The organism is Streptomyces sp. AC555_RSS877 (genome assembly GCF_019049245.1).
Lineage (GTDB): Bacteria > Actinomycetota > Actinomycetes > Streptomycetales > Streptomycetaceae > Streptomyces.
Genome location: NZ_JAGMUK010000104.1, coordinates 1 through 55,575 on the forward strand (window position 1 = coordinate 1; position 55,575 = coordinate 55,575).

General features: G+C 70.6%; 53 protein-coding genes and 3 pseudogenes (1 of these 56 only partly in view). 24 read left to right on the plus strand and 32 right to left on the minus strand.

All coding sequences use genetic code 11. The features are described from left to right. Nucleotides 1-103: pseudogene (locus KUM49_RS35440) on the plus strand (IS481 family transposase); the annotation flags it as partial. Here the strand turns inward: KUM49_RS35440 and KUM49_RS35445 are convergent. Next, nucleotides 100-855, minus strand: coding sequence for a ferritin-like domain-containing protein (locus KUM49_RS35445; protein WP_217241064.1), 756 nt, complete (start codon nt 853-855; stop codon nt 100-102). The pseudogene KUM49_RS35440 and the gene KUM49_RS35445 overlap by 4 nt on opposite strands. Nucleotides 856-1,319: 464 nt before the next feature. Between KUM49_RS35445 and KUM49_RS35450 the strand changes: the two genes are divergently transcribed. Together KUM49_RS35450 and KUM49_RS35455 are read left to right on the plus strand one after the other, a co-directional pair. Then, the gene (locus KUM49_RS35450) at nt 1,320-3,887 is read left to right on the plus strand and encodes a DEAD/DEAH box helicase (protein WP_217241065.1); all 2,568 of its coding nucleotides are present in this window, start codon (nt 1,320-1,322) and stop codon (nt 3,885-3,887) included. 103 nt (nt 3,888-3,990) lie between these two features. Further along, nucleotides 3,991-4,869 carry an alpha/beta fold hydrolase gene (locus KUM49_RS35455; RefSeq protein WP_217241066.1) on the plus strand — a complete coding sequence of 293 codons (879 nt, stop codon included), beginning with the start codon at nt 3,991-3,993 and terminating at the stop codon, nt 4,867-4,869. 70 nt (nt 4,870-4,939) lie between these two features. Here the strand turns inward: KUM49_RS35455 and KUM49_RS35460 are convergent, their stop codons facing one another. After that, nucleotides 4,940-5,833, minus strand: a complete 894-nt coding sequence (locus KUM49_RS35460; protein WP_217241067.1) for an NYN domain-containing protein — start codon at nt 5,831-5,833, stop codon at nt 4,940-4,942. A 219-nt stretch (nt 5,834-6,052) separates the two neighbouring features. Here KUM49_RS35460 and KUM49_RS35465 point away from each other — a divergent pair, with 219 nt between their 5' ends. Then, nucleotides 6,053-6,205 (plus strand): hypothetical protein, encoded by a 153-nt coding sequence (locus KUM49_RS35465; RefSeq protein WP_217241068.1) that lies wholly within the window; start codon nt 6,053-6,055, stop codon nt 6,203-6,205. 86 nt (nt 6,206-6,291) lie between these two features. On the opposite strand, the gene KUM49_RS35470 is transcribed toward KUM49_RS35465, so the two are convergent. The 3 genes from KUM49_RS35470 to KUM49_RS35480 all read right to left on the minus strand — a co-directional run bounded on the left by KUM49_RS35470 (nt 6,292) and on the right by KUM49_RS35480 (nt 8,668). Further along, the gene (locus KUM49_RS35470) at nt 6,292-6,897 is read right to left on the minus strand and encodes a MarC family protein (protein WP_217241174.1); all 606 of its coding nucleotides are present in this window, start codon (nt 6,895-6,897) and stop codon (nt 6,292-6,294) included. A 154-nt stretch (nt 6,898-7,051) separates the two neighbouring features. Further along, the gene (locus tag KUM49_RS35475) at nt 7,052-7,909 is read right to left on the minus strand and encodes a PHP domain-containing protein (protein WP_217241069.1); all 858 of its coding nucleotides are present in this window, start codon (nt 7,907-7,909) and stop codon (nt 7,052-7,054) included. Nucleotides 7,910-8,026: 117 nt separating this feature from the next. Continuing rightward, complete coding sequence (locus KUM49_RS35480; RefSeq protein ID WP_217241070.1) at nt 8,027-8,668, minus strand: DUF6758 family protein; 642 nt, start codon at nt 8,666-8,668, stop codon at nt 8,027-8,029. Nucleotides 8,669-8,828: 160 nt separating this feature from the next. Between KUM49_RS35480 and KUM49_RS35485 the strand changes: the two genes are divergently transcribed. Next, a complete protein-coding gene (locus tag KUM49_RS35485) occupies nt 8,829-10,064 on the plus strand; it encodes an MFS transporter (protein WP_217241071.1) in 1,236 nt (411 codons plus the stop codon). A 39-nt stretch (nt 10,065-10,103) separates the two neighbouring features. Here KUM49_RS35485 and KUM49_RS35490 read toward each other — a convergent pair whose 3' ends face one another. After that, on the minus strand, nt 10,104-10,700 hold the full coding sequence (locus KUM49_RS35490; protein WP_217241072.1) for a suppressor of fused domain protein: 597 nt from the start codon (nt 10,698-10,700) through the stop codon (nt 10,104-10,106). Between the two features lie 473 nt (nt 10,701-11,173). On the opposite strand from KUM49_RS35490, the gene KUM49_RS35495 reads away from it, so the two are divergent. Next, nucleotides 11,174-12,295, plus strand: a complete 1,122-nt coding sequence (locus KUM49_RS35495) for a magnesium and cobalt transport protein CorA (RefSeq protein ID WP_217241073.1) — start codon at nt 11,174-11,176, stop codon at nt 12,293-12,295. A 23-nt stretch (nt 12,296-12,318) separates the two neighbouring features. After that, nucleotides 12,319-12,831, plus strand: coding sequence for a hypothetical protein (locus KUM49_RS35500; protein ID WP_217241074.1), 513 nt, complete (start codon nt 12,319-12,321; stop codon nt 12,829-12,831). 3 nt (nt 12,832-12,834) lie between these two features. On the opposite strand, the gene KUM49_RS35505 is transcribed toward KUM49_RS35500, so the two are convergent. Continuing rightward, nucleotides 12,835-13,590, minus strand: a complete 756-nt coding sequence (locus KUM49_RS35505; RefSeq protein ID WP_217241075.1) for a hypothetical protein — start codon at nt 13,588-13,590, stop codon at nt 12,835-12,837. Between the two features lie 223 nt (nt 13,591-13,813). On the opposite strand from KUM49_RS35505, the gene KUM49_RS35510 reads away from it, so the two are divergent. From KUM49_RS35510 to KUM49_RS35520, 3 genes are read left to right on the plus strand one after another with little or no spacing between them, the layout of a single operon-like run. Continuing rightward, the gene (locus KUM49_RS35510; protein ID WP_217241076.1) at nt 13,814-15,100 is read left to right on the plus strand and encodes a magnesium transporter MgtE N-terminal domain-containing protein; all 1,287 of its coding nucleotides are present in this window, start codon (nt 13,814-13,816) and stop codon (nt 15,098-15,100) included. Beyond that, complete coding sequence (locus KUM49_RS35515; RefSeq protein WP_217241077.1) at nt 15,090-15,686, plus strand: DUF1003 domain-containing protein; 597 nt, start codon at nt 15,090-15,092, stop codon at nt 15,684-15,686. Before KUM49_RS35510 ends, KUM49_RS35515 begins: the two co-directional genes overlap by 11 nt. Nucleotides 15,687-15,730: 44 nt before the next feature. Beyond that, nucleotides 15,731-16,864 (plus strand): Mrp/NBP35 family ATP-binding protein, encoded by a 1,134-nt coding sequence (locus KUM49_RS35520; RefSeq protein WP_217241078.1) that lies wholly within the window; start codon nt 15,731-15,733, stop codon nt 16,862-16,864. Between the two features lie 53 nt (nt 16,865-16,917). On the opposite strand, the gene KUM49_RS35525 is transcribed toward KUM49_RS35520, so the two are convergent. The 5 genes from KUM49_RS35525 to sigE form a co-directional block, all read right to left on the minus strand. Further along, nucleotides 16,918-17,574 (minus strand): hypothetical protein, encoded by a 657-nt coding sequence (locus KUM49_RS35525; protein ID WP_217241079.1) that lies wholly within the window; start codon nt 17,572-17,574, stop codon nt 16,918-16,920. Between the two features lie 223 nt (nt 17,575-17,797). Next, nucleotides 17,798-18,238 carry a sec-independent translocase gene (locus KUM49_RS35530; RefSeq protein ID WP_217241080.1) on the minus strand — a complete coding sequence of 147 codons (441 nt, stop codon included), beginning with the start codon at nt 18,236-18,238 and terminating at the stop codon, nt 17,798-17,800. Between the two features lie 216 nt (nt 18,239-18,454). Further along, nucleotides 18,455-20,533, minus strand: coding sequence for a S1C family serine protease (locus KUM49_RS35535; RefSeq protein ID WP_217241081.1), 2,079 nt, complete (start codon nt 20,531-20,533; stop codon nt 18,455-18,457). A 133-nt stretch (nt 20,534-20,666) separates the two neighbouring features. Continuing rightward, a complete protein-coding gene (locus KUM49_RS35540; RefSeq protein ID WP_217241082.1) occupies nt 20,667-21,647 on the minus strand; it encodes an anti-sigma factor in 981 nt (326 codons plus the stop codon). Then, nucleotides 21,644-22,342 carry an RNA polymerase sigma factor SigE gene (gene sigE / locus KUM49_RS35545; protein WP_217241175.1) on the minus strand — a complete coding sequence of 233 codons (699 nt, stop codon included), beginning with the start codon at nt 22,340-22,342 and terminating at the stop codon, nt 21,644-21,646. Before sigE ends, KUM49_RS35540 begins: the two co-directional genes overlap by 4 nt. A gap of 235 nt (nt 22,343-22,577) precedes the next feature. On the opposite strand from sigE, the gene KUM49_RS35550 reads away from it, so the two are divergent. Beyond that, complete coding sequence (locus KUM49_RS35550; protein ID WP_308406918.1) at nt 22,578-23,276, plus strand: O-methyltransferase; 699 nt, start codon at nt 22,578-22,580, stop codon at nt 23,274-23,276. A gap of 104 nt (nt 23,277-23,380) precedes the next feature. On the opposite strand, the gene KUM49_RS35555 is transcribed toward KUM49_RS35550, so the two are convergent. Next, complete coding sequence (locus tag KUM49_RS35555; RefSeq protein ID WP_003966491.1) at nt 23,381-23,548, minus strand: DUF3117 domain-containing protein; 168 nt, start codon at nt 23,546-23,548, stop codon at nt 23,381-23,383. Nucleotides 23,549-23,924: 376 nt separating this feature from the next. Between KUM49_RS35555 and KUM49_RS35560 the strand changes: the two genes are divergently transcribed. Then, complete coding sequence (locus tag KUM49_RS35560; protein WP_217241083.1) at nt 23,925-24,728, plus strand: enoyl-CoA hydratase/isomerase family protein; 804 nt, start codon at nt 23,925-23,927, stop codon at nt 24,726-24,728. 39 nt (nt 24,729-24,767) lie between these two features. Here KUM49_RS35560 and KUM49_RS35565 read toward each other — a convergent pair whose 3' ends face one another. Further along, nucleotides 24,768-25,352 (minus strand): DNA-3-methyladenine glycosylase I, encoded by a 585-nt coding sequence (locus tag KUM49_RS35565; RefSeq protein ID WP_217241084.1) that lies wholly within the window; start codon nt 25,350-25,352, stop codon nt 24,768-24,770. Next, on the minus strand, nt 25,349-25,699 hold the full coding sequence (locus tag KUM49_RS35570) for a DivIVA domain-containing protein (RefSeq protein ID WP_217241177.1): 351 nt from the start codon (nt 25,697-25,699) through the stop codon (nt 25,349-25,351). The genes KUM49_RS35565 and KUM49_RS35570 overlap by 4 nt, the downstream gene beginning before the upstream one ends. 153 nt (nt 25,700-25,852) lie before the next feature. Here KUM49_RS35570 and folP point away from each other — a divergent pair, with 153 nt between their 5' ends. Further along, nucleotides 25,853-26,713 carry a dihydropteroate synthase gene (gene folP, locus KUM49_RS35575; protein ID WP_217241085.1) on the plus strand — a complete coding sequence of 287 codons (861 nt, stop codon included), beginning with the start codon at nt 25,853-25,855 and terminating at the stop codon, nt 26,711-26,713. A 118-nt stretch (nt 26,714-26,831) separates the two neighbouring features. On the opposite strand, the gene KUM49_RS35580 is transcribed toward folP, so the two are convergent. Both KUM49_RS35580 and dapE read right to left on the minus strand, forming a co-directional pair. Next, a complete protein-coding gene (locus tag KUM49_RS35580; RefSeq protein WP_217241086.1) occupies nt 26,832-27,590 on the minus strand; it encodes a TIGR00730 family Rossman fold protein in 759 nt (252 codons plus the stop codon). 122 nt (nt 27,591-27,712) lie between these two features. Beyond that, on the minus strand, nt 27,713-28,792 hold the full coding sequence (gene dapE / locus KUM49_RS35585; RefSeq protein WP_217241087.1) for a succinyl-diaminopimelate desuccinylase: 1,080 nt from the start codon (nt 28,790-28,792) through the stop codon (nt 27,713-27,715). Between the two features lie 85 nt (nt 28,793-28,877). Here dapE and KUM49_RS35590 point away from each other — a divergent pair, with 85 nt between their 5' ends. Together KUM49_RS35590 and KUM49_RS35595 are read left to right on the plus strand one after the other, a co-directional pair. Continuing rightward, on the plus strand, nt 28,878-29,852 hold the full coding sequence (locus tag KUM49_RS35590; RefSeq protein WP_217241088.1) for a heavy metal transporter: 975 nt from the start codon (nt 28,878-28,880) through the stop codon (nt 29,850-29,852). Nucleotides 29,853-30,187: 335 nt separating this feature from the next. Beyond that, nucleotides 30,188-30,595 carry an ATP-binding protein gene (locus KUM49_RS35595; protein ID WP_217241089.1) on the plus strand — a complete coding sequence of 136 codons (408 nt, stop codon included), beginning with the start codon at nt 30,188-30,190 and terminating at the stop codon, nt 30,593-30,595. Between the two features lie 100 nt (nt 30,596-30,695). Here KUM49_RS35595 and KUM49_RS35600 read toward each other — a convergent pair whose 3' ends face one another. Continuing rightward, nucleotides 30,696-31,787 carry a bifunctional succinyldiaminopimelate transaminase/glutamate-prephenate aminotransferase gene (locus KUM49_RS35600; RefSeq protein WP_217241090.1) on the minus strand — a complete coding sequence of 364 codons (1,092 nt, stop codon included), beginning with the start codon at nt 31,785-31,787 and terminating at the stop codon, nt 30,696-30,698. Between the two features lie 110 nt (nt 31,788-31,897). Continuing rightward, a complete protein-coding gene (fdxA, locus tag KUM49_RS35605; RefSeq protein ID WP_003985062.1) occupies nt 31,898-32,218 on the minus strand; it encodes a ferredoxin in 321 nt (106 codons plus the stop codon). Between the two features lie 140 nt (nt 32,219-32,358). On the opposite strand from fdxA, the gene KUM49_RS35610 reads away from it, so the two are divergent. Further along, nucleotides 32,359-33,381 (plus strand): GNAT family N-acetyltransferase, encoded by a 1,023-nt coding sequence (locus tag KUM49_RS35610; protein ID WP_217241091.1) that lies wholly within the window; start codon nt 32,359-32,361, stop codon nt 33,379-33,381. 29 nt (nt 33,382-33,410) lie between these two features. Then, complete coding sequence (locus KUM49_RS35615; RefSeq protein WP_217241092.1) at nt 33,411-34,262, plus strand: transglutaminase-like domain-containing protein; 852 nt, start codon at nt 33,411-33,413, stop codon at nt 34,260-34,262. 106 nt (nt 34,263-34,368) lie between these two features. Here KUM49_RS35615 and KUM49_RS35620 read toward each other — a convergent pair. The 6 genes and pseudogenes from KUM49_RS35620 to KUM49_RS35645 all read right to left on the minus strand — a co-directional run. Beyond that, nucleotides 34,369-34,748: pseudogene (locus KUM49_RS35620) on the minus strand (DNA-binding response regulator); the annotation flags it as partial. A gap of 2 nt (nt 34,749-34,750) precedes the next feature. Next, nucleotides 34,751-34,954: pseudogene (locus KUM49_RS35625) on the minus strand (ATP-binding cassette domain-containing protein); the annotation flags it as partial. Between the two features lie 158 nt (nt 34,955-35,112). Then, nucleotides 35,113-37,686, minus strand: coding sequence for a hypothetical protein (locus tag KUM49_RS35630; protein ID WP_217241093.1), 2,574 nt, complete (start codon nt 37,684-37,686; stop codon nt 35,113-35,115). 158 nt (nt 37,687-37,844) lie between these two features. Then, complete coding sequence (locus KUM49_RS35635; protein ID WP_217241094.1) at nt 37,845-38,258, minus strand: DUF6113 family protein; 414 nt, start codon at nt 38,256-38,258, stop codon at nt 37,845-37,847. Beyond that, nucleotides 38,255-39,115 carry an N-acetyl-1-D-myo-inositol-2-amino-2-deoxy-alpha-D-glucopyranoside deacetylase gene (mshB, locus tag KUM49_RS35640; RefSeq protein ID WP_217241095.1) on the minus strand — a complete coding sequence of 287 codons (861 nt, stop codon included), beginning with the start codon at nt 39,113-39,115 and terminating at the stop codon, nt 38,255-38,257. Before mshB ends, KUM49_RS35635 begins: the two co-directional genes overlap by 4 nt. A gap of 22 nt (nt 39,116-39,137) precedes the next feature. Then, the gene (locus tag KUM49_RS35645; protein ID WP_053749487.1) at nt 39,138-39,332 is read right to left on the minus strand and encodes a hypothetical protein; all 195 of its coding nucleotides are present in this window, start codon (nt 39,330-39,332) and stop codon (nt 39,138-39,140) included. Nucleotides 39,333-39,520: 188 nt separating this feature from the next. On the opposite strand from KUM49_RS35645, the gene KUM49_RS35650 reads away from it, so the two are divergent. Next, on the plus strand, nt 39,521-41,641 hold the full coding sequence (locus KUM49_RS35650; RefSeq protein ID WP_217241096.1) for a S9 family peptidase: 2,121 nt from the start codon (nt 39,521-39,523) through the stop codon (nt 41,639-41,641). 159 nt (nt 41,642-41,800) lie between these two features. On the opposite strand, the gene KUM49_RS35655 is transcribed toward KUM49_RS35650, so the two are convergent. The 5 genes from KUM49_RS35655 to KUM49_RS35675 are packed head-to-tail and all read right to left on the minus strand — an operon-like array spanning nt 41,801 to nt 47,358. After that, nucleotides 41,801-42,850, minus strand: coding sequence for an ABC transporter ATP-binding protein (locus tag KUM49_RS35655; protein ID WP_217241097.1), 1,050 nt, complete (start codon nt 42,848-42,850; stop codon nt 41,801-41,803). Further along, the gene (locus KUM49_RS35660) at nt 42,843-43,817 is read right to left on the minus strand and encodes an ABC transporter ATP-binding protein (protein WP_217241098.1); all 975 of its coding nucleotides are present in this window, start codon (nt 43,815-43,817) and stop codon (nt 42,843-42,845) included. Before KUM49_RS35660 ends, KUM49_RS35655 begins: the two co-directional genes overlap by 8 nt. Nucleotides 43,818-43,826: 9 nt before the next feature. Beyond that, complete coding sequence (locus KUM49_RS35665) at nt 43,827-44,804, minus strand: ABC transporter permease (protein WP_217241099.1); 978 nt, start codon at nt 44,802-44,804, stop codon at nt 43,827-43,829. Beyond that, complete coding sequence (locus KUM49_RS35670) at nt 44,797-45,720, minus strand: ABC transporter permease (RefSeq protein ID WP_217241100.1); 924 nt, start codon at nt 45,718-45,720, stop codon at nt 44,797-44,799. The genes KUM49_RS35665 and KUM49_RS35670 overlap by 8 nt, the downstream gene beginning before the upstream one ends. Before the next feature lie 6 nt (nt 45,721-45,726). Then, a complete protein-coding gene (locus KUM49_RS35675) occupies nt 45,727-47,358 on the minus strand; it encodes an ABC transporter substrate-binding protein (protein ID WP_217241101.1) in 1,632 nt (543 codons plus the stop codon). A 508-nt stretch (nt 47,359-47,866) separates the two neighbouring features. On the opposite strand from KUM49_RS35675, the gene KUM49_RS35680 reads away from it, so the two are divergent. From KUM49_RS35680 to KUM49_RS35700, 5 genes are all read left to right on the plus strand, one after another. After that, on the plus strand, nt 47,867-48,895 hold the full coding sequence (locus KUM49_RS35680; protein WP_217241102.1) for an ABC transporter permease: 1,029 nt from the start codon (nt 47,867-47,869) through the stop codon (nt 48,893-48,895). Nucleotides 48,896-49,019: 124 nt separating this feature from the next. Then, entirely contained in the window at nt 49,020-50,738 is a 1,719-nt protein-coding gene (locus KUM49_RS35685; protein WP_308406914.1) for an ABC transporter substrate-binding protein, read from the plus strand. A 98-nt stretch (nt 50,739-50,836) separates the two neighbouring features. Then, on the plus strand, nt 50,837-51,817 hold the full coding sequence (locus tag KUM49_RS35690) for an ABC transporter permease (protein ID WP_217241104.1): 981 nt from the start codon (nt 50,837-50,839) through the stop codon (nt 51,815-51,817). A gap of 48 nt (nt 51,818-51,865) precedes the next feature. Continuing rightward, nucleotides 51,866-52,903, plus strand: a complete 1,038-nt coding sequence (locus KUM49_RS35695; RefSeq protein ID WP_217241105.1) for an ABC transporter ATP-binding protein — start codon at nt 51,866-51,868, stop codon at nt 52,901-52,903. A gap of 26 nt (nt 52,904-52,929) precedes the next feature. Continuing rightward, a complete protein-coding gene (locus KUM49_RS35700) occupies nt 52,930-53,976 on the plus strand; it encodes an ABC transporter ATP-binding protein (RefSeq protein ID WP_217241106.1) in 1,047 nt (348 codons plus the stop codon). Between the two features lie 204 nt (nt 53,977-54,180). Here the strand turns inward: KUM49_RS35700 and KUM49_RS35705 are convergent, their stop codons facing one another. Both KUM49_RS35705 and KUM49_RS35710 read right to left on the minus strand, forming a co-directional pair. Continuing rightward, on the minus strand, nt 54,181-54,684 hold the full coding sequence (locus KUM49_RS35705; RefSeq protein WP_217241107.1) for a DinB family protein: 504 nt from the start codon (nt 54,682-54,684) through the stop codon (nt 54,181-54,183). Between the two features lie 108 nt (nt 54,685-54,792). Next, nucleotides 54,793-55,182, minus strand: coding sequence for a VOC family protein (locus tag KUM49_RS35710; RefSeq protein WP_217241108.1), 390 nt, complete (start codon nt 55,180-55,182; stop codon nt 54,793-54,795). A gap of 271 nt (nt 55,183-55,453) precedes the next feature. On the opposite strand from KUM49_RS35710, the gene KUM49_RS35715 reads away from it, so the two are divergent. Next, a protein-coding gene (locus KUM49_RS35715; RefSeq protein ID WP_308406915.1) for a methyltransferase domain-containing protein crosses the window boundary here: on the plus strand, nt 55,454-55,575 show its 5' end (the start). 433 nt of this gene lie beyond the right edge of the window; only the first 122 of its 555 coding nucleotides appear in the window; the start codon lies at nt 55,454-55,456; its stop codon lies beyond the right edge, outside the window.

Genomic DNA, 55,575 nt, shown 5'->3' on the forward strand with positions numbered 1-55,575 from the left:
CCCGGAGTGGCTGCACACCTACAATCACCACCGAGGACACACCGCTCTGAAAGGCCAACCACCCGCCAGCCGCGTCCCCAACCTCACAGGGCAGTACAGCTAGGCCGCCAGCCCCAGCGCCGCCATCCGCTTGGTGTGCGCCTCGGTGATCCGGGAGAACATCCGGCCGACCTCGGCGAGGTCGAAGCCGTCCGCGACGCCGCCCACGAGCATCGTCGACAGCGCGTCCCGGTCGGCGACCACCCGCTGGGACTGCGACAGGGCCTCGCCCATCAGCCGCCGCGCCCACAGCGCGAGTCGGCCGCCCACGCGCGGTTCCGCGTCGATCGCCGCGCGCACCTTCTCGACGGCGAAGCCGGCGTGGCCGGTGTCGTCGAGGACGGCGAGGACGAGTTCGCGGGTGTCCGTGTCGAGCCGGGCGGCGACCTCACGGTAGAAGTCGCTGGCGATCGAGTCGCCGACGTACGCCTTGACGAGCCCCTCGAGCCAGTCCGAGGGCGCCGTCTGCTTGTGGAACCCGTCCAGCGCGGCGACGAACGGTTCCATGGCCGAGGTCGGCTCCTCGCCGATCTCCGTCAGCCGGTCGCGCAGCTTCTCGTAGTGGTGGAACTCGGCCGACGCCATCTTCGCCAACTCCGCCTTGTCCGCAAGGGTCGGCGCCAGCTTCGCGTCCTCCGCGAGCCGCTCGAACGCCGCCAGTTCGCCGTACGCGAGCGCGCCGAGCAGGTCGACGACCGCGGCGCGGTACTGAGGTTCGGCGGAGGCCTGCGTCCAGTCCTGGGCGGCGACTCCGGTGTGTGCGACAGATCCGGCGGAGGCGTTGTCAGGCTTGTCAGAGGTCGTCATGCAGCGCACAATAGCTCGCTCGCCGCGCCACGGAAGTCCCTGCTCAATCAGTGTGACGACGACTACGTGACCAAATCGGCCATCGCGTGTGCGCGTTTCCGGGGTACAGTGGTAATGCGCCCGCCGACTATTCGACGGGCTGCATGAATGAGGATGCCCGGTCGGTGGCCCGATCGGCTCCGACCCGACAGCCCTCCTCGCCCGTACGACGCAGTGCGTACGAAGTTCGGAGGGGGACCCTCAGCGGTTCGAGCGCTAGAGCGTCGGCAGTGGTCCCGTGTCATACGGCTCGCCCGTAAGGCAGTAGTCGACGTCCCCAGCACGGTCCTAGACGACCCCCGCGCTCGCCCTCGCGCCGCGCACACAGAAGAGGCAGCACCCTGACTACGACTTTCCGAGAGCTCGGAATCCTTCCCGAGACGGCCGAAGCACTAGAGGCCGTCGGCATCATCACTCCCTTCCCCATCCAGGAGATGACGCTTCCCGTCGCCCTCTCGGGCAGCGACGTCATCGGCCAGGCCAAGACCGGCACCGGCAAGACGCTGGGCTTCGGCCTCCCCCTCCTCGAGCGCGTCACCGTCCCCGCCGACGTCGAGGCCGGCCGCGCCCGGCCCGAGGACCTCACCGACGCCCCGCAGGCGCTCGTCGTCGTCCCCACGCGCGAGCTGTGCACCCAGGTCACCAACGACCTGCTGACCGCGGGCAAGGTCCGCAACGTGCGCGTTCTCGCGATCTACGGCGGCCGGGCGTACGAGCCGCAGGTCGAGGCCCTCAAGAAGGGCGTCGACGTGATCGTCGGCACCCCGGGCCGTCTGCTGGACCTCGCGGGTCAGAAGAAGCTCGACCTCAAGCACATCAAGGCACTCGTCCTCGACGAGGCCGACGAGATGCTCGACCTGGGCTTCCTGCCCGACGTCGAGAAGATCATCAACATGCTGCCGGCCCGCCGTCAGACGATGCTGTTCTCGGCGACCATGCCGGGCGCGGTCATCGGCCTCGCGCGCCGCTACATGTCGCAGCCCACGCACATCAGCGCCACCTCGCCGGACGACGCGGGCAAGACGGTCGCGAACACCAAGCAGCACATCTACCGCGCGCACAACATGGACAAGCCCGAGCTGGTCGCGCGGATACTGCAGGCCGAGGGCCGCGGTCTCGTGATGGTCTTCTGCCGTACGAAGCGGACGGCGGCCGATCTGGCCGACCAGCTCCAGCAGCGCGGTTTCGCCTCCGGCGCGGTCCACGGCGACCTCGGCCAGGGCGCCCGCGAGCAGGCACTGCGCGCGTTCCGCAACGGCAAGGTGGACGTCCTTGTCTGCACCGACGTCGCCGCCCGCGGCATCGACGTCGAGGGTGTCACCCACGTCATCAACTACCAGTCCCCCGAGGACGAGAAGACGTACCTGCACCGCATCGGCCGCACCGGCCGCGCGGGCGCCAAGGGCATCGCGATCACGCTCGTCGACTGGGACGACATCCCGCGCTGGCAGCTCATCAACAAGGCGCTGGACCTCGGGTTCAACGACCCGCCGGAGACGTACTCGACCTCCCCGCACCTCTTCGAGGAGCTGAGCATCCCCGCTGGCACCAAGGGTGTCCTGCCGCGCGCCGACCGCACGCGCGCCGGGCTCGGGGCGGAGGAGCTGGAGGACCTGGGCGAGACGGGCGGCCGTGGTGCGCGCGGTGACCGCGGAGGCCGTGGTGACCGCGGCGGACGTGGTGACCGAGGAGGTCGCGGTGACCGCGACAACCGAGGCGGTCGGGACGAGTCCCGTTCGGCCGAGGACGAGCGTTCGGCGCGTACGCCGCGTCGCCGTCGCCGCACGCGCAACGGCACCCCGCTGGACACGACCGCTCCTGCCGGGACGGCTCCCGTCGAGGGTGTCGTCGCCCCGCAGGAGACCACCGCGCCGGAGGACGCCACCGCCACCGCGACCCGGACCCCGCGTCGCCGTCGCCGCACCCGCGGCGGATCGTCGGAGGCGGCGCCGGCCACGGCAGCCGTGACGACCGAGCCGACGGTGGCCGAGGCCGCCCCGGTCACGGAGGCCGCGGAGGCCGCCGTCGCCACGGCCGAGGGCACGGCTGTCCTCGACACCGCCGAGATCCCGGCGAAGCCGCGCCGCCGCCGGACCCGCAAGTCCGCGGAGACCGCGGTCGACACGGCCGAGTCCACCACGCCCGAGACGGTGACGGAGGTCCCGGCGGTGCCGGAGGCCGAGGTTCCCGCCGCCGCGCCGCGTCGGCGTACCCGCAAGGCCACGGCTGCGACTGCCCCTGCGGCCGAGGTCGCGGTCGACACCGCCGAGGGGACCGGCACGCCGGAAGCCGAAGCAGCCGAGGCCACGCCTCGCCGTCGTACGCGCAAGACGGCGGCAGCGGCTCCGGCCGAGGCCGCTCTCGACACCGCAGAGGCCGTGGAGGCCAAGCCGCGTCGCCGTACCCGCAAGACCGCGGCCGCCGAGCCCGCCGTCGCCGCCGAGATCCCGGCGCAGGCGACCCCGGAGGCGGAGCCGGCCGAGGTCAAGCCCCGCCGTACGCGCAAGGCCGCCGCCACCGCCGAGGCAGCGGTCGACACCGCCGAGGGCACGGCGACCAAGCCGCGCCGCACGCGCAAGACCGCCGCCGCGGCTCCGGCCGAGGCAGCCGTCGACACCGCCGAGGCTGTGGAGGCCAAGCCGCGTCGCACGCGCAAGACGGTTGCCGCGGCTCCGGCCGAGGCAGCGGTCGACACCGCCGAAGGTGCGGAGGCCAAGCCGCGTCGTACCCGGAAGACCGCCGCTGCCAAGGCAGTTGAGGGTGACGCGGTCGAGGCGGCGGCTGAGGTCAAGCCCCGCCGTACGCGCAAGACCGCCGCTGCGGCCGAACCGGCCGTGGAGGCGGCGGAGGATGTGGAGACGAAGTCTCGTCGTCGCACCCGCAAGGCCGCGGAGCCCGCGGTGACCGCCGCCATCCCGGCCCAGGCCGCGGCAGAACCGGTGGCCGCGCCTCGGCGCCGGGCCCGTAAGACCGCGGCAGCCACGGAGCCCACGGAGAGCTGATCTCCCGCCCGACGGGCCGGTTCGCCTCGCGCGAACCGGGCCGTCGGCGTTCCCGGCCCTCACCGGCGCCCGGAGGCGGAACCGCGACCGATACCCTCCCTCCGTGAGCAGCCGAGCCTTCTTCGCCGCACCCCCCAACGCCCGTGCCTACCCCCTCCACACCCCGCGTGGGGCCTTCGCCGTCGTCGATTCGCCCGTGCCCCCCGGTGTCGAGCCGAAGGGCACCGTGCTGATGCTGCCCGGGTTCACGGGCAGCAAGGAGGACTTCACGCTGCTGCACGAGCCGCTCGCGGGGCGTGGGTACCGTGTCGTGGCCGTGGACGGGCGGGGGCAGTTCGAGTCGGACGGGCCTGCGGAGGACGAATCCGCCTACGCGCAGGACGAGTTGGCGTGGGACGTCCTCGCCCAGGCCGGCGCCCTTGAGGGCCCCGTGCATCTGCTCGGACACTCTCTCGGCGGTCAGATCGCCCGCGCTGCCGTACTGCTCGACCACTCCCCGTTCCGCTCGCTCACCCTGATCGCCTCCGGACCCGCTCAGATCTCCGACTCCCAGCAGCAGCGCGTGAAGCTGTTGCGGGACGCGCTCGCCGTGATGGGCATGGCCGAGGTGTGGGAGGCCATCCTGGCCATGGGGCCACCGGAGGAGGTCGGCGGCCCGGCCCGCGGCATCGGCGGCATGGAGCAGCTGCGCCGCCGCTGGCTGGGCAACAAGCCCGCCCAACTCCGGGCCACGGGGCACCAGTTGTGCACCGAGCCGAACCGCGTTGCCGAACTGGCCGCCGTCCCGCTCCCGTCGCATGTCCTGTCGGGCGCCCACGACGACACCTGGCCGGTGGCGCTGCTGGACGACATGGCCGTACGGCTGAAGGCGCGGCGGACGGTCGTCCCGGGCGCCGAGCATTCCCCGAACACCGACCAGCCCATGCCCACCGCCCGCGCCCTCGCGGACTTCTGGGACGGCCTCCAGCCGAACACGGACTGACTGCGGCAGCGGGGCAAGGACCGGAACTGACCAGGACCAGGATTAGGACCAGGACCAGTGCCGGTTCGGGCTAGTACTGCGCCTGCAGGTGCTCCCAGAAGCCGTCCCGCAGGGCGCGTCTCAGGTCGGGCTGTCCACGGAGCGAGTACTGGAGCAGGCCCTCCGCCTCCACCAGGAGGTCCTGGTCCACCGAGCCCGGCAGATAGGGATGGCCGGGCAGCAGTTCCACCAGCGACTCGCGGCCCCTCGCCGCCAGCCACTTCGCCGCGATCTGCGCGCCGACGAAGCGGACGGCCTCACGGGTGGGGCGGGACGCCGTCGACTCGTAGGCGGGGCCCGTGCGGCGGGACACGTACGGCTTGAAGAAGTCGAGGTCCAGCGTGCGCTGGCTGTCGACCTCCCAGAGCAGGGGCTCGGCCTGGTTGCGGCCCTCCGGTGTCTCGATGCCCCAGAGGTGGACGCGGGCGCCGTACCCCTGGGCCGCCTCGACGGCCGAGACCAGGTCCTCGTCGCCGCCGAGGAGTGCCGCGTCGCTGATGGCGCGGTGGCGGGCCAGGGACTCCAGATCGGAGCGGATGAGGGAGTCGACGCCCTTCTGCTGGTTGTTCGCGTTCAGGTTGCCCAGCCGGACCTTGACGTCCGGGAGCTCGGCGATGGACTGCTGCTCCGCGGTGTGGATACGGCGTCTCGCGCCGTCGTACCAGTAGACCCGCAGCAGCCGGCTGTCCGCGAAGATCGTGCGGGCCTTGTCGATCAGCGCCTCGATGAGCCCTTCCGCGTCCAGGTCGAAGGCGCGGCGGTCCTCCGTCCCGGAGACCAGGCGTCCCGCGGCCGCGTACAGGTATCCCGCGTCGACGAAGATCGCATGGGTCGAGGGCGTCTTCGCCACCTCGGCGAGCATGCGCTGAAGCAGCTCGTTGGTGCGGTCGATGCGGGCGCTGAGGGCCGCGAGGTCGTCGTTCATCGCCTCCATTGTCCTGGCGGTCACGCTGCGAACACAACTGGTCCCGGTCAGTCCAGTCCATGTGGCTTACCGGTCAGTAATTAGCCGTTCGAAAAATTTCTTTAGCGTAGGGAATGTTTGTAACACGCAGCCCGTTGACTACGTACAGATGGCACAACGCCACCAGACGCAACTGAAGTAGTTCTCCGCAGGAGGATGACCAGACGAAGGGAGAAGCCAATGCGCTTCGAAATCATGCGACTCGACGATGTCGACGGCACGGCCGTGGACAGCACCGTCGTGGACGCCGCCTCCGTCAACCGTATCGTTCAGCAGGCTGCCGCGATCGGCCAGCGACTGTGGATCCGGCCGGCCGAGACCTCGGCCTCGTAACCCCGGGATCCCTTACAGGTTTCAGAGCCCCCGTACGGCGTCGACGCCGTACGGGGGCTCTGCGCGTACCCGGCGGGTGCCGACTCTCAGCTCGCCTGGATGACCTGGGTGACGCCGTTGATGATCTGCTGCACGGCGATCGCGGAGAGCATCATGCCCGCGAGCCGTGTCACCAGGACCACGCCGCCGTCCTTGATGACCCGGATGATCAGCAGCGAGTACCGCATCACCACCCACAGGACGACATGGATGGCGAGGATCGCCGTCCACACCGACACCTGCGCCGGGACGCTGTCGGCCTTCTGCACGGCGAGGATGACCGACACGATCGCACCCGGCCCGGCCAGCAGCGGCATGCCCAGAGGTACGAGGGCGACGTTGACGTCCTTGGTCTGCTTCGGCTCGTCCGTCTTGCCGGTGAGCAGGTCCAGCGCGATCAGCAGGAGCAGCAGCCCGCCCGCGATCATCAGCGCGGGCACGGAGACGTGCAGGTAGTCGAGGATCTGGTGCCCGAGCAGCCCGAAGACGGTGATCACGCCGCCGGCCACGCAGACGGCCTGGAACGCCATCCGCTTCTGCACCTTGCCGGGGCGCCCGGAGGTCAGCGCGAGGAAGATCGGGGTGATCCCGGGGGGATCCATGATGACGAAGAGGGTCAGGAACAGGGAGCCGAAGACGGCGAGGTCGAACATGAGGGCCTTGCTGAGCGACAAACGGATGAGGACCTGAGGGTCACGAGAAACGTGACCAGCGCGAAGAACGCGACCAGTGACCAGTGCGAAGAACGCGACGAACGGGACCAGCGCGACAAGCGCGACGGTCGTGGCGTGCGCGGGGGCGTGACCCTCAGGCTCCGCCGGCCCCCGGCACCGGGAACGCCCCCGTCGCCCGTCGCGTGATCTCCCCGTACACCTCGGGATCGGTCACGTTCTCGCCGAGCACGCACGTCTTGCGGCTGCCGTGGTAGTCGCTGGACCCCGTGGTCAGCAGCCCGAGCTCCTTGGCGAGGCCACGCAGCCGCGCCCGGGTGTCCGGGTCGTGGTCCATGTGGTCGACCTCGATGCCGTCGAGTCCGGCCGTGGCCAGCTCGGCGATCGCGGACTCCGGGACCGTACGCCCGCGCTTGCTCGCGCCCGGGTGGGCGAACACGGCGACGCCGCCCGCGCCCTTGATCAGCCGGATCGCCTCGAAGGGGTCGGTCTCGTGCTTCGCCACGTAGGCCCGGCCGCCGTCGGACAGCCAGTCCGGCGTGAAGGCGTCGCTCACCGTCGGTACGACACCGAGTTCGACCAGAGCGGTCGCGACATGGGGGCGTCCGACCGAGCCGTCGCCCGCGATCCGCGCCACCTGCTCCCAGGTGACCGGCACGCCCTGCTCCTGGAGCCTGGCGACCATGGCCCGCGCCCGCGGCACCCGGTCGTCCCGCACCAGCTCGCGCTCGGCGAGCAGGGCGGGCTCCTCGGGGTCGAAGAGGTAGGCCAGCATGTGCAGGGAGACCCCGTCGACCCGGCAGGACAGCTCGGCGCCGGTGACCAGCGTGAGCCCCTCCGGCAGCGCGGCGATCGCCTCGGCGTGTCCTCGGGTGGTGTCGTGGTCGGTCAGCGCTACCACGTCCAGACCGGCCGCGGCGGCGTTGCGCACCAGCTCGGCCGGGGTGTCCGTACCGTCGGAGGCCGTGGAGTGGGTGTGCAGGTCGATGCGCACGACGCGGACTCCAAGCGATGACGGGACGGAGGGAAGCTCAAGGATAACCGGATTTTCGAGCTCCCCTGTCACACCCGCAACCACACAGCGCCCCCTACACAAGCGCCCGGCCGCCGCCTAGGGCTCCAGCAGTCTCGGTGACAACGCACCGCACGGCACCAGCTCCAGCTCGGCACCCGCGTCCCGCAGATCCGTCAGCACCAGCTCGTCGTACATCAGCAGCCCGGACTGCTCGGGCCACACGACCGCCCACACCCACAGCCCGAGCGCCTCGCCCGCGAAGACCGCGCGGTCGTCCGGGGCGCCGGCCACGTGCCACAGCGGGGTCGGGCGGCCGGCGGCGAGGACCTTGGCCTGGGGCGGCTTCTCGACGCTCATGTAGGGCCCCGGGTCCGGGCCGTCGATGCCCGCGTACCGCGCGCCGAGGCCGACGCCGAGTTCCTCGGCCACCAGGATCAGCTCGCCCATTCCGCCGAGCGGTCCGGGTCCGGAGCACGCCACGGCCGTGGCGCGGCCGCCGCCGCGGTCGTCGCCCGCGCAGGCCACGCCGGTGAACAGCCAGCCGACTGGCAGCGGCCACGGCATCCACACCGGTACCTGCGTGCGGTGCACCACGACTTCGAGGGCCTCGACGCTGGGCGGGATCACGGGCTGCACCGGGTGCACGGTGCCATGCGCATCGCACTGCCAGGTATCGGCGAAGAGTCCGGGAGCCCTGACCCGGCCACCACACTTCGGGCAACTGGGTTCGCCCCTCATAGGGCCCCACGGTCCTACCCCCGCCCCTCCACGTCAAGGACTGATCACCCGTCCGGGCGGAAGCCCTTCACCGGCGAAGTTGCATGCAGCTTGCATTATTTAGCCGACCTAACTTACTGTGTGCATATACCAACTATCTTCGGCGTGATGGGAGAACACGATGGGAGACCCCAAAGACCCCTTCGACGCGGGAGCCGGTGGCATCCTGCGGCAGCCCAGGGCGGTGTGGGCGACCGCGGGCGCGTCCGTCGTCGCCTTCATGGGCATCGGACTCGTCGACCCGATCCTGCCGTCCATCGCCTCGGGCCTGGACGCCACGGCGAGCCAGGTCTCGCTGCTCTTCACCTCGTACTTCCTGATCACCGCGATCGCGATGCTGGTCACCGGCTTCGTCTCCAGTCGCATCGGCGGCCGCAGGACCCTGCTGCTCGGCCTGGCCCTGGTCGTACTCTTCGCGGCCCTGTCGGGCACCTCGAGCTCGGTCGGCGAACTCGTCGGCTTCCGGGCCGGCTGGGGCCTCGGCAACGCGCTGTTCGTCTCGACGGCCCTCGCGGTCATCGTCGGCGCGGCGGCCGGCGGCAGCGCGGCCGCGATCCTGCTGTACGAGTCCGCCCTCGGCCTCGGCATGGCCTGCGGGCCCCTGCTGGGCGCGCTGCTCGGCGACGCCAGCTGGCGCTACCCCTTCTTCGGCACCGCGTTCCTGATGGCGATCGGCTTCCTGTGCATCACGGCGTTCCTGAAGGAACAGCCGAAGCCGGCCCGGAAGATCTCACTGCTCGACCCGATCAAGGCGCTCGGCCACGGCGGACTCGCCTCGGCGGCGGTGTCGGCGTTCTTCTACAACTACACGTTCTTCACCGTGCTGGCCTTCACCCCGTTCGTGCTGGACATGACCCCGTACAAGTCGGGTGCCGTGTTCTTCGCCTGGGGCGTGCTGCTCGCCGTCTTCTCCGTGATCGTGGCGCCTCGTATGCAGGAGCGGTTCGGTTCACTGAAGGTGCTCGGCGGCTCGCTGGTACTGCTCGCGGTCGACGTGCTCGTCCTCGGGTACGGCAGCCACACCGCCGCCATCGTCTGCACGATCCTGTCCGGCGCCTTCATCGGCGTGAACAACACCGTGTACACGGAGCTGGCGCTCGGGGTGTCGGACGCCCCGCGCCCGGTGGCGAGCGCGGGCTACAACTTCGTGCGCTGGTTCGCGGCCGCCGCCGCTCCCTACTTCGCGCCGAAGATCGAGGAGTGGAGCGACATCCACATGCCGTTCGTCGTCGCGGCCGTGACGGCCGCCCTGGGTGCGCTCGTGGTCGTCGTACGACGGAAGGCGCTCGCGCACGAGGCCGAGGAGCTGGAGCCGAGGCACGCGGTCGAGGACGGCGTCACCGTTTTCGCCGGCTGAGTCAACTGGCGGTTTTCAGCCACCGGTTGGTGAGATCGCTCACTCCAGAGGGACGGACTTGCGGGACGGATCCCGCAGGTCCGTCCCGTTCGTCAGCCAGCGCTCCTGGAGGGCCTGCGCTCCGTGCACCCGCTTCCAGGCCGCCTCGTTCGGCGTCATCGGGAACAGCGGCAGGAACCGTACGGGGTCCAGGGGCTCGTCCAGTTCCAGATCCTCGACCAGGCCGCCCGGCTCACCCACCAGGACCGAGGTGAACGGGGCTCCGGGCCACAGCGGCTCACCGACGTCGAGGGAGGCGCCGGAGGCCACGACCACGCCCTCGACCTGCGGGGAAGCGGCGAGGACGGCGAGCGGGCGGAGTACCTTGTCGGTTTCGGCGAGACCGCTTCGTACCGAAAGGAGCAGTTCGGCGCGCGGGCCCTTGACGGGGTCGGCGAGCACCGCGGTGGGGTCGGCCATGGGCTGCGCGGACATGCCGAGCGTGGCGTAGCGGACCACGCCGCCCTCCTGGCCGGTGTCCTGGAAACGCAGCACCTCGATGCGGTCCGTGCCGAGGAAGGTGACCGCCGCGCGCGCGTCCGGCTCGCCCAGCGCACTGCGCAACCGGGCCTCGACCAGAGGAAGAACATCAGCCATGACGCGAGCATAGAACTCGTCAGTACCGGGCAAAGCAGCGCCTTGACACTTCGGTCGACTGGTACTCTGGCCCGGTGGTTCGGGGCAGCACGCAGAAGCGTCGCGATCAAGCCCCGACGCCGAAGGAACTCCCTTACGAGGGACCGGCCGGAGGAGGTGGGGCTGCAATGGACCGAAGTCGACCGTGCAGTAGCACCCGCTCTTCCCGCCGCTGATGTAGCTGCTCTGGCCCTGGCTGGCTGCCACCTCTCGCACTCGCTTCACCGCGGAAGAGCGCTTCGTTTCGTTTTACCTGATCTGTCCGAACTGCCTGTTCCCGGCAGTAGCTGAATCAGTAGCGAAGCTCGCCACCGCGACGGTGCGGTGCTCCCCGCTTTGTGGACGTGCCAAACATCCGCAGTCAGGACGTCCCCATTCCGGGCAGTTCCAACCGCCTCGGCGGCCTTTCGTTGCCTGTCACGAAGGAGCCTGCCATGTCGATGATCCGCGACCTGCGTGCCGTCGTCCGCCCGTCCCGCGTCTCCCTGCGCAAGGACAGCAGCAGCGTCTACGACACCACCCGCGACCCTTCGACCCCGTCCGCCGTCGTCGACTGCGCCGTCTACCGCGACGGCGCCCGCGTCGAGATGCCGAAGCCGCTCACGCCGCACGAGGCGATGCGCCTGGTGCGCCGCGACGGGGGCTTCGTGTGGATCGGGCTGCACGAGCCGACCGAGGCCGAATTCTCCGGTATCGCCAGCGAGTTCGGGCTGCACCCGCTGGCCGTGGAGGACGCGGTGCAGGCCCACCAGCGCCCCAAGCTGGAGCGCTACGACGACTCCCTGTTCACCGTGTTCAAGACCATCCACTACGTCGAGCACGACCGGGTCACCGCCAACAGCGAGGTCGTCGAGACCGGCGAGGTCATGTGCTTCACCGGCCGGGACTTCTTCATCACCGTCCGGCACGGCGGCCAGGGCTCCCTGCGGGCACTGCGCCACCGGCTCCAGGACGACCCCGAGCTGCTCGCCAAGGGACCCTCGGCGGTACTGCACGCGATCGCCGACCATGTCGTCGACGGCTACATCGCGGTCGCGGACGCGGTGCAGGACGACATCGACGAGGTGGAGACCGAGGTCTTCTCACCGGGCCGCCGGGGCGGCGTCTCGCGCGGTGTCGACTCGGCGGGGATCTACCAACTCAAGCGTGAGGTACTGGAGTTCAAGCGGGCCGTCTCTCCGCTGCTGCGCCCCATGCAGCTGCTCAGCGAGCGCCCGATGCGGCTGATCGACCCGGACATCCAGAAGTACTTCCGGGACGTCGCCGACCACCTCGCCCGCGTCCAGGAGCAGGTCCTCGGCTTCGACGAACTGCTCAACTCGATCCTCCAGGCCAACCTCGCGCAGGCGTCCGTCGCGCAGAACGAGGACATGCGCAAGATCACCTCGTGGGCCGCGATCATCGCCGTACCGACGATGGTGTGCGGGGTGTACGGCATGAACTTCGACCACATGCCGGAGCTGCACTGGAAGTACGGCTATCCCGTGATCATGTCGGTCACGGTGGCCCTCTGCGTGGGCATCCACCGCACCCTCAAGCGCAACGGCTGGCTCTGAAGACCCCTGGATAGGCTGAGCCCATGACTAGCGAGCTGCTCGACCAGGCCCTCGTCGAGGAGGCCACGAAGAAGTCCGGCCTCATCTGGGTCGAGGGCCCCGACGGCCCGGCCCGCGCACTGTGGCACGTGTGGCACGAGGGCGCGGCCTGTCTGATCGGCGACGGGCCCGGCGAACAGCCGCTGCCCGGGCTGGCCGACAAGACCACGGCCCAGGTCACGGTCCGCAGCAAGGACAAGGGCGGCCGGCTGGTCTCCTGGGCGGCGACGGTCGTGGAGCTGGCGTCCCGCTCCCCCGAGTGGGAGGCGGCGGTCGCGGAGCTCAAGGGCAAACGGCTGAACGCCCCGGACGGCGAGGCCATGACGGAGCGGTGGGCCCGCGAATGCCGGGTACTGCGCCTGGAGCCCACCGGCACGACGTCACCGCTGCCCGACGGCGATCTGGCGAAGGCGCCGCTGCCGACGCCGGCGACGACGCGTGAGCCGGTTCCGGCGGGGCTGCCGCGACTGTTGCTGAAGCGTCGCAAGCGACGGTAGCCGTCAGGACGCCGGCAGCTTCTTGCCGTAGTCCACCGTCTCGTCCTTGTCCGGCTCCGTCAGAGCGAAGGTCTTGCCCCAGGCCGAGAAGGTCAGGGTGCCGGCGCCGCCCGCCCGTACCAGGCGGAGCGGATACGGCTTGCCCTCCAAGGAGACGTCCAGCGTGCCGCCGGAACCGTCGTCGCCCGCGATGCGGATGGTGCGCACACCCGCCTGCTCGTGGTGGCCGTCCGTCTCCAGCGTGCCGTGCAGCGTCAGCAGACCGTCGAGGAGGACGTCCATGTCCGTGAAGCCGCTGAACTTCTTGTACGAGGGGTCGCCCTGCGGCACCTTCACGTACTTGTCGTCGAGCTTGTCGGCCGCCGCCGCGTCGGCGTCGGAGCCGTCGCCCTTGCCGTCCGCGTCGGTCCAGAAGCCCGCGTCCGCCTTGAGGAAGAGCTGCTCCTTGATCCGCAGCAGGTGGAAGGTCGCGTCCTCGGAGGTGACCGAGCCGGAGCCGCCGTCGGACTTCAGGCGCATGTCGAGCTTGTACGTCCGCCCGCTTGCGACCACGTTCCCGGAGAGCCGGACCGCCTCGGCCGACCCGGCCGCGGTACGCGTCCTGGACTGGATCTGGTCGGCCGGCAGCTTGCCGACGCCGTTGGTCCCCGCGTCCGGGTCCTCGCCGCATCCCGTCAGGCCGGTCCCCGTCACGACGAGGGCGCACAGCGCGCCCGTCAGTGCGGCCCTGCGGGTACGGCGCCGGGGAATCGCAGTCACAGGTGGGGCTGCCTTTCTGACAAGGGTCCTTCAGCGGCGTACGGCAGCGTACCGGGGCCCGGCAGCACGGACGGAGCCAGACCGTCCGGACCCCTCACCAGCGCGTATCCGAACGGGACGGGCTAGCCTGAAGCCCACCCGAGCGGGCAATTCGGAAAAGAGACCCACCCAGCGGCCCAGGACACAACTCCGTACGAATCCCGCACGAAAAGGAAGCACAGCCATGGCAGCGGGCGCCCCCCGGATCTTCGTCTCGCACCTCGCCGACGTCGCCGTCTTCGACCCGGCCGGCGACCAGGTCGGCCGCCTGCGCGACCTGGTCGTCATGCTGCGCGTCGGACGGCGGCCGCCACGCCTGCTCGGCCTGGTCGTCGAACTCGCCACGCGCCGCCGCATCTTCCTGCCCATCACCCGCGTGACCGGCATCGAGTCCGGCCAGGTCATCACCACCGGCGTCCTCAACGTCCGCCGCTTCGAGCAGCGGCCCACCGAGCGGCTGGTCTTCGGGGAACTCCTCGACCGACGCGTCACGCTCGTCGAGACCAAGGAGGAGGTCACGGTCCTGGACGTCGCGGTGCAGCAGCTGCCGGCCCGCCGGGACTGGGAGATCGACCGCGTCTTCGTCCGCAAGGGCGGCAAGGGCGGCGCCTTCCGGCGCAAGGGCGAGACCCTGACCGCCGAGTGGTCCGCCGTCACCGGCTTCTCCCTCGAGGAGCACGGACAGGGCGCCGAGAGCCTCCTCGCCACGTTCGAGCAGCTGCGCCCGGCCGACCTCGCCAACGTTCTGCACCACCTCTCCCCCAAGCGGCGCGCCGAGGTCGCCGCCGCCCTCGACGACGACCGCCTGGCCGACGTCCTGGAGGAACTGCCGGAGGACGACCAGATCGAGATCCTCGGCAAGCTGAAGGAGGAGCGGGCCGCCGACGTCCTGGAGGCGATGGACCCGGACGACGCGGCCGACCTGCTCTCCGAGCTGCCCCAGGGCGACCAGGAGCGGCTGCTGAGCCTGATGAAGCCCTCCGACGCGGCCGACATGCGGCGCCTGTTGGCGTACGAGGAGCACACGGCCGGCGGTCTGATGACGACCGAGCCGATCGTGCTGCGGCCCGACGCGACCGTCGCCGACGCGCTCGCCCGCGTCCGCAACCCCGACCTGTCCCCCGCCCTCGCCGCCCAGGTCTACGTCTGCCGGCCGCCCGACGAGACCCCGACCGGCAAGTACCTCGGCACGGTCCATTTCCAACGGCTGCTGCGCGACCCTCCGTACACGCTGGTCAGCTCGATCCTCGACGACGACCTGCAGTCGCTGGCCCCGGACGCGGCGCTGCCCCTCGTCGCCGGGTTCTTCGCGACGTACGACATGGTCGCGGCGCCCGTCGTGGACGAGGCCGGGTCGCTGCTGGGCGCGGTGACCGTGGACGACGTGCTGGACCACATGCTGCCCGACGACTGGCGGGAGACCGAGTTCCACCTCGACGAGGACGAGGAGGTGGCCCCCCATGGCTCCTGAGCGCGAGAGCACCCGCGAGGCCGCCCGGGAGCGCACTCTGGCGGGCGCGACCGCCACCACCCGCTCCCGCCCCCGCCTCGACCAGCCCCGCCCGCCCCGGCGCCGGCTCCTGCCCGAGTGGGACCCGGAGGCCTTCGGGCGGCTGTCGGAGCGCATCGCGCGCTTCCTGGGCACCGGGCGGTTCATCGTCTGGATGACGATCGTCATCATCCTGTGGGTGCTGTGGAACATCTTCGCGCCCAGTGACCTGCGCTTCGACAACTACCCGTTCATCTTCCTGACGCTGATGCTGTCGCTCCAGGCCTCCTACGCGGCCCCGCTGATCCTGCTCGCGCAGAACCGGCAGGACGACCGTGACCGGGTCAACCTCGAACAGGACCGCAAGGCGAGCGAGCGGTCGATCGCCGACACCGAGTACCTGACCCGCGAGATCGCCTCGCTCCGGATCGGCCTCGGTGAGGTCGCGACCCGGGACTGGATCCGCTCCGAACTGCAGGACCTGGTCAAGGAACTGGACGGGCGGCACGACGGCCATGTCGTATTCCCGGCAGAACGGTCGCGGGCACGTGACGTAGACGACCGGTGACGGGGCTTTCCGCAGCCCCCGCCGGGCGCCGTACCATCGTCCTTATGGCTACGGAAGACGCGGTGCGTGAAGCACTGGCGACGGTGAACGACCCCGAGATCAACCGACCCATCACCGAACTGGGGATGGTCAAGTCCGTGGAGATCGGCACGGACGGAGCGGTCGCGGTCGCCGTGTACCTGACGGTCTCCGGCTGCCCCATGCGCGAAACGATCACGCAGCGCGTGACGGATGCGGTCTCGGCGGTCGAGGGCGTCACCCGCGTCGACGTCGAACTCGACGTCATGAGCGACGAGCAGCGCAAGGAACTGGCGACCGCGCTGCGCGGTGGCCAGACCGAGCGCGAGGTCCCCTTCGCCAAGCCGGGCTCCCTCACCCGCGTGTACGCGGTCGCCTCCGGCAAGGGCGGCGTCGGCAAGTCGTCGGTGACGGTGAACCTGGCGGCGGCGATGGCCGCGGACGGTCTGAAGGTCGGTGTCGTCGACGCCGACATCTACGGCCACAGCGTGCCGCGCATGCTGGGCGCCGACGGCCGTCCGACCCAGGTCGAGAACATGATCATGCCGCCGTCCGCGCACGGCGTGAAGGTCATCTCGATCGGCATGTTCACCCCGGGCAACGCCCCGGTCGTCTGGCGCGGCCCGATGCTCCACCGCGCCCTCCAGCAGTTCCTGGCGGACGTGTACTGGGGCGACCTGGACGTCCTGCTGCTCGACCTGCCGCCCGGCACGGGCGACATCGCCATCTCGGTGGCCCAGCTGGTCCCGAACGCCGAGATCCTGGTCGTGACGACGCCTCAGCAGGCGGCGGCCGAGGTGGCCGAGCGGGCGGGCTCCATCGCCGTCCAGACCCACCAGAAGATCGTCGGCGTGGTGGAGAACATGTCCGGCCTGCCCTGCCCGCACTGCGACGAGATGGTCGACGTCTTCGGCACGGGCGGCGGCCAGTCGGTGGCGGACGGCCTGACCCGTACGACGGGCGCCACCGTCCCGGTCCTCGGCTCCATCCCCATCGACGTCCGTCTCCGCGAGGGCGGCGACGAGGGCAAGCCGGTCGTCCTGTCCGACCCGGACTCCCCGGCGGGCGCGGCCCTGCGGGCGATCGCGGGGAAGCTGGGGGGACGGCAGCGGGGTCTGTCGGGCCTGTCCTTGGGCATCACGCCAAGGAACAAGTTCTAGAACGCCCTGGGGGCGTGGGCGAAGGGGCGCCGGACACCACCGGCGCCCCTTTGTCATGCGTAGGTGCCGATGTCCTTGATCATGGCGAAGCCGAGCCCGTACGCGCTCATGCCTCTCCCGTACGCCCCCACGTGCACCCCCTGCTGAGTCGACCCGGCCAGCACCCAGCCGAACTCGGACTCGCGGTAGTGGAAGGTCGTCGGAACGCCGTCCACGGGCAGCGACAGCGTCGACCAGTCGTCGCCGTCCAGGTCGTCCGCGAGGGCCCAGGCCGTCTCGGTCTGCTGGTCCAGCCAGTCGTCACGCAGGCTGTGGTCCATCTGGCCCGGCCAGGTGAAGGACAGCAGCCCCACTCCCGCCAGCCAGGCCGCCGAGGACACCGACGTGGCCTCGAGGAGGCCGGTGCCGTCGGCGCTGCGCCGCACGGGGTTGGCCGCGACGGTGACCACCACCGCGAACTTCTCCTTGTCCTCCGACGCCTCGTTCCGTACGGAGGGCTCGTCGCCGTGTCCGATGGAACCGTGCTCGACGGCTCCGTCGGCCGCCGTACCGACCTGCATCAGCCAGCGCGGTCCCGTGAAGGCCTCGTCGAGGCCGTACCACGGGAAGGGCGCCAGCAGGTAGCCGTCGACCGTGCGCCGGGCGGAGGTGACCTGTTGTCCACCCTCCGCGGCCGCCGCCTGCCCGACTGCCCGACTCGTCGTCTCCATGTGCCCGGACGCCTCCTCGCTCTCGTCGGAACGAACGGCCCGCCCCCCTTCGGGCGTACTCGTCCGCTCCGCACAACAACTCGGCAGCATAGCCACCCTGCTCCGAGCAGCCGGGAAACCGCCCGGCGGGTGGGTCGCCCAGAGGGCGCGTTCAGGCCGTGGAGGGTCCCTCAGGAGTATGAAACGCGTCACGTACGGCGGAGCGTGCGCCCGGGCGTACGGCTCAGGTGGCGTCCGCGTCGTACGGCGGGCGCTCCGCGGGCGTCTCGGGCTTCTTCGTCATGTCGACGGTGCCGCCGGAGGATGCGGACGACGAGGAAGAGGACGACGACGAGTCGCTGTCACGGCCGTGGACCGCGTCCGTGACCTCGGCCATCTCCTTCTTCAGGTCGAAGCCGTTGCGGATCTCCTTGAGCCCCAGTTCGTCGTTGTCCAGCTGCTTGCGGATGAACGTTTTGGGGTTGAGGTCCTCGAACTCGAAGTCCTTGAACTCCGGGCCCAGTTCGCTGCGGATGTCCTGCTTGGCGCTCTCCGAGAACTCCCGGATCTTGCGGATGGTCCGCGTGACGTCCTGGATGACCTTCGGGAGCTTGTCCGGACCGAAGACGAGCACGGCGAGGACAACGAGCGTGATCAGCTCGAGCGGTCCTATGTCATTGAACACCTGAAGCTCCTTGCGATGTCCTCGGTCCTCGGCCCTCGGGGGTCAGTGCGGTCTTCCGTGGTCCGGGCCGGGTCCACGGTACCCGGCCTTCCCGTCGGACGGGTACTGTCCCGAGCCCTCCGAGTGCGGGTACGTGTGGGGTTTTCCGGGTTGTTTGCCTTGTGAGGCCACTGATCGGGCCATTACGGGCCCTCTTCTGTGATGTTCGTGTGAGTCTCAGTCGCCGTCGGAGGATCCGAGGACCAGCGAGATCGTCCTCTCCTGGCCGTCGCGCTCCACGGTGATTTCGAGGCGGTCGCCGGGGCGGTGGGCGCGGGTCTTGACGATGAGCTCGTCGCCGGAGTGGACGCGTTGGCCGTCGACCTCGGTGATGACGTCGCCGGCCTCGATGCCGGCCCGGTCGCCGGGACCGCCGACGGTGACGGCGGGGCCGCCGTCGCTTCCCTTGGTGCCCACGCGCGCGCCGTCGCCGGCGTAGTCCATGTCGAGGGTGACGCCGATCACCGGGTGGGTCGCCTTGCCGGTGTTGATCAGCTCCTCGGCGACGCGCTTGCCCTGGTTGACCGGTATGGCGAAACCGAGGCCTATCGAACCGGCCTGGCCGCCGTCCGGGGCGGAGCCGCTGTCGGCGGACCGGATGGCGGAGTTGATGCCGACGACACGGGCCTGCGCATCGAGGAGGGGCCCGCCGGAGTTGCCGGGGTTGATGGGCGCGTCGGTCTGCAGGGCGTCGACGTACGACACGTCGCTCCCGTCCCCGCTCTCGCCGCCGGCCGTGATGGGCCGCCCCTTGGCGCTGATGATGCCGGAGGTGACGGTGCCCGCCAGATCGAAGGGGGCGCCGATGGCGACGACGGGGTCGCCGACCTGGACGTTGTCGGAGTTGCCGAGGGTCAGGGGCTTGAGCCCCGTCACACCGCTGACCTTGACGACGGCGAGGTCGTAGCCGCTGTCCCTGCCGACGACGGTGGCCTTGGCGGTGTCACCGCTGTGGAAGGTCACGGTTATCTCGCCGTCCGCGGCGGCGGGTTCGACGACGTGGTTGTTGGTGAGGATGTGACCGCGGTCGTCGAGCACGAATCCGGTGCCGGTACCCGATTCGTCGGACCCGCTCACATGCAGGGTCACCACGCTGGGCAGCGCCCGCGCGGCGATCCCCGCCACGCTGTCCGGAGCCCGGCCGGCCGACTCGGCCCCGGACTGCGGCAGCTCGACGGCCCCGACCCCGCCATTGCGCTCCAGATACGTCCCTACGACGCCGCCGACGCCCCCGGACACGAGCGCCAGCAGCGCGGCCCCGCCGACGAGCGCCTTCTTCACGCGCCTGCGCCGCTGGTCCTTGGTGAGGACGGCCGCACCGTTCTGCTGGAGGGGAGCGGCGGCAAGCGGGGCCCAGGGGTCGTAGTTCTGCCAGGGGGCGGAGGGGGGTGCACCCTGCGCGGGGCTGTGCGGGGCCGCTGAAGGCCCCGCGGCGAACGAAAGGGCAGGGGGCGCTTCCGGGGCCCCGCCGGGCGCAGCCGGGCCTCCAGGGGCTGCCGGGGCGACGGCGGGCTGGCGGGGCGGGCTGGGCACGGCGGGGGCCGGGACTGCGGGGGCCGGGACTGCGGGGTGCGCGGCGGAGACGGGGGCCGGCGCCTGCGTGCCGACGGCCGGGGTCGCGGCCGGGGTCGGCAAGGCGTGTGGGTCCGAGACCGGGACGGTGGAGCCCGGGGCCGGGACGTATGGGCCGGGTTGCCGGGTCGGCGCCAGTGCGGGCGTGCCGTGCGCCGGCGTGGTCGCCGGGTGTTGCACGGGCGGGGCAGGGGCCCAAGGGCCCGGCTCGCCGTAGGGCGGGGTGCTGTAGGGGTCGGGGTCGTGCAGGGGCCGGGGGCGCTCGGCAACGGGCACACCGGCAAGTGACGACGGCTCGGAGGCCGACGCGGCGGGAGCGGCCGTCTCGGCTTCCGGCTGGACTAGGCGGTCGGGGCGGTCGGGACGGTCCGCCACCGGCACGGGGGCTTGCTCGACGCCGGCCCCGGTCACGCTGTGGGCGGCGGACCCGGCCACCGCCGCTTCCCCTTCCGGCACCGCGGGCATCGCGCTGGGCCGGGCCAGCTCGAAGTCGCCCCCCGTGTCGGGCCTCTTCTCCGGAGCCTTCAGTTCGAAGTCTCCGTCGGCGCCGGTGCCGTGGACGCCGTTCCCGGCGTCGCCGGGCACCGCGTCCACGACCGGACCGGGCGCTTCCGCCGCGTCCGCGAGGTCATGCGGTCGAGGACGGCTCCACCACTTCGCCTTCGCGGGCTTCCCCTCGTTCATGCTTCCCCCACAGCTCGGGCTCCGCCTTGCGGCCCCCACGCGCCGAACGTACGACTCCCTGGATTCAACCAGGTTCCCGAGCCGCCGCGCAGGGGCAGGTCAGACGGGGCGTCGGCCGGGAGCGGCCGACGAGTCAGCGGGGGGTGACGGAGGACGCCGAGGGGGAGGAAGCCGAGTCGGGGACGGTCGCGGCGAGGAGGCCGGGGGTGACGAGAAGGTCCGGGGTCGCGGACCACGCGGTGAGGTCGATCGGCGGGGTCGCGCTGAGCGGACGTATCAGAGGGGACATGGCGGCCGCACCGGCCATGACGGGCGCGGCCAGCGAGTGGACTCCCTCGTGCAGCCGGCCCACCGCGGCGGCCTGCACCCCGGGCAGCAAGGGTGCCGAGACCTCGGTCGGGGCGACCGGGGTGTCACCGAGCGAGCCCTGGCTCTGGCCCTGGGCGAGCAGCGGGCCGAGCCCACGGCGGCGCTGGCTCTCGGGCGCCGTGACGGATCCCGCGCCCTGCGTGCGGGCCGGTGTCACATTGCTGCCGGTGCCGGAACCGCCTCGCGCGTCGGCGACGGTGTCGCCCGGGGTCACCGTGGCGACCCCGCCCAGCGCGATCGCGGCCAGGGACACCGCCCCGGCGGCGACGAAAGCGAACCGCAACCCGCGTGATGCCGACCGCTCGGCCTCGTGACGGCTGACGTCGTGGATGCGGAAGCCACGGTTCGCCGGGGAGGGCGGAAACACCGGGGCATGCGGGCGGGCCGGCATGTAGTCGAACTCGAACCGCTCGCCGCGCCTCAGGCCGAAGACCCCGGTGGACCCGGGCCGTCCGGCCAGTGGGCCGGCGAAGCCGGAGCCGCCGAACGGCGAGTCGCCGCCGTCGCCTCCCGCGGGAAGACCCTGGAGGCGTGCCAGGAAGCTTTCGGAGGGCGGCGGGGGTGCCGCCTCCGCGAAGACGTTCTTCAGTCGGCGCTGTGCGTCTGCCTCCGCCTTGCACTTGGCACAGGTGGCCAGGTGCGCGAGGACACGGTCGCGCGACTCATGACCGAGCTCTCCGTCCACGAGGGCGGCGAGTCGGTCTCCCAGATGCTGTTCGGACGGGGTAGGCCGTGATCCACTCACGCGGTCGCGCCCCCTCCCCCCAGCGCGGGAACACGGGCCATGAAGGAACGGCGCTGGGCCCGGGCCTCCGGCGAGCGGTGCGCGAGGGCCTTGCGCAGCTGGGAACGGCCGCGGTGGATGCGGGACCGGACCGTGCCGAGCTTGACGCCCAGGGTCGCGGCGATCTCCTCGTACGACAGTCCTTCGATGTCGCACAGGACGACCGCGGCGCGGAACTCGGGGGCGAGGGTGTCGAGGGCCTGCTGGACGTCGGCGTCGAAGTGCGCGTCGTTGAAGACCTGCTGCGGAGACGGCTCACGGCTGGGCAGTCGCTCGGCCGCGTCCTCCCCGAGGGCGTCGAAACGGATGCGCTGCTTTCGGCGGACCATGTCCAGGAAGAGGTTGGTGGTGATGCGGTGCAGCCAGCCCTCGAAGGTGCCAGGCGTGTAGGTCGACAGCGAGCGGAAGACGCGGACGAAGACCTCCTGGGTGAGGTCCTCGGCGTCGTGCTGGTTGCCCGTCAGACGGTAGGCGAGCCGGTATACCCGGCCGCTGTGGGTGCTGACGATCTCCTCCCAGGTGGGCGGAGTCCACGCCTGCCCGTCCGCGTCGGTGGAGAAGGTCGCGGTCTGGGCGTACTCGGCGGCGTGACTGTGGTCAGCAGTGTCGTTCACGGATTTCGGCCTGCCCGCCGATCCGAGGAAGCGCCGCAGCACTCCTCCCCGATCCACAGGTGCAGCCGCACCTCCCCTGTCGGCTCTGGTGGTGTCCAGTGGAGCCCCTACCATAGCCACCTCGCCCGTTAGCTCCGGATAAGCGGTTTTACGAGAAATTGATCTGTGCTGACACGGCTCGTGCGGCTGCGTCAGCAGTTGCTCGAGCGCCTGCTCGTCATCGTGATCCAACCGTGTCCCTCCGCCCTGTCTCCCACCCCTCTAAACGCCCGGTCCCATCTGCGGGTTCCCGACGCCAACGGATACAGTCACGCCCAGGCAACCACGGGGACAGGAGAGGGTCATTACCGGCAACCGGCAGACGAGCTGGGCGTTCGCCGACGCCTATGTCGCCGAGGAGGAAGCCCTGCACTGGGCCCGTGACCGGGCCCGCGAGGCGGGGCTGCGCTCGGTGTCGCCCGGCACGGGCGCGGCGCTCGGGTTGCTCGCTGCCACCGTGGAGGCCAAGGCGGTCGCGGAGATCGGAACCGGCACCGGCGTGTCGGGGATCCATCTGCTGTACGGAATGCGTCCGGACGGTGTGCTGACCACGGTCGACCCCGAGCCGGAACACCAGCAGTTCGCCCGCCAGGCCTTCCGCGCCTGCGGCTTCGCCAGCAACCGGGCCCGCTTCATCCCGGGCCGCGCCCTGGACGTCCTGCCCCGGCTCGCGGACGCCGGTTACGACCTCGTCTTCTGTGACGGCGACCGGCAGGAGGTCATGGACTACCTCGCTGAATCGTTGCGTCTGCTGCGCCCCGGCGGCCTGGTCGTCTTCGAGGGCGTCTTCGCCAACGGCCGGACGGTCGACTCGGGCCCGCAGCCCACGGAGGTCCTGCGGCTGCGGGAGCTGCTGCGCGCGGTGCGCGAGAGCCAGGAACTCGTGCCGTCACTGCTCCCAGTGGGTGACGGGCTGCTCTGCGCGGTCAAGCGCTGACCCCTCCGGGAACGGCATCGGGACGGCCTTGCGGACGACAAAACCGCAACCCCGGTACCGCATGCGGTACCGGGGTTGCCGAAAGGGTATGGTCGCGCTCCGCGTCAGCCGACGACCTTCTTGAGGGCGTCACCGAGCGCGTCGGCCTCATCGGGGGTCAGCTCGACGACGAGCCGCCCGCCGCCTTCGAGCGGAACGCGCATGACAATGCCCCGCCCCTCCTTGGTCACCTCGAGCGGGCCATCGCCCGTCCGCGGCTTCATGGCCGCCATGCTCGTTCCCCTTCCTGAAACCAGCTCATCGTCAAAGCCGACGGCCCTGGAGGGCACGCTCGTCCCGGGGTGGGACGCACGACACCGGCATCGAACACATTGCTTCCAGGCCATTATCCCGCATCTCAGGACCCGATGACCAACATCAGTCGGCATCGCTTGGGCAACGCGCGCGAGCAAAACCACTCAATTCGGCGATGTGACTGCGATACTTCGCCGCCGCAACGACATCCGCCGAGCGGAAGCGGTCCCGAAATCTTTGACGCAGGTCACACGTCCGGTCCGGTCCCCGGACGGTGATCTCCGCCATGCTGTCCTTCGGACACAGGGACGTACCGACGAGTACGTCCGAGCCGCGGACCGGAGGGGACACGCCATGGCCGACACCGTGCTGTACGAGGTGAACGACGGACTCGCGACGATCGTGCTGAACCGCCCTGAGGCGATGAACGCGCTGAACATCGCCACCAAGGTCGCCTTGCGGGACGCGGTCCAGGCCGCGGCGGCCGACGAGGCCGTACGGGCGGTCCTGCTGACGGCCGCCGGACAGCGGGCGTTCTGCGTGGGGCAGGACCTCAAGGAGCACATCGGGCTGCTGGCCTCCGACCGCGAGGCGGGGACCGGGCACACCATGAGCACGGTGCGGGAGCACTACAACCCCGTCGCGCGGGCGCTGACGGAGATGCGCAAGCCCGTCGTGGCCGGGGTGAACGGCGTCGCGGCCGGGGCCGGATTCGGTTTCGCGCTGGCTGCGGACTACCGGATCGTGGCGGACACCGCGGCCTTCAACACGTCGTTCGCCGGCGTGGCGCTGACCGCCGACTCGGGCATCTCCTGGACGCTGCCCCGGGTGATCGGACCGGGCCGGGCGGCCGACCTGCTGCTCTTCCCACGCAGCATCACGGCCCAGGAGGCGTACGAGCTGGGCATCGCCAACCGGGTCGTGCCGTCGGCCGACCTGCGGGCCGAGGCGGAGAAGGTGGCGCGGGCGCTGGCCGAGGGGCCGACGGTGGCGTACGGGGCGATCAAGGAGGCGATGGCCTACGGGCTGTCCCACTCCCTGGCCGAGACCCTGGAGAAGGAGGACGAGCTGCAGACCCGGGCGGGTTCCTCCGAGGACCACGCGATCGCGGTGCAGGCGTTCGTGAACAAGGAGAAGCCGAAGTACCTCGGCCGCTGAGCCAGGAGGCGGGGCCGAGGGCGCGGGGCGGGGGCGGGCTCAGCCCCGCCTCGCCACGCATGCCTCCAGGTGGTCGTCCACCAGCCCGCACGCCTGCATCAGCGCGTACGCCGTCGTCGGCCCGACGAAGCGCAGGCCGCGCTTCTTGAGGGCCTTCGACAGGGCGGTCGACTCGGGGGTGACCGCGGGGACGTCGGAGAGGGTCTTCGGGGTCGGGCGGGCCGCCGGGTCGGGGGCGTGGGACCAGATCAGGTCGTCGAGTTCGCCCGGGGCCCAGTCGGCCAGCAGGCGCGCGTTGGCGAGCGTCGCGTCGACCTTGGCGCGGTTGCGGATGATGCCCGCGTCGGCGAGCAGGCGCGTGCGGTCGTCGTCCGTGAAGGCGGCGACCTTCGTGATCTCGAAGTCGGCGAAGGCGGCGCGGAAGGTGGGGCGGCGGCGCAGGATCGTGATCCAGGACAGGCCGGACTGGAAGGCCTCCAGGCTGAGCCGCTCGAAGAGCGCGTCGTCGCCGTGGACCGGGCGGCCCCACTCCTCGTCGTGGTAGGTCACGTACTCCGCGGCCGACAGGGCCCAGGGGCAGCGCAGCGCGCCGTCCGGACCGGCGAGGGCGGCTTTGTCGCTCACGGCCGCTCCTCCTGTGCCGGCTTCTCCATGGAGACGTGGTGCACGGCGGCCTGCGCCCCGGCCAGCGCGGACTCCAGGTCGGCGATCCGGGCGTCCCGCTCGGCGAGCTCCGCGCCGAGGCGGCCCAGCGCGTCGTCCACGTCCGCCATGCGGTAGCCGCGGGCGGCGAGCGGGAAGCGCAGGGTCTCGATGTCCGCGCGGTTCACCGGGCGGTCCGGGGGCAGCGGGTCCTGCAGACGCTCCGGAGCCGCCTCCGGCAGCGGGCCGCTGCCCTCGCCTCCCCCCACGACGGCGAGCGTCACCGCGGCGACCACCACGGCCAGCGCGATGACCAGGAACAAGAACATAACCATCGCTGAGGTCCCCATGATCCGTGCCGACGTGCTGGGCGCCGGCGTCGAATGTGTCAGGGTCCGATCGTGCCATGCGAGTCTGACAGTTAGGGTCGCAGGCGGTCACGGACGCCGAGGACCACGACGTACGAGAAGAGGTCACAGGGGATGCTCAGGCTGGGCAGGCGTGAATTCGGCGCGCACGAGCCGGTGATCATGGCGATCGTGAACCGGACCCCGGACTCCTTCTACGACCGGGGAGCCACCTTCCGCGACGAACCGGCGCTCGCGCGCGTGGAGCAGGCGGTGGCGGAGGGCGCGGCCATCGTCGACATCGGCGGGGTCAAGGCCGGGCCGGGCGAAGAGGTGACGGCCCAGGAAGAGGCGCGGCGGACGGTCGGCTTCGTGGCGGAGGTCCGGCGGCGCTTCCCCGATGTCGTCATCAGCGTGGACACCTGGCGCGCGGAGGTCGGCGAGGCCGTCTGCGAAGCGGGCGCTGATCTGCTGAACGACGCGTGGGGCGGCGTGGACCCGGGGCTGGCGGAGGTCGCCGCGCGGTACGGGGTGGGGCTGGTGTGCACGCACGCGGGCGGCGCGGAGCCTCGTACGCGGCCGCATCGGGTGACGTACGACGACGTCATGGCCGACATTCTGCGGGTGACCGTGGGCCTGGCCGAGCGTGCGGTGTCGCTGGGGGTGCCCCGGGAGTCCGTGCTGATCGATCCCGGGCACGACTTCGGGAAGAACACGCGGCACAGTCTGGAGGCGACGCGGCGGCTCGGGGAGATGGTCGACACCGGGTGGCCGGTGCTGGTGTCGCTGTCCAACAAGGACTTCGTGGGCGAGACGTTGGACCGGCCGGTGAAGGAGCGGGTGGTGGGGACGTTGGCCACGACCGCCGTGTCTGTGTGGCTCGGTGCCCAGGTGTACCGGGTGCACGAGGTGGCGGAGACCCGGCAGGTGGTGGACATGGTGGCGTCGATCGCGGGGCACCGGGCGCCGGCGGTGGCGCGGAGGGGGCTGGCGTAGGGTTTTCCCGCCCCCGCCGCCCCTTCCCGGCCCGTCCCTGGGGGCTGCCGCCCCCAGACCCCCGCTTCGGCCTGAACGGCCTCGTCCTCAAACGCCGGCGGGCTGAGATGGCGCCCCGCTAGCGGCCCGCCTCCTTCGACACCAGCGCCACCGCCTCGTCCACGTCGTCCGTGAGGTGGAACAGGAGCAGGTCCTTCTCGGAGGCCTTGCCCTGGGCGATCAGCGTGTTCTTCAGCCAGTCCACCAGCCCGCCCCAGTACTCCGTACCGAAGAGGACGATCGGGAAGCGGGTGACCTTCTGGGTCTGCACCAGGGTCAGCGCCTCGAACAGCTCGTCCAGCGTGCCGAGGCCGCCCGGCAGGACCACGAAGCCCTGGGCGTACTTCACGAACATCATCTTGCGGACGAAGAAGTAGCGGAAGTTGAGCCCGATGTCGACGTAGGGGTTGAGGCCCTGCTCGAAGGGGAGCTCGATGCCCAGGCCGACGGAGATGCCCTTCGCCTCGCAGGCGCCCTTGTTGGCGGCTTCCATCGCCCCGGGGCCGCCGCCCGTGATCACCGCGAAGCCCGCTTCCACCAGGCCGCGGCCGAGCCGCACACCCGCCTCGTACTCCGGCGAGTCGGCGGGCGTACGCGCGGAGCCGAACACGCTGATGGCGGGCGGGAGTTCGGCGAGTGTGCCGAAGCCCTCGATGAACTCCGACTGGATGCGCAGGACCCGCCACGGGTCGGTGTGGACCCAGTCCGAGGGGCCGCCCGCGTCCAGCAGACGCTGGTCGGTGGTGCTGGCCTGGACCTGTTCCCGCCTCCGGAGGACAGGTCCCAGGCGCTGCTCCTCCGGTGGCTGCTTCTTGCCCTCGGGGTTGCCAGTAGCCATGTGCGCTCCCTCCGCTTGCCGTCTTTCCACCTCAGCGTAGATCTACGCGGGTTACGGACGGGGGACGTGAGCATGTCCGCCATGAAGCGCCGTCAAGCATCATCACGGCCTCACGCGCCCCCTCATGCCGTCAGCCACGACCGCAGGCGCTCCTCCGCCTGCGGGATGAGAGACGCCTTCACCTTCTCGTCCACCTTGTGGGCGAGAAGCGGCTCGCCGGGGCTGTAGTTCACCGCGGGTACCCCGAGGGCGCTGAAACGGGCCACGTCCGTCCAGCCGAACTTGGGGCGGGCCTCGCCGCCGACGGCCGCCATGAAGGCCTGCGCGGCCGGGTGGGTGAGGCCGGGGCGGGCGCCGCCGGTGTGGTCGTCGACGACGAACTCGTCGACGCCGCAGTCCGCGAAGTAGTCCCGGACGAAGGCCTCCGCCTCCTCCTCGCTGCGGTCGGGCGCGTAGCGGAAGTTGACGACGAGGGTGCAGGCGTCGGGGATGACGTTGGTGGCGACGCCGCCCTCGATGCCCACGGCGTTGAGGCCCTCGTGGAACTGGAGGCCGTCCACGAGGGGCTTGCGCGGCTCGTACGCGGCGAGCTTGGCGAGAGCCGGGGAGGCGGCGTGGATCGCGTTGGAGCCCATCCACGCGCGCGCGGAGTGCGCCCGTGTCCCCTTGAACTTGAGGAACACCCTCAGCGTGCCCTGGCAGCCGCCCTCGACCTGGTTGTTCGTCGGCTCCAGCAGGACGGCGAAGTCGCCCTCCAGCCAGTCGGGGTGGGCCGCGGCCACATGCTTCAGGCCGTTGAGGTGTGCGGCGACCTCTTCGTTGTCGTAGAAGACGAAGGTGAGGTCGCGGTTCGGGGCGGGGACCGTCGCCGCGATGCGCAGCTGCACGGCCACCCCGGACTTCATGTCACAGGTGCCGCAGCCCCACAGGTAGCCCTCGTCGTCGAGCCGGGAGGGGACGTTGTCCGCGATCGGGACGGTGTCGATGTGGCCGGCCAGGATGACGCGTTCCGGGCGGCCCAGGTGCGTGCGGGCGACGACGTTGTTGCCGTACCGGTCGACCGTCAGGTGGGGCAGGGCGCGCAGCGCGATCTCGATCGCGTCCGCGAGGGGCTTCTCGGAGCCGCTCTCGGAGGGGAAGTCCACGAGCTGCGCGGTGAGCTTCGCTGCGTCCAGCGTCAGGTCAAGTGAGGTGTCGGCCATGCTGTCGACCCTAACGCCCCGTGCCTTCGCACAGACTTTCCGCACCCGGCGCAGCCGCACAGTACTCTCCAGTATCTTGTGGCGCGTGCCAGAGCTGTCCCCCACTCCCAAGCGCCACGGCCGCCTGTTTCGATCCCTGGCGGCCCTGGTTGTCATGTGTGCCGTCGCCGGTTACCTCGTGGTGCAGTACCTCACCGGAGGCGCGGGCACACCAGGCTGCAAGGTCGTCTCGGGCAAGAGCGACGGAGCCACGTACCAGTTCTCGCCGGAGCAGGCGGTGAACGCGGCGACCATCGCGGCCGTCGGAACCGGGCGCGGGATGCCCGAGCGGGCCGTGACGATCGCGCTCGCCACCGCGCTCCAGGAGTCGGCGCTGCGCAACATCGACCACGGCGACCGCGACTCGCTCGGCCTGTTCCAGCAGCGGCCCTCGCAGGGCTGGGGCACGCCGACGGAGATCCTGGACCCGACGTACGCGGCGAACGCCTTCTACACGCACCTGGCCAAGGTGCCCGACTACACGCGGCTGCCGCTGACCGTCGCCGCGCAGAAGGTGCAGCGCAGCGGCTTTCCGACGGCGTACGCCAAGCACGAACCGGACGCCACCCTGCTCGCCGCCGCCCTCACCGGGCAGTCCGCGGCCACGCTGACCTGCGAGGGCCGTCCGGCCACGACGCAGGCCGCGGGTACGGACGCGGTGCGGACGGCGCTCGTGCGGGACTTCGGGCGGGACGTGCTGGAGCCGGCCTCGGCCGAGGTGGGCGCGCAGGCTCCCACGCCGACGCCCTCCGCGAGCGGGACCGGAGGCGGCGGGCGGACCGTCACGCTGCCGGTGAGCGACGCGGGCTCCGGCTCCGGTCGCAGTGTGCGGCAGCGCGGCTGGCAGCTGGCGCACTGGGCCGTGGCCAACGCCTCCGCGCTGCACATCGAACGGGTCTCGTACGCGGGACGGCAGTGGACGGCCGGGAACACGGACAGCCAGTGGCGTAGCGCCGACACCGAGGGCGCCGCAGGCGCGGAGCAGACCGTGGACTCGGTCCGGATCGTCACTGCGCAGTAGTACGGACGCTCACTCGGAAGGGTTACGTCCGCCGGGTTCGGGCGTGGGTGTGTGCAGGTTTTCGTCGCGTCACCCCCGTATCTGGAGAAGCCCTTGAGACCAAAGGGCTGTAAGGATTCGGCAGACTTTCGGACCGGGCACTTTTGCCCGTTTTTATCCACAGCCGATAATGCGACGCATTGCCAACTCTTTACGTTGGCCCGCCGCAACCTTCCCGGGCTTCGAGCGGTAGTCACTGCGTCCGAGCCCGGAGATCAACAGCCGGACCGACAGCCAGTCGGTCCACTGCCGGGCAGGTCGGACACTTCATCGTTCTCTTCCGTCAAAGGAGCAACATGTCCCTCCCCCTGACCCGACGGATCGCCCGTGCCGCGCTGCTCGTCGCTGCGGGAGCGGCTGCCGGGGTCGGTGCGGCCGGCTCCGCCAGCGCGGCCCCCGAGCTGCCGGCCGCCCCGAACCTCGGTGGGCTGACCGCCCTGGACGGGGCGAGCGTCGGCAACACGGTCGACGGTGCGACCAAGAACGTGACCGACACCGCGGGCAAGACCGGCGGCAAGGCCGTGAAGAAGGAGGCGCCCACCGCCCAGAAGACCGCGGGCGACGCGGCGGGCTCCGCCGGCAACGTCCTTGGTGACACCACGTCGACGGCAAAGAAGGGCGGGCTGCCCACGGACTCCCTCACCAAGGGTGGACTGCCGGCGGCCGACTCGCTGCCGGTGAAGGGCGGCCTGCCGCTCGGCTAGGCACCCGGCTGAAGCCGACGACGGGGCCCGGGATTTCCTGGGCCCCGTCGCTTGTCTGCTCGCGGCGCCTGCGGTCCGCCTGCTCCCTGTGCCTGCTCTACTACAGCCGTTCCACGGCCGCCCGCACCCGCTCGTCCGTGGCCGTGAGCGCCACGCGTACGAAGTTCTCGCCGGCCTCGCCGTAGAAGTCGCCCGGGGCGACGAGGATGCCGAGGTCGGACAGGTGGGCGACCGTGGTCCAGCAGGACTCGTCGCGGGTGGCCCAGAGGTAGAGGCTGGCCTCGCTGTGCTCGATGCGGAAGCCGTGGCCCACCAGCGCCTCGCGCAGGACCGTGCGGCGGGCCGCGTAGCGCTCGCGCTGCTCGCGGACGTGGGTGTCGTCGCCCAGCGCCGCCACCACCGCCGCCTGCGTGGGCGCGGACGTCATCATGCCGCCGTGCTTGCGGATCTCCAGGAGCGGGGCCAGAACGGCCGGGTCGCCCGCCAGGAACGCGGCACGGTAGCCGGCCAGGTTGGAGCGCTTGGACAGGGAGTGGACGGCGACGATGCCGTCGTACGAGCCGCCGTTCACCTCGGGGTGGAGGACGGAGACCGGCTCGGCCTCCCAGCCCAGCTCCAGGTAGCACTCGTCGGAGAAGAGCAGGACGCCGTGCTCGCGGGCCCAGGCGACGATCCGGGTCAGGTCGGCCTTCGAGAGGACCTTGCCGGTGGGGTTGGACGGCGAGTTCAGCCAGAGCAGCTTCAGACCGGCCGGGTCCAGTTCGGTCGGGTCGTCGTAGACCTCGTACCCGGCGCGGGCCAGGCGCGCGCCGACCTCGTAGGTCGGGTAGGCCAGCCGCGGGTACGCGACCCGGTCGCCGGGGCCGAGGCCCAGCTGGGTCGGGAGCCAGGCGACGAGTTCCTTGGAGCCGACGATCGGCAGGACGTGGCGGTGGGTGACCTCGCGGGCGCCGAGGCGGCGCTCCAGCCAGCCGGTGATCGCGTCGCGCAGTTCCGGCGTGCCCCAGACGGTCGGGTAGCCCGGCGAGTCGGCAGCGGCGACCAGTGCTTTCTGGATCAGCTCGGGGACCGGGTCGACCGGGGTGCCGACGGACAGGTCGACTATGCCGTCCGGATGCGCGGCGGCCGTGGCCCTGTACGGCGCCAGCTTGTCCCAGGGGAAGGTGGGGAGACGGTCGGAGACTGCGGACACGGGTCTGGCTCACTTTCTGGTACGGCAAACGCCTCGGTCCCGTACGACGGTCATGATCAAGGCGATCAGGCCGTACGGGACCGAGGCGGCGCTGGTGACGCGGGCCGCTCTCAGCCGTTCTGCGGCGGCAGCGCGGCGATGAAGGGGTGGTCGCGCTCGATCAGCCCCAGCTTGCTGGCACCACCGGGAGAGCCGAGTTCGTCGAAGAACTCGACGTTCGCCTTGTAGTAGTCCTTCCACTCCTCCGGAGTGTCGTCCTCGTAGAAGATCGCCTCGACCGGGCAGACCGGCTCACAGGCACCACAGTCGACGCATTCGTCCGGGTGGATGTACAAGGACCGGGAGCCCTCGTAGATGCAGTCGACCGGGCACTCCTCGATGCACGCCTTGTCCTTGACGTCGACACAAGGCTGCGCGATGACGTAGGTCACGCTGTCGTTCCTCCTCGATAGGGCGCTGGCGGGCCTCCTCAGGCTCCGCCGCCTGGCGCGCGGGAGCGCGGCGTCGTCGATGCCCGCCTCTAGTATCTCCGTTCCGGGGCATGATCCGAACAGGAGGGGTGGACCGACCTGTGGAAATATCTGCGGCCGGACGTCTCGTGGTCCGCATCACCGCCGCTGACGTGGGTAAACGGGTGTCCGTACGGCGCCTGGGCGAACCTGGGGTGACCGGTGAGAAGTTCACCGACACGGTGGGTGTTCTCACATCATGGGACAACGGTGTGCTGCTGATCACACGACGGGACGGGGAGAGCGTCCGGATTCCGGAATCCTCGCTGGTCGCGGGCAAGGTCGTGCCGCCCGCACCGGCCCGCCGACGGGGTCCGGCGGCCTCGTACGAGGAGCTGGCGCGCATCGCCTCCCGGGCCTGGCGACCGGTGGAGAGCCAAGATCTCGGCGAGTGGGAGCTGCGGGCCGCCGCCGGGTTCACGCGCCGCGCCAACTCGGTGCTGCCGCTCGGCGACCCGGGCATGCCCCTCGACGAGGCCCTGACGGCCGTACGACGCTGGTACGGCGAGCGCGGGCTGCCCGCCTACGTCCAGACCGCGACCGGCGCCGAGGGCACGCAGGAGCTGCTGTGCGCGGAGCTGGAGCGGCGGGACTGGACGCGGGAGGTGACCGCCGAGCTGTGGATCGGGGCGCTGGCACCGCTCGCCGACCGTGCGGAGAGCTCCGCGGTGGTGCTGTCCAGGGAGGCGGACGAGGCCTGGCTGTCCCGGTATCAGCGCAAGGGGATGAGCGAGGTGGCCCTGAGGGTGCTGGGGAGCGGGCCTTCCGTGTGGTTCGCGACGGTCCCCGGTGCGGGCGCGCCCGCCGCCATCGGCCGGTGTGTCGTCGACGGGCGGTGGGCCGGTTTCGCCGCCGTCGAGGTGGATCCCGCGCTACGGCGGCAGGGGCTGGCCTCGGCCGTGATGGCCGCGCTCGCCCGGCGGGCCCTCGACGAGGGCGCCTCGGCGGCGTGGCTCCAGGTCGAGACCGACAACGCCGGTGCGCGGGCGATGTACGCCGGGATGGGCTTCGCGGCGCACCATGCGTACCACCACTACCGCGCGCCCGGACGCGCCGACGACGAACGGCAGCGAAACCACCGGTAGCGATCGCCGTGAAAGGGCACGAGCCAGCTATGCGTCCCCCGTACCCCCCGCCCCCCGACCGCTCCGCCGAACTGCGCCGCCGGTTCGCCGAGGAAGCCCGCTCCGAGCGGCCCGACCTGTCCGCGCTGTGCCTGCTGGTGGGCGCGGAGGCGGACGGCACGCTGGACGAGGCGGGCCTGGACGCCGCGCAGGTCGAGCTGGACCGGCTGGCCGGACACCTGCCGTTCCGGCCCGGCGGGCCGCGCTCCTGGGCGGTGTCGCTGCGCGAGCTGCTCGGGGACCGGTGCGGTTTCCGTGGCGCCCCTGCCGACTACCAGCGGCTGGAGTCCTCACTGCTGCACGAGGTGCTGCGGCGGCGGCGCGGGCTGCCGATCCTGCTGTCCGTGGTGTGGATGGAGGTGGCGCGGCGGGCGGGGGCGCCGGTCTACGGGGTGGCTCTGCCCGGACATTTCGTCGTCGGCTTCGGTCCGCCGGACGAGCAGGTCCTCGCCGATCCGTTCGACGGGGGGCGGGTGCTCACCGGGGGCGACGCCGAGCTGATGGTGGCCGGGGCGACGGGGGCCTCGCTGCAGCCGTCGATGCTCGGTCCCGCGGAGCCGCTGGAGGTGGTGCTGCGGATCCTGAACAACATCCGGGCGTGGGCTGCGGCGCGCCCGGAGCGGTCGGAGGTGTCGTTGTGGGCGGTGGAGCTGTCGTTGCTGTTGCCTTCGCATCCTGCGCGGCTGCGGTACGAGCGGGCGCAGTTGCTGGTGCAGCGGGGTGACTTCGTGGCGGGGGCGGCGGAGTTGGACGCGTATGCCGAGGTGGTGGTTGCGGTGGACGAGGCTGCTGCGGCTCGGGTTCGGCAGCAGGCTCATGCGGCGCGGTCCATGTTGAACTGACCGTTGTCGCGCGACCGCAGGTACGTCGTGGCCCGTCGCGCCCTCGCGGCGGAGCCGCACACCGATACGGCCCCGCGCCCCTTGGGGACGCTGCCCTGTCGGCGATTCACAGCCAGCCCTTCTCCCTCGCGATCCGCACCGCCTCCGCCCTGTTGCGTACCGTCAGCTTCTGGATGGCCGTCGAGAGGTAGTTGCGGACCGTGCCCCGGGACAGGTGCAGGGCTGCCGCCAGCTCCGCGTTCGTGGAGCCGTCCGCCGCCGCGCGCAGCACCTCGCGCTCCCGCTCCGTCAGCGGTTGGCGCCATCCGCCAAGGCCGCCGCCGCCAGCGTGGGGTCGATGACATGTTCCCCCGCCAGTACCTTGCGTACCGCTTCGGCCAGTTGGGCGGCGGGGGCGTCCTTGACCAGGAAGGCGTGGGCACCGGCCTCCATGGCGCTGCGGAGGTAGCCGGGGCGGCCGAAGGTGGTGAGGACGACCAGTCTCACGGCACCGTGCCGGCGTCCGGCTGACTGAGGCCGAGCAGCAGGTCGAGGGTGGTCGACTTGCCAGCCCCGTTCGGCCCCAGCAGGGCCACCGTCTCCCCCGGATGCAGTGCGAGCGTCAGCCCGTCGACGGCCCGTACGTCCCCGAAGCCCTTGCTCACCTGGTCGAACGCGACCACCGCGGTGGTGATCGCCGTCGTTGTCGTCATGGGATCCAGGGTGGCCGTGAGGGCCGGGAGCCCGGCAGTGTCGGTGATCCTGACTGACGGATGACAGATGTCATACGGCTCTCACGGTGGTCCCGTGCCGCACGACGAGGGGGCACCCGGCGCGGTGCCGGGTGCCCCCTCGTCGTGGCGGTGCTCCGCTAGTTCGGGGTGGTGTCGATGACCACCGTGCGCTCCGCCGTCGTCGTGCCGCGCAGGGCCTTGCCCAGTGCGGAGGCGACGTCCTGCGGCAGGATGTCCCGCTTGCCGCTCGCGCCGTCGATCTGCACACCCTGGAAGGTGGCGCCGTACGCCTCCTTGAGCGCATCCAGGTCGTACGTCTCCACGAGCTTGCCGTCGACGGCCTTGAAGCCGAGGATCTTCGGCAGTGACAAGGAGCCGAACTGGATGCTGTGCGTCGCGTCGGTCTGAACGGTGGCCAGCTCGGACATCGCCGGCTCCGCGAACTCCTTCATCATCCGGTCGACCTCGGCGTTCGAGACCGTCGGCTCCTTGGTCGTCGTCGGGAGCGTCACCGCGGGGGCCGTGCCGGTCTCCACCTGGGTGCGGTACGCCTCCTCGACCGCCGCGGTCGACTTGGTGACGTCGATGCTCTTGCCCGCCTTGCCGTACACGGCGACGGCCTTGCCGGACTTGAACTCGATCGTGCCGTCGGTCGCCGAGCCGGTAGCGCCCGCGGTGTCCTGGAGCTCGGCGTGCAGCTTCTCCTCGTCGACCGGCATGACCGGATCGACGACCCGGTGGTTGCCGAACAGCGAGCCGATCACGGAGACCGGGTTGTAGTCGCTGTGCGCCGCCCCGCTGACGGTGGCCGCCATGTCGAACTGGAGCCCGGCCTGTTCCGGCTTGAGCGTGACGGTCCTGCCGTCGACCGTGAGCTTCAGGTCCTTGTTCACCCGGGGGTCGAAAGCCTTGTTGAGCTTCTCGACGGCGTCGTCCCGGGTGCCGCCGCCGATGTCGACGCCGAGCACGGTGGTGCCCTTGGGCACGTCGGAGCTGTTCATCAGGAGCCCGGCGCCGTAGGCACCGGCCGCGATAACGATCAGCAGGCCGCCGAGGAGCGCCGGCTTGTTGCGGCCCTTCTTCTTGGCCTTCTTGGACGCGGCAGCGGCCGGCTTGCCGGACTCGGGCTTCGGGGCCGTGGGCGGCGCCGGGGCGTCGGTGCGGGCGCCCGGGGGGAAAGTCGCGTTGCGGTCCGACGGCACGACGGGGATACCGCTGGTGACGGTGTGCCCGGAGACGTTGTCGGCGGCACCGCCGTAGCCGTGGCCGCCGGGTTCGGGGGCCGGCTTCTGCGGGGTGAGGATCGCGGTGTCGTCACTCAGGCCACCGCCGGGGCCGCGCCCGGCGTGGGGGGCGCTGCCGGGTCCGGCGGGACCGCCGAAGGCCAGCGGCGCACCGGGAGTGCCGGGACCGCCAGGACCTGCGGCGGGCCCGCCCGGGCCTGCCGGGCCGGAAGGGTTGGAGGCGGAACCGGGGCGGCCGCCAGACGCGCCTGGCCCACCGGGGCCGGAGGGGCCGGTCGGAGCACCGGAGCCGCCGAGCCCGTCGGGTCCGTTGAAGTCGTAGGAACCGCCGAGGGTGTCGGGCCCTCCTCCGCCGGGCGGCATCAGCGAACCGTCGCCGGTGACCGGGCCGCCGGTGGGCCCTGCGGGGCCCTGCGGGCCGGGTCCGCCAGGACCGCCGGGGCCGTTCGGGCCGTTGAACCCCCTGGGGCCGCCCGGACCGCCCTGGCCGCCGTAGGGGCTTGGTCCGTTCGGACCGCTCTGGCCGCCGTAGCCGCTCAGATCGCTGTCGTAGCCGCTCAGGGCGCTCTGGGCGTTGCCGTTCTGAGCGTTGCCGCTCTGGCCGTTGCTGCTGTGGCCGTTGCTGCTGTGGCCGGTGCCGTTCTGGCCGTTGCTGCTGTGGCCGGTGCCGTTCTGGCCATTACCGTTCTCCGAGAAGTACGGCAGGTCGTCGCGGCCCGGGCCGGGGCGGGAGCCGCCGGGCGGGGGGCCGCCCGCGGACAGCGCCTCGGTCACGTCGAAGGAACCGGTGCCGCCGCCGTGTCCGGGGGCGACAGGGCCGCCGGTGGCACCGCCGGGGAGCCCGGAGCCGTTCGTCCCGCCCGGGCGGGCACCACCGGTGCCGGCGCCGTTCGCACCGCCGGGCCGGGAGCCGCCCCGCACGTTCATGGAGCCGACCACGCCACCGGGACGGGCGCCACCGGGCCGCGTACCGCCGGGCGCAGCCGCACCAGCGGCGGCACCAGCACCGGCCGGGCCCGAACCGCCCGGCAGACCGGCCCCGTTGGTGGAGTCGCCGCCCGGACTGCCCTTGGCAGGCCCGGACTTGCGGGGCGCGAACCAGTCGCTCGTCTTCTCGTCACCGGGCGTACCGGCCTCGGCGGGAGGCTCGGCGGTGCCCGTGGGCGTGGCGGCGCCCGGCACCGACGCCTCGGTGTCCGTGCCGTCGTCGGTGCCCTCGACCTCGGCCTCGGTGACGGTCTGGCGCATGACGACCGGCGGAATGGGGCGGGATCCGGGGATGTTGATCCGGATCCGGGTCGTCAGCGTGGTCTCGGTCTTGCGTTCCTCCGGCTGCGCGGCCGAACGGCCCGCGTCCGGGCCGCCGTCGGAAGCCGTGGGCGTCCCGTACGGCGGCGTGCCCGAAGGGTATGCGGCTCCGCCGCGCCCGTTGGGCCCGGAGGACGGACTGTCAGTTTCACGACTCAAGGCAGGTTCTCCCGGTTGGCTCCGCCGCCCGCGTTACGACCTCTCTCGGGCGACTCGGCGGCGCGCACCACCATACTGGCCACTTCTGGCGCGTATCCCACGACCGCCGGGGAAACCATCACCGGACTCCCACGCACTGCGTGTGGCGAAGTGGTACGTCACTTGCCAAGTCGGACGCCATCACCGCCCGGTTGCCGCCCCTGGGCAAGCGTGGCGCAGATCACAGCCACAGCCATCCCGCCGAGCAGGAAGAGATACGAACCGCTGCCCGCGGCGAAGACGAAGTCGCCTTCGGGGCGGCTGGCGGTGAGCAGGATGACCGCGAGCATCCAGCCACCGGCGGGCGCGACGGCCCCGGCCCGGCTGCCGGTGGCTCTCGCCCCGCCCAGGCAGAGCCCGGCCTCGGCGGCGAGCGCGAGCAGCAGCCCGCCCGGGAACCAGGCGGGCTGCAGCAGCGCCCCGGCCACCCCGACCAGCGCGCCGAGCACGAACAGCCCGAGGAGGGCGGCGGTCCGCCCGAAGGAGGGCCGTCGCAGGGGCTGGGCCAGTGCGGAGGTCGTCCGGCCGCTCATGACGTCTCCCCGACACCGGCGAAAAGGTCGGTCTCCCGTGAGCCGGACGCCCGCTCGCCGCGTACCAACTCGTAGCACTCGGTCGTGAAGAGAGGCTGCCCGAGGTGGTTGGAGAGCAGGAAGTACGGCTCGGTCACCGTGATCTGCGTGGCGTGCGCGCGCATGGCGGCGGCCTTGGCGGCGGCGTACGCGGTGCCGTCGATCTCGGCGGTGATGCGTTCGTCCTCCACCACGCCCGGTACGTCGTCGACGACCGCGGACTTGGTGAAGGGGAGGCCGGGCAGCTCCCGCTCGAGCTGTGCGAAGGCCTTCTCGGCCAGCGAGCGAGGCACCCGGTTCCAGTAGACCTTGGCGACCTCGAAGCCCGCTTCGGCGGCGAGCTCGACCGCGCGCATGGCGACGCGGTGCGCCTGGATGTGGTCGGGGTGGCCGTACCCGCCGTTCTCGTCGTAGGTGACGAGGACCTGGGGGCGTACCTCGCGGATCACCTCGGCCAGGTGCCCGGCGGCCTCGTCGACGTCGGCCTGCCAGAAGCAGCCCGGGTCGTCGTTGTCGGCGAGGCCCATCATCCCGGAGTCCTGGTAACGGCCCACGCCGCCGAGCTGACGGAAGTCCTCGACGCCGAGCTCACGCATGGCGGCCGTCAGCTCGCGCAGCCGGTAGGCGCCGAGGTCGGCGCCGGTCAGATGCGCGAGCCCGGGCGGGATGACCTCGCCACGCTCGCCGAGGGTGCAGGTGACCAGGGTCACCCGGGTGCCCTCGGCCGCGTACCGGGCCATGGTCGCGCCGTTGTTGATCGACTCGTCGTCCGGGTGCGCGTGCACCAGCAGCAGACGCCGGGCGGGCAGTTCCGTCATGGACCCCACCCTAAAGGGCTGGTCAGAACTTGATGCTGCCGATCATGCCGGCGATGTTCGTCGTCAGCTCGCTGATCGTCGGCGCCACCGTCGACGAAGCCAGGTAGAAGCCGAGCAGGACGCACACGACCGCGTGCCCGCCCTTCAGTCCTGACTTCTTGATCAGAAGGAAGACGACGATCGCCAGCAGCACCACCGCCGAAATCGAGAGTGCCACGGCGGCTCACCTCCAAAGAACCCAGGGACGTGGGGAGTCGGACAGGACTGAACCATGGGGGCAGATAAATCCATACAAGAGGCCAGCAGGTTGATACCCACTATGCGCTAGTGATCATAACTATCCGTACGTGCGCATCGGTCGGCGCACGGCCTCACAAGGGGGCGCACGGCCAATATGGTCGGGGCATGACGACCGAGCCTGACTCCTTCCCCCGCCGGCACGCCCGCACCCAGCGGTTCACACTCGGCGCGCCACGCGCGTTCACCGTGGCGCCCGACGGTTCCCGCGTCGTTTTCCTGCGTTCGAGCTCCGGCACCGACCGGGCCAACTCACTGTGGGTGCTCGACCTCCCGGACGCCGGGGAGCGCGTCGCGGCGGACCCGCGTGCCCTCCTGGGCGGTGCCGAGGAGCGCCTCTCGCCCGAGGAACGGGCGCGGCGCGAGCGCAGCCGTGAGGGCGGTGCCGGCATCGTCGGCTACGCCACCGACACCGCCGTCGAGTTGGCCTCTTTCGCCTTGTCAGGGCGGCTTTTCGCGGCGGAGCTGCGGGCCGGTACGGCCCGTGAACTGCCCGTCCCCGCACCGGTGATCGACCCGCGCCCCTCCCCCGACGGGCGGCACATCGCCTACGTCGCGCAGGGCGCCCTGCGGGTCGTGGGCGCCGAGGGAGAGGGCGACCGGGCGCTCACCGAGCGCGAGTCGGAGCAGGTCACCTATGGTCTGGCGGAGTTCATCGCGGCCGAGGAGATGGGCCGTTCGCGGGGCTTCTGGTGGTCGCCGGAGTCGGACCGGCTGCTGGTGGCGCGGGTGGACGACACGCCGGTACGGCGGTGGTGGATCTCCGATCCGGCTCACCCGGAGCGTGAGCCACACCACGTGGCGTATCCGGCGGCCGGCACCGACAACGCGGACGTACGGCTGTTCGTGGTCGGGCTGGACGGGGTGCGCACGGAGGTTGTCTGGGACTGGGCGCGCTATCCGTATCTGGCGCATGTGCACTGGTCAGCGGCGGGTGCGCCGCTGTTGCTCGTACAGGCGCGCGACCAGCGCAGTCAGCTGTACCTGGCGGTGGACCCGGAGACGGGCGCGACCCGGATGGTGCACGCGGACGAAGATCCAATCTGGCTGGATCTTTTCCCCGGAGTACCCTCCTGGAGCCCTTCCGGGCAGCTGGTGCGCATCGCCGACGAGGGAGGCGCGCGGGTGCTCGCGGTGGGTGAACGGCCACTGACGCGCGCCCAGTTGCACGTGCGGGCGGTGCTGGACGTTTCCGACGACGACGTACTGGTCTCGGCGTCGGCCGGCGAGGACGCCGAGTCCCCGGAGACCGGCGAGGTGCACGTCTACCGGGTGAACGAGCTCGGCCTGGAGCGCGTCTCGCAGGAGCCCGGCGTGCACTCGGCGGTACGCGCCGGCGGCGTGACCGTGCTGGTGTCCGCCGCACTGGACCGGCCGGGCGCCCGGGCCCAGGTCCTGCGGGACGGAAAGCCGACGGCGACTGTCATCTCGTACGCCGAAGATCCCGGTATGTCCCCGCGCGTGACCCTCACCCAGGGGGGCGCACGCCGAATCCCGTGCGCCGTGCTTATGCCTGCGGACTACCACGGCGACACTCCTCTCCCGGTTCTCCTCGATCCCTACGGCGGTCCGCACGGCCAGCGGGTGGTCGCCGCGCGCAATCCGTACCTGACCTCGCAGTGGTTCGCCGACCAGGGCTTCGCGGTGGTCGTCGCGGACGGCCGGGGCACTCCGGGCCGGTCCCCCGCCTGGGAGAAGGCGGTCCGGGACGACCTCGCGGAGGTGGTGCTGCAGGACCAGGTCGACGCGCTCCAGGCCCTGGCCGCCGACTTCCCGCTCGACCTGACCCGGGTCGCGATCCGCGGCTGGTCCTTCGGCGGCTACCTGGCCGCGCTCGCGGCGCTGCGCCGCCCGGACGTCTTCCACGCGGCCGTGGTGGGTGCCCCGGTCACCGATCTGCGGCTGTACGACACCCACTACCAGGAGCGCTACCTGGGCCACCCGGACGAGCAGCCGGAGGTCTACCGCCGCAACTCCCTGCTGGACGACGACGGCCTGGTGGACGCCGCGGAGCCGCACCGCCCGATGATGATCATCCACGGCCTCGCGGACGACAACGTGGTGGTCGCCCACTCGCTGCGCCTGTCCTCCGCCCTGCTGGCCGCCGGCCGCCCGCACGAGGTGCTGCCGCTGTCCGGCGTGACCCACATGACCCCGCAGGAGACCGTCGCCGAGAACCTGCTCCGGCTCCAACTGGACTTCCTGAAGCGGTCGTTGAAGCTGACATAAGGAGTTCGGGTATGGCAACGGGCCGGAGCGACATGGCGCGCTCCGGCCCGTTTACGGCACCCGCACGGCCGTACGCTGCTCAGACTGACGCGTCCGTATATCGGGATCGGGTCAGCCGAGTTGCCTGCTTGTAAACGCGGTTGCTGCGCGTTTGTACGTTTATGCCGCGCCCGCTGCGTGATCGTCCGGGGTCACCACCTGCTTCTCCTCCGCGAAGTGGCAGGCCGAGTCGTGGGCCGCCGGGCCGGGGGCGTGGCGGAACCCGGCGGGCACCGCCAGTGGGGGGACCTCCCGTGCGCAGCGTTCCCGGGCCTTCCAGCAGCGGGTGCGGAAGCGGCAGCCGGACGGGATGTGCGTCGGGGACGGCACGTCATCCGCGAGGATGATCCGCTCCCGGTGTTCTCGGGCCTCGGGGTCGGGTACGGGGACCGCGGACAGCAGCGCCTGGGTGTAGGGGTGGGTGGGGTGGTCGTAGATCTCGGCGTCCTTGCCGATTTCGACGATCCGGCCCAGGTACATCACCCCGACCCGGTCGGAGATGTGCCGGACGATCGACAGGTCGTGGGCGATGAAGACGTACGAGAGGCCGAACTCGTCCTGCAGGCTTGCCATCAGGTTGATGACCTGTGCCTGCACGGACACGTCCAGCGCCGACACCGGCTCGTCGGCGACGATGACCTCGGGGCGCAGGGCCAGCCCCCGGGCGATGCCGATGCGCTGGCGCTGGCCGCCGGAGAACTGGTGCGGGTAGCGGTTGATGTACTCGGGGTTGAGGCCGACGACGTCGAGGAGGTCCTGGACCCTGCGGCGACGGTCGCCCTTCGGCGCCACCTCGGGGTGGATGTCGTACGGCTCCCCGATGATGTCGCCCACCGTCATCCGGGGGTTGAGCGAGGTGTAGGGGTCCTGGAAGACCATCTGGATGTTGCGTCGTACGGCCTTCAGGGCGCGGCCGGACAGCTTGCCGATGTCCTCGCCCTTGTACCTGATCGAACCGGCCGTCGGCTTCTCCAGGTTGACCAGCATCCTGGCGACCGTCGACTTGCCGCAGCCGGACTCGCCGACGATGCCGAGGGTTTCGCCGCGACACAGGGCGAAGTCGACACCGTCGACCGCCTTCACCGCGCCGACCTGCTTCCTGAAGAGGACGCCCGTGGTGAGCGGGTAGTGCTTGACCAGCCCGCTCACCTCCAGAATCGGCTCAGCCATACAGGCACTCCGTCCAGAAGTGGCATGCGCTCCCGCGGTCGTCGGAGACCTCGTACAGCGGGGGTACGTCCGTCCGGCACATGTCCTGGGCCATCGGGCAGCGCGGGTTGAAGGCGCAGCCCGGCGGGATGTGCATGAGGTTGGGAGGCAGGCCCTTGATGGCGCAGAGCTCCTGGCCCTTCTGGTCCAGGCGCGGGATGGAGTCCAGCAGGCCGCGGGTGTACGGATGGGCCGGCGCCTTGTAGATGTCGTGCACCGGCGCCGACTCCACGATCCGGCCCGCGTACATGACGGCGATCCGGTCGGCGACGTCCGCGACCACGCCGAGGTCGTGGGTGATGAGGATGAGCCCCATGTTGTACTCGCGCTGCAACTCGGCGAGCAGGTCCATGACCTGGGCCTGAACGGTCACGTCCAGGGCCGTCGTCGGTTCGTCGGCGATGATCAGCGCGGGTTCCAGGGCCAGCGCCATCGCGATCATGATGCGCTGGCGCATACCGCCGGAGAACTGGTGCGGGTACTGCTTCACCCGCTCCCTGGCGCCGGGGATGCGGACCCGGTCCATCAGCTCGACCGCCTTGGCCCGCGCGTCCTTCCGTGACATCCCCCGGTGCACGACGAACATTTCGCCGAGCTGGTCGCCGACGGAGAGCACGGGGTTCAACGACGACAGCGCGTCCTGGAAGATCATCGCCATCTCCGCACCGCGGATCTTCCGCCGTTCCTCCTCCTCGAGCCGCAGCAGGTCCTGGCCCTGGAAGAGGATCTGGCCGCCGGTGATCCGCCCCGGCGGCATGTCGAGGATGCCCATGATCGCCTGTGCGGTGACCGACTTGCCGGAGCCGGACTCGCCGAGCACGGCCAGGGTCTCGCCCGCGTCCACGCCGTAGTCGACGCCGTTGACGGCCCTGGCGACCCCGTCCCGGGTCCGGAACTCCACGTGCAGGTCACGCACTTCGAGCAGCATGACGGCGGCTCACCTCAGCTTCGGGTCGAGGGCGTCGCGCACCGCGTCGCCGAGCATGATGAACGCGAGCACGGTGAGCGCGAGCGCTCCGGCCGGCCACAGCAGCATGTGCGGGGCCTGCCGGATGTAGGCGGAGGCCGAGGAGATGTCGATCCCCCAGCTGACCGTCGGCGGCTTCAGTCCGACGCCGAGGTACGACAGGGTCGCCTCCAGCGCGATGTAGGTGCCGAGCGCGATGGTCGCCACGACGATCACCGGTGCGACCGCGTTGGGTGTGATGTGCCGCAGGAGCAGCCGGGAGTTGGAGGCGCCGAGCGCCCTGGCGGCCTGCACGTAGTCGTTCTGCCTGGCGGTGACGACCGAGCTGCGGGCGATCCGGGAGATCTGCGGCCAGCCCAGCAGCACCATGAAGCCGATGACCGGCCAGACCGTGTTGCTGGTGACGACGGACAACAGGACCAGGCCGCCGAGGACGACCGGGATCGCGAAGAAGACGTCGGTGACCCGGGACAGGAGCGAGTCCCAGAACCCGCCGAAGAACCCGGCGAGCCCGCCGAGCACCGAGCCGAGCAGGGACACCCCGAGCGTGGCGCAGACGCCGACCGTGACGGACGTACGGGCCCCGTAGACGGTGCGGGTGTAGACGTCGCAGCCCTGGCCGTCGTAGCCGAACGGCGCACCGGGCTGGGAGCCCTCCTGGGCCTTGGCGAGGTCGCACTTGAGGGGGTTGCCGGAGGCGATCAGGGACGGCCACAGGGAGATGACGACGAGGAAGACGATGACCAGGGCCGAGATGACGAAGACCGGGTTGCGGCGCAGGTCGCGCCAGGCGTCGGACCACAGAGAGCGGGCCTTGTGGGAGGGGTCCGAGCCGTCCCGGCCGGCGGGACGCTTCTCCAGCGTCCCGCTCTCGCTCGCGGCCAGGTCCATGGCACCGCCCATGCCGGTCGCGGCGATCGCACTTTCGGGTTCCCTGGGCTCAGGCATAACGGATCCTGGGGTCGAGGACGGCGTACAGGAGGTCGACGATCAGGTTGGCGACCAGGAACACCAGGACCAGGACCGTCACGAAGCCGACGACGGTCTGGGTGTTCTGGCGGAGGATGCCCTGGTAGAGCTGGTAGCCGACGCCGTGGATGTTGAAGATGCGCTCGGTGACGATCGCGCCTCCCATCAGCGCTCCGATGTCGGTGCCGATGAAGGTGACGACGGGGATGAGCGAGTTGCGCAGCAGGTGCCGGGTGATCACCCGGCGACGCGGCAGCCCCTTCGCGACCGCCGTACGGACGTAGTCGGACCGCTTGTTCTCCGCGATGGAGGTGCGGGTCAGCCGGGTCACGTAGGCGAGGGAGACCGAGGCGAGGACCAGGCCCGGCACGATCAGCTCGCCGAAGGTGGCGTCCGTCGACACCGACGGTTTGATCCAGCCCCATTCGACGCCGAGCAGGAGCTGGAGCAGCAGGCCGGTGACGAAGGTGGGGACGGAGATCACGACGAGGGTGAACGTCAGGACCGAGGTGTCGACGGGCCGGCCGCGGCGCAGGCCCGTGATCACGCCCAACGTGATGCCGATGACGATCTCGAAGAGGATGGCGACGATCGTCAGCCGGATGGTGACCGGGAAGGCCGTCGCCATCAGCTCGGTGACTTCCTGGCCGTTGAAGGCGGTACCGAAGTCGCCGGTGAAGACGTTCCCCATGTAGGTCAGGTATTGCTGCCAGACCGGCTTGTCGAGGCCGAACTCCTTCTCCAGCTGGGCGGCCGTCGCCGGGTCGCACTGCCGCTCCCCGCACAGGCCCGCGATGGGGTCGCCCATCACGTTCACCATGAGGAAGATCAGCAGGGTGGCCCCGATGAAGACCGGGATCATCTGGAGCAGCCGCCGGACGACGTACCGTCCCATCGACGCTCAGCCGACCTTGATCTCGTTGTAGACCGGGACGCTGAAGGGGTTGAGCCTCACGTTGGAGAGCCGGTCCGAGTAGCCGGCGCTGCCGTTCTGGTACCAGAGCGGGATGGCGCCCATGTTGTCCCGGAGAACCTCCTCGGCCTGCTGGAACTTCTTCACCGCCGTCGCCGTGTCGGTCGCGGCGTTGGCCTCGTCGACGAGTCTGTCGAACTCCTTGTTGGTCCACTTGCCGTCGTTGGAGGAGGCGTTGGTGTAGTAGAGCGGCTGCAGGAAGTTCTGGATCAGCGGGTAGTCCATCTGCCAGCCGGCGCGGAACGGGCCGGGCATCTTCCGGTCGGTGATCTGGTTGCGGAAGTCGGCGAAGGTGCCGAACGGGTTGCCGACGCACGCCTTGTCGTTGTCGAGGGCGTTGTTGATGGAGTTGCAGACCGCGTCGACCCACTCCTTGTGGGAGCCGGTGTCCGCGTTGTACGTGATCTTGACCTGGCCGCCGGGGAGGCCGCCGCCCTCCTCGATCAGCTTCTTGGCCGCGTCGGCGTCGTACTCGCAGGCGTCCCCGCACGGGCCCTGTTTGAAGCCACCCTCCTCGCCGAGCACGGGGGAGGTCCAGTCGGTGGCGGGGATGCGGGTCTTCTGGAAGATCGTGTCGGTGATCTGCTCGCGGTTGATCGCCCGGGACAGTCCGGTGCGGACCTTCTCCATGCCGGGCTTGTTCCACTTGGGGTCGTAGAACGGGAAGGCGAGGGTCTGGATGATGCCCGCCGGGGCGTTGATGTACCGGTCGCCGAGGTCGCTCTTGGCGTTCTTGAGCTGGGCGGCGGGAACGTCGTCGACGAGGTCGAGGTTGCCGGCCATCAGGTCGGTGTAGGCGGTGTTGTTGTCGGTGTAGACCTTCAGGTCCACGCCGCCGTTCTGCGCCTTGTCCGCGCCGGGGTAGCCGTCCCAGGCCCGCAGCGACATCTGCGAGCCCCTGGTGTACGAGTCGATCACGTACGGCCCGTTGCCGACCGGCTTCTTCACCCAGGCGTCGTGGTCGTCGAAGAAGGCCCGCGGGAGCGGGGCGAAGGCGGGATAGCCGAGGGTGTCGGGGAACATCGAGAACTTCTGGTTGAGCCTGACGGTGAAGGTCGTGTCGTCGACGACCTTGAGGCCGGAGAGCGTGTCGGCGCTCTGCTTGCCGCCGCCCTCGGGGTGGGTCTTGTCGTAGCCCTCGATGTAGCCGAAGAAGTACGCGTTCTTCTGGTTGTTCTTCAGGCTCGCGCCGTAGTTCCAGGCGTCGACGAAGGACTTGGCGGTGACCTTCTCGCCGTTGCTGAAGGTCCAGCCGTCCTTGATGGTGATGGTGAAGTTCCGCGAGTCCGAGGTGTCGATCTGCTCGGCGAGCATGTCGGTGGCCTCGCCGGTCCGAGGGTCGTACCGCTTCAGGCTCCGGAAGATCATGTCGAGGACCTTGCCGCCCTGCACCTCGTTGGTGTTGGCCGGCTCCAGCGGGTTCTGCGGGTCTCCCCAGGAGGAACTGAGCACCGCGCCGGTGTCACCCGCGCTGCCACTCCCCCCGCCCCCGCAAGCCGTCGCCGCGAGGGCTGCCGCCGCCGCGCAGGCGACCCATGTGGCGTGCGTGGCTCCACGCATGGAGTGCCTCCTATGAAATGCCCTGTGGCGCCGACGCTCGGGCGCCGATCCGTTATCGGTAAATATCCGGGCAAACAGGAGATGCCGCACACGGGCTCGACCCTTTGGAGGGACGGGTCATCCGGATGCACGCGTCCGGTCGGGGCGACGAAACGGACGTTCCGTTTCGGGAGCAGTGGATCTTCACCACGGGGCGCAATGGATCTTCACGAAGCGATGCCGAACCGTTGGAAAAGAACCTCCTGGTGTACGCATTCCGACACTGAGGCGTCCGTATATCGAACTCATTGCCTGATTGATCCGATTGGCCGGATGTAAGACACGAGTCGATCACGACGCGCTACACGCGTAGCTACGGGATGGTCATGTAGAGGTAAAGAAGGTAAAGAGAAACCCAAGTCGACCCAGATTTTATTGACCTTGAACGAATTGCGTTGAAAAAGTCCGGCGTAGCCCGTAGGGGAGTGCCCTGCGGAGTCATCAGACTTTCCCGTGGGCCAGGAGCACCATGACCCCCCCCTCTCCATCTGCGGCTGCCCCGCTCGAGGTGACCGACGAAACCGTCGAGAAGCCGGCGGCGTCCCCCACCCTCAAGGGCGCCGAGAGCCGCTCCCCGGGCCGCCTCGCCTGGACCCGGTTCAAGCGGGACCGGACGGGCGTGATTTCCGCCTACATCGTGATCTTCTTCTTCGTGATCGCGATCTGCGCCCCGCTGATCTCCGCGCTGTACGGCAAGGACCCGTACACGCTCTACGGCCAGGAGCAGGCCGGCCTGCTGAACGAGGCCGGCTTCCCCATCAAGCCGAACGGCGGCATCGACGGCGACTTCTGGTTCGGCATCGAGCCGGCCCTGGGCCGTGACGTCTTCACCTTCCTCCTCTACGGCATCCGCACCTCACTGATGATCGCGACGGCCACCACGGTCCTGGTCACGATCATCGGCGTGGTCATCGGCATCACCGCCGGCTACCTCGGCGGCAAGACCGACTACCTCATCGGCCGGATCATCGACATCCTGCTGTCGTTCCCGTCCACGCTGTTCTTCATCGCCTTCATGCCCGTCGTGTACGGCGTGTTCGTCGCGCCCGACGACGACATCCCCACCTCGCTGCGGGCCACCTGCCTGATCCTCGTCCTCACGGCCTTCGGATGGGCGTCCATCGCCCGTCTCCTGCGCGGCCAGGTACTGGCCCTGCGGGAGCGGGAGTTCGTGGAGGCGGCGAAGGTGACCGGGGCCTCGCCGGCCCGCATCATCTTCAAGGAACTGCTGCCCAACCTGTGGACTCCGATCCTGATCCAGTCCACCCTCGCCCTCCCGGCCTTCGTGACCGCGGAGGCGGGCCTCGCCTTCCTCGGCGTCGGCATCATCGACCCGACCCCGGACTGGGGCGTGATGATCCAGCGCGGTGCGCAGTTCTACACGGACGACATCACCTTCATGATCTTCCCGGGCGTCTCGATGATTCTCTTCGTCCTGGCGTTCAACCTCCTCGGCGATTCGGTCCGCGACGCACTCGACCCGAAGTCCAAGCGCTGAGTCACACGTCGGCCCGGTCGTCGTCGTCCGGAAACCGGCAGCTCGTAGCCCGTCTCTCTCATCCATCACGTCTAGGCAGGTAGCCATGTCCTTTTCCCGCAGAAACTTCCTGATAGCCACCACCGTGGCTGCAGGTGCGTCCACCGTTCTGAGCGCGTGCAGCAGCGGCAACGCCGATGGTGGCAGCGGTGGCACGACCAAGGCTCCCCAGGGCAAGGCCGCCAAGATCGACGTCGGCACCAAGGCGGACTCCGCGGGCCCCGCCCCGGAGATGCCGGGCGCGGTCAAGGGCGGCACGATCTACACGCTCGACCAGATCGACTTCGACCACCTGGACCCGGCACAGATCTACTCGTCGTACACGGGTGCCGGCTCGGTCCTGTTCCTGCGCGGTCTGACCGGCTACCGGGTCGACGCCAAGGGCAACACCACCCTGGTCGGCGACCTCGCCACCGACGCGGGCACCGTGAAGGACGGCGGCAAGACCTGGTCCTTCACCCTGAAGGACGGCGTGAAGTGGGAGGACGGCGCCGACGTCACCATCGACGACGTCCGCCACAGCTTCGAGCGCCTCTTCGCGGACTTCGTCACCGAGGGCCCCCGCTACCCGCAGAACTGGCTCGAGGGCGGCGACAAGTACAAGGGTCCCTACGACGGCAAGCACCTGTCGTCGATCGAGGTCGACGGCAGCACCATCACCTTCCGCCTCAAGGAGGCGCACGCCGACTTCCCGTTCATGCTGGCCATGCGCGGCTTCGCGATCGTGCCGAAGAAGCACGACACGCAGAAGAAGTACGACAAGCGCCCCTACTCCTGCGGCCCGTACAAGATCCAGTCCCGCAGCGTCGACAAGTCGCTGACCCTGGTGCGCAACGAGCACTGGGACGCCGCCAAGGACCCGTGCCGCAACGGCTACCCCGACAAGGTCGTCATGCAGTTCGGCTTCCAGTCGCTGGCCTCCACGGACCGCTACATCGCGGACTCGGGCAACGACCAGTTCTCGCTCTCCCTGCTCAACGAGGTCGCCCCCGAGCGCATCACGAAGGTGCTCGGCGACGCCACGCTGAAGAAGCGCGTGCTGACCCAGGTCGACACGACCTGCTACTACTTCCCGATCAACCTGACCCGCGTCAAGGACGTCAAGGTCCGCCAGGCGCTCAACTGGGCGTGGCCCGCGGCGCAGCTGAAGCAGCTGCGCGGTGGTTCGGCCGTCACCTCGACCGCCACCACCATCATCAGCCCGCTCACCCCGGGCCACGTGGACTTCGACCTGTACGGCAAGAAGACCAAGCCGATGGGCGACCCGGAGAAGGCCAAGGCGCTGCTGAAGGAGGCCGGTGCCGAGGGCCAGAAGATCGTCATCGCCTTCCAGCAGTCCGACCAGGCCGTCAAGTCGGCCGTCACCATCAAGACCGCGCTCACCAAGGCCGGCTTCGACGTGGTGACCCAGCAGGTCGACAAGACGACCTTCTACAGCCAGATCGGCCAGCTGGACAACAAGTTCGACATGTTCGCCGCGGGCTGGGGCCCGGACTGGCCGGCCGGTTACGCGGTCATCCAGCCCTGCTGGGACGGCAGCCAGATCTCCGACGGCGGCGTCAACTGGTCGCAGCTGAACAACACGAGCGTGAACAAGGCCATCGCCGCGGCCACCGCCATCACCGACGCGGACAAGGCCAACGCGGCCTGGGGCGCGATCGACAAGCAGATCATGGAGATGGCGGCCTGCGTCCCGGACTACAACCCGGTCCGCAACTACTTCTACGGTTCCAAGGTCGGCGGCGTCATCTACAACGCCGGTGACACCTGCGTCGCCATCGGCAAGGTCTTCGCCAAGGCCTGACGTTTCCTCGGGGCGGCGGTCCTCGCGACCGCCGCCCCGGCCCCGTCCACGCTCCCCACACCCCCGGCGACGGCGCCCCGTCCGGAAAGCCCTCACCCATGTTCCGTTTCCTGATCCGTCGAGTGCTCGGCGCGCTCGTCATTCTGCTGATCATCAGCGCCGTCACCTTCTTCCTGTTCTACGCCATCCCGCGCGACCCGGCGCGGATGGCCTGCGGCAAGGTCTGTGACGCCCAACTGCTCGCGCAGGTACGGCAGAACCTCGGGATCGCCGATCCGATGCCGGTCCAGTACTGGCACTGGCTGCAGGGCATCTTCGTGGGCCGTGAGTACACGGGCGTCGGGAACTGCGACGCACCCTGCCTCGGCTACTCGTTCGCCAACAGCGAGCCGGTCTTCCAGACGATCATGGACCGTTTCCCGACGACGCTGTCCCTCGCCTTCGGTGCGGCCTTCTTCTTCCTGATCATCGGTGTCGGCGCGGGCATGCTGGCCGCGGTCAAGCAGGGCACGGCCCTGGACAAGATCGCCAGCTCGGTCTCGCTGCTCGGCTCGTCGATGCAGATCTACTTCGTCGGCTACATCGCGATGTTCTTCCTGGTCCAGCAGGCCGGAATCCTGAGCCAGCCCTCGTACACCCCGGTCACCGAGAACCCGGGCGCCTGGGTCTCGGGCCTCCTGCTGCCGTGGCTCGTGCTGTCCATCATCTTCACGGCCAACTACACGCGCATGACCCGCTCGCAGCTGGTGGAGCAGCTGAGCGAGGACTACGTCCGCACGGCCCGGGCCAAGGGCCTGTCCCGCCGCTCGGTCTTCTTCCGCTTCGCCTGGCGCGGTGCCATGGGTCCGATCGTGACGATCTTCGGCATCGACATGGGCACGCTGATCGGCGGCGCGATCATCACCGAGTCGACCTTCAGCCTCCAGGGCATCGGCACGCTCGCCGTCCGCGCGGTCACCGACAGCGACCTGCCTATGCTGCTCGGTGTCACGGTCGTCGCGGCCGCCGGCATCGTCTTCGCCAACATCATCGTGGACGCCGTCTACGCCCTCATCGACCCGCGGATCCGGCTCGCCTGACCTCCGCCCCAGCCCCGACCTCGCATCACCCCCCTCAGGAGCGTCCCCGTGACGAGCACCGATCAGCAGCCCTTCCTGTCCGTCAGGGACCTGAAAGTCCACTTCTCCACCGAGGACGGCATCGTCAAGGCCGTCGACGGCCTCAGCTTCGACGTCGCCAAGGGCAAGACGCTCGGCATCGTGGGCGAGTCGGGGTCCGGCAAGTCCGTCACCAACCTGACGATCCTGGGCCTGCACGACCGTGCCCGCACGGCCATCGACGGAGAGATCCTGCTCGACGGCAAGGAACTGCTCACCGCCTCCGAGAAGGAGCTGGAGCGGCTGCGCGGCAACAAGATGGCGATGATCTTCCAGGACGCCCTGGCCTCGCTGTCGCCTTACCACACCATCGGCAAGCAGATCGGTGAGACGTACCGCAAGCACACCGGCGCCTCCAAGCAGGAGGCCCGGGCGCGGGCGGTCGAGATGCTGAAGCGGGTGGGGATCCCGCAGCCGGACATGCGGGTTGACGACTACCCGCACCAGTTCTCCGGCGGTATGCGCCAGCGCGCGATGATCGCGATGGCGCTGGTGTGCGACCCCGAGCTGCTGATCGCGGACGAGCCGACCACGGCCCTCGACGTGACGGTCCAGGCGCAGATCATGGACCTCCTCAAGGATCTCCAGCAGGAGTTCGGCACGGCGATCGTCTTCATCACCCACGACCTCGGTGTCATCGCCGACATCGCGGACGACGTGCTGGTGATGTACGGCGGCCGGTGTGTGGAGCGCGGCACCAAGCGAGAGGTGCTGCGCGCCCCGCGGCACCCCTACACGCTGGGTCTGATGAACTCGATGCCGAGCCTGGACGGTCCGGTCGACGTGCCGCTGTCGCCGATCCCGGGTTCGCCGCCCTCGCTGCTCAACCCGCCCACGGGCTGCCGCTTCCACCCGCGGTGCACCTTCGCCGAGAAGGTCGCGGGCGGGCTGTGCTCGACCGAGCAGCCGGCGCTGGAGGTCGTGGAGGGCAGGGGTTCCGCCTGCCACCTCACGGCGGACCAGCGCCGGGAATTCTTCGCCGACTTCGCCGCATCACGGCACAACTGACGGACACGAGACGGGACTTCACCATCATGAGCAACGCGAACCCCCTCCTGGACGTCAGCGGCCTGACCAAACACTTCCCGATCAAGGGCGGCTTCCCGATCCGGCGCACGGTCGGCGCCGTGCAGGCCGTCGACGGGCTCGACTTCTCGGTCGCCGAGGGCGAGAGCCTGGGCCTGGTCGGCGAGTCGGGCTGCGGCAAGTCGACCACCGGACGCCTGATCACCCGGCTGTTGGAGCCGACCGGCGGCACGATCTCGTACCGCGGCCAGGACATCACGCACGCCGGCCGCAAGCAGCTCGCGCCGATCAGGTCCGAGATCCAGATGATCTTCCAGGACCCGTACGCGTCCCTGAACCCGCGGCAGACGGTCGGCAAGATCATCGCCGGCCCGATGGAGATCAACGACATCAATCCGGCGGCCGGCCGCGAGAACCGCGTCCGTGAGCTGCTGGAGATCGTCGGCCTCAACCCCGAGCACTACAACCGCTTCCCGCACGAGTTCTCCGGCGGCCAGCGCCAACGCATCGGTGTGGCAAGGGCGTTGGCCCTGGAGCCGAAGCTGATCGTGGCCGACGAGCCGGTGTCCGCGCTGGACGTGTCGATCCAGGCGCAGGTCGTGAACCTGCTCCAGCAGGTCCAGAAGGACCTGGGCATCGCCTTCGTCTTCATCGCCCACGACCTGGCGATCGTCCGCCACTTCTCCCAGCGCGTGGCGGTCATGTACCTCGGCAAGATCGTCGAGATCGCCGACCGCGAGGACCTCTACGGCAATCCGCGCCACCCTTACACGAGGGCCCTGCTGTCCGCCGTGCCCGAGGCCACCGCGGACGACGTGCCGGCCCGTGAGCGCATCCTCCTCAAGGGCGACGTGCCCTCCCCGATCAACCCGCCCTCCGGCTGCCGCTTCCGCACCCGCTGCTGGAAGGCGACGGACAAGTGCGCGAGCGAGGCCCCGCCGCTGGTCCAGGTCGAGGGCAACAAGCCCGGCCACCTCACGGCCTGCCACTATCCCGAGGCGGCGGACACGGTCCCTGCTCCCCGCCTCTCCAAGGACCCCCAGGCGGCGGCCTGACAACACCCCAATTCCGTCAGCCGCCTCCTTACGGACCGGGCTTTCCCGGCCCATTGACCCGAGCCCACGAACGTCCGGTCCAGGGGACGAAGGCCCGCGCCCACCCAGGCGCGGGCCTTCACTCTTGACGGCTGCAGGGGGTCCCAGGGGCGGAGGCCTCCGGACCGACGGCGAAGACCACCACCGTACGGGCGCCCCCGAACCTCACACTCCCGTCGTCCCGTCGACCAGTTCCCGCACGATGTCCAGGTGCCCGTTGTGCCGGGCCGTCTCCTCGATCAGGTGGAGGAGGATCCAGCGGAGGTCGACCTGCCGGCCGCCGCTGTTCGAGCGCTTGGCCTTGGTGTCCAGGTCGTGGGCGGCGACCAACTCGCGGTAGCGGGCGGCCTGTTCCGCGTATGCGCCGAGAACGTCGGCGAGGGGGAGGTCGACGGCGATGCGCATCTCACGGTCGGGGTCCTCGTCCGTCCAGGGACCCTCGTCCTCCTCGCCGAGGAAGACCACCTGGAACCAGAAGTACTCGACCCAGCGGAGGTGGTTGACCAGCCCGCTCAGGGTCATCAGCGGCGAGCCCGGCAGCGGGGCCTTGCGGGCGTTCTCCGGCGACACGTCCTCGCACTTGGCGCGGGCGGTGTCGCGGGCGTAGTCGAGGAAGGTGGTCAGCTGGCTGCGCTCGTCCCACGCGGGGGGAGTATCGGTTCTTGTCATCAGGGAGGATGGTCCCGGACCGGTGTCCACGTGTCGAACTATTAAGCGGATCCCCTCGTGGGCCCCCTCGTCGTTGCGGGCGGGCGCGGGCCGCCCGTCGGGCCCGGCTCAGGCCTTCCGCGCCACCAGCTCCACCTCGAACCCGTCCCGGTCCTCCAGATACCCGGCGCAGTGCTCGGCCCCGCCCGCGTACGGATGCCGGTCCGGGAACAGCAGGGTCCAGCCGTGTTCCGGCGCCGCCTCGACCAGCGCGTCGAGGGCCTCGCGGCTCGGCACGTGGAAGGCGAGATGGTTGAGGCCGGGGCGCATGCGGTCGTACGGCTCGCCGGGACGCAGTGCCGGTGACTGTTCGAGGACGAGGTACGTGTCCGCCATCCGCCAGCTGCGCCCGGCCGCCCAGCGCTGGTACTCCTCGTAGCCCAGTCGCTCCAGCAGCCATCCCCAGGAGCCGACCGCGCGCTCCAGGTCCGGCACCCACAGCTCGACGTGATGCAGCAACTTCCACCCCTTCAAGGCCGTACGAACTGGGCCGTACAAACCCCCGATCCTGTCATCCGCCGCACCCCGCTGTGGCAGACTGCCGCGGTGGTCGATCGGTCGTTCCGGGATCCCGGGCTCGCCGCGCTGTACGAGACGCTCAATCCGTGGCAGGCGGGGGACGACTTCTGCCTCGGGTTCGTGATGGCCGCCGGGTCCGTGCTGGATGTCGGCTGCGGTACCCGGACGGCTCCTCAGGCGGGCCCGGGAGACAGGGCACCGGGGGCGGCTGGTGGGGCTCGATCCGGCGGCCGCGATGCTCGTGCTCGCGCGGCGGAACGCGCCGCGGGTGGAGTGGCTGCTCGGGGATCTGCTGACGCGCGAGTGGCGCGGCGAGTTCGAACTCGTCGTGAT

Excerpts from the sequence above, each read along its gene's own strand:
- KUM49_RS35555 (WP_003966491.1), bottom strand. The coding sequence starts at position 23,548 with ATGGCGGCCATGAAGCCGCGGACGGGCGATGGCCCGCTCGAGGTGACC.
- dapE (WP_217241087.1), bottom strand. The coding sequence starts at position 28,792 with ATGGCCGACACCTCACTTGACCTGACGCTGGACGCAGCGAAGCTCACC.
- KUM49_RS35495 (WP_217241073.1), top strand. The coding sequence starts at position 11,174 with ATGTCGATGATCCGCGACCTGCGTGCCGTCGTCCGCCCGTCCCGCGTC.
- KUM49_RS35450 (WP_217241065.1), top strand. The coding sequence starts at position 1,320 with ATGACGCTTCCCGTCGCCCTCTCGGGCAGCGACGTCATCGGCCAGGCC.
- KUM49_RS35470 (WP_217241174.1), bottom strand. The coding sequence starts at position 6,897 with ATGTTCGACCTCGCCGTCTTCGGCTCCCTGTTCCTGACCCTCTTCGTC.
- KUM49_RS35490 (WP_217241072.1), bottom strand. The coding sequence starts at position 10,700 with ATGGCTGATGTTCTTCCTCTGGTCGAGGCCCGGTTGCGCAGTGCGCTG.
- KUM49_RS35580 (WP_217241086.1), bottom strand. The coding sequence starts at position 27,590 with ATGGCTACTGGCAACCCCGAGGGCAAGAAGCAGCCACCGGAGGAGCAG.
- KUM49_RS35485 (WP_217241071.1), top strand. The coding sequence starts at position 8,829 with ATGGGAGACCCCAAAGACCCCTTCGACGCGGGAGCCGGTGGCATCCTG.
- KUM49_RS35570 (WP_217241177.1), bottom strand. The coding sequence starts at position 25,699 with ATGTTCTTGTTCCTGGTCATCGCGCTGGCCGTGGTGGTCGCCGCGGTG.
- KUM49_RS35670 (WP_217241100.1), bottom strand. The coding sequence starts at position 45,720 with ATGGGACGGTACGTCGTCCGGCGGCTGCTCCAGATGATCCCGGTCTTC.
- KUM49_RS35520 (WP_217241078.1), top strand. The coding sequence starts at position 15,731 with ATGGCTACGGAAGACGCGGTGCGTGAAGCACTGGCGACGGTGAACGAC.
- KUM49_RS35515 (WP_217241077.1), top strand. The coding sequence starts at position 15,090 with ATGGCTCCTGAGCGCGAGAGCACCCGCGAGGCCGCCCGGGAGCGCACT.
- KUM49_RS35650 (WP_217241096.1), top strand. The coding sequence starts at position 39,521 with ATGACGACCGAGCCTGACTCCTTCCCCCGCCGGCACGCCCGCACCCAG.
- KUM49_RS35705 (WP_217241107.1), bottom strand. The coding sequence starts at position 54,684 with ATGACAAGAACCGATACTCCCCCCGCGTGGGACGAGCGCAGCCAGCTG.
- KUM49_RS35480 (WP_217241070.1), bottom strand. The coding sequence starts at position 8,668 with ATGAGGGGCGAACCCAGTTGCCCGAAGTGTGGTGGCCGGGTCAGGGCT.
- KUM49_RS35615 (WP_217241092.1), top strand. The coding sequence starts at position 33,411 with ATGCGTCCCCCGTACCCCCCGCCCCCCGACCGCTCCGCCGAACTGCGC.
- KUM49_RS35690 (WP_217241104.1), top strand. The coding sequence starts at position 50,837 with ATGTTCCGTTTCCTGATCCGTCGAGTGCTCGGCGCGCTCGTCATTCTG.
- KUM49_RS35460 (WP_217241067.1), bottom strand. The coding sequence starts at position 5,833 with ATGAACGACGACCTCGCGGCCCTCAGCGCCCGCATCGACCGCACCAAC.
- KUM49_RS35660 (WP_217241098.1), bottom strand. The coding sequence starts at position 43,817 with ATGCTGCTCGAAGTGCGTGACCTGCACGTGGAGTTCCGGACCCGGGAC.
- folP (WP_217241085.1), top strand. The coding sequence starts at position 25,853 with ATGCTCAGGCTGGGCAGGCGTGAATTCGGCGCGCACGAGCCGGTGATC.
- KUM49_RS35500 (WP_217241074.1), top strand. The coding sequence starts at position 12,319 with ATGACTAGCGAGCTGCTCGACCAGGCCCTCGTCGAGGAGGCCACGAAG.
- KUM49_RS35680 (WP_217241102.1), top strand. The coding sequence starts at position 47,867 with ATGACCCCCCCCTCTCCATCTGCGGCTGCCCCGCTCGAGGTGACCGAC.
- KUM49_RS35525 (WP_217241079.1), bottom strand. The coding sequence starts at position 17,574 with ATGGAGACGACGAGTCGGGCAGTCGGGCAGGCGGCGGCCGCGGAGGGT.
- KUM49_RS35510 (WP_217241076.1), top strand. The coding sequence starts at position 13,814 with ATGGCAGCGGGCGCCCCCCGGATCTTCGTCTCGCACCTCGCCGACGTC.
- KUM49_RS35700 (WP_217241106.1), top strand. The coding sequence starts at position 52,930 with ATGAGCAACGCGAACCCCCTCCTGGACGTCAGCGGCCTGACCAAACAC.
- KUM49_RS35560 (WP_217241083.1), top strand. The coding sequence starts at position 23,925 with ATGGCCGACACCGTGCTGTACGAGGTGAACGACGGACTCGCGACGATC.
- KUM49_RS35635 (WP_217241094.1), bottom strand. The coding sequence starts at position 38,258 with ATGAGCGGCCGGACGACCTCCGCACTGGCCCAGCCCCTGCGACGGCCC.
- KUM49_RS35665 (WP_217241099.1), bottom strand. The coding sequence starts at position 44,804 with ATGCCTGAGCCCAGGGAACCCGAAAGTGCGATCGCCGCGACCGGCATG.
- KUM49_RS35655 (WP_217241097.1), bottom strand. The coding sequence starts at position 42,850 with ATGGCTGAGCCGATTCTGGAGGTGAGCGGGCTGGTCAAGCACTACCCG.
- KUM49_RS35675 (WP_217241101.1), bottom strand. The coding sequence starts at position 47,358 with ATGCGTGGAGCCACGCACGCCACATGGGTCGCCTGCGCGGCGGCGGCA.
- mshB (WP_217241095.1), bottom strand. The coding sequence starts at position 39,115 with ATGACGGAACTGCCCGCCCGGCGTCTGCTGCTGGTGCACGCGCACCCG.
- KUM49_RS35465 (WP_217241068.1), top strand. The coding sequence starts at position 6,053 with ATGCGCTTCGAAATCATGCGACTCGACGATGTCGACGGCACGGCCGTG.
- KUM49_RS35535 (WP_217241081.1), bottom strand. The coding sequence starts at position 20,533 with ATGAACGAGGGGAAGCCCGCGAAGGCGAAGTGGTGGAGCCGTCCTCGA.
- KUM49_RS35595 (WP_217241089.1), top strand. The coding sequence starts at position 30,188 with ATGTCCCTCCCCCTGACCCGACGGATCGCCCGTGCCGCGCTGCTCGTC.